General features: G+C 61.1%; 53 protein-coding genes, 1 tRNA gene and 2 rRNA genes (2 of these 56 only partly in view). 46 read left to right on the forward strand and 10 right to left on the reverse strand.

Annotated features, from left to right (window positions below; genetic code table 11):
- The 14 genes from D5400_RS03910 to D5400_RS03975 all read left to right on the forward strand — a co-directional run.
- Positions 1–2,002, forward strand: a 23S ribosomal RNA gene (locus D5400_RS03910) (it extends 799 nt beyond the left edge of the window).
- Between the two features lie 243 nt (positions 2,003–2,245).
- A 5S ribosomal RNA gene (rrf, locus tag D5400_RS03915) occupies positions 2,246–2,360 on the forward strand.
- A gap of 216 nt (positions 2,361–2,576) precedes the next feature.
- A tRNA-Met gene (locus D5400_RS03920) sits at positions 2,577–2,653 on the forward strand.
- A 406-nt stretch (positions 2,654–3,059) separates the two neighbouring features.
- Complete coding sequence (locus tag D5400_RS03925) at positions 3,060–3,272, forward strand: hypothetical protein (protein WP_126007845.1); 213 nt, start codon at positions 3,060–3,062, stop codon at positions 3,270–3,272.
- Positions 3,273–3,656: 384 nt separating this feature from the next.
- Entirely contained in the window at positions 3,657–4,895 is a 1,239-nt protein-coding gene (locus D5400_RS03930; protein ID WP_126007848.1) for a transporter substrate-binding domain-containing protein, read from the forward strand.
- Between the two features lie 118 nt (positions 4,896–5,013).
- Positions 5,014–5,883 carry an urea ABC transporter permease subunit UrtB gene (urtB, locus tag D5400_RS03935; RefSeq protein WP_126007849.1) on the forward strand — a complete coding sequence of 290 codons (870 nt, stop codon included), beginning with the start codon at positions 5,014–5,016 and terminating at the stop codon, positions 5,881–5,883.
- Positions 5,884–5,895: 12 nt separating this feature from the next.
- Positions 5,896–7,014: an urea ABC transporter permease subunit UrtC gene (gene urtC / locus D5400_RS03940; RefSeq protein ID WP_126007851.1), complete on the forward strand. Its 1,119-nt coding sequence runs from the start codon at positions 5,896–5,898 to the stop codon at positions 7,012–7,014.
- A gap of 1 nt (position 7,015) precedes the next feature.
- Complete coding sequence (gene urtD, locus D5400_RS03945) at positions 7,016–7,747, forward strand: urea ABC transporter ATP-binding protein UrtD (RefSeq protein WP_126007853.1); 732 nt, start codon at positions 7,016–7,018, stop codon at positions 7,745–7,747.
- Positions 7,748–7,758: 11 nt separating this feature from the next.
- A complete protein-coding gene (urtE, locus tag D5400_RS03950; protein ID WP_126007855.1) occupies positions 7,759–8,454 on the forward strand; it encodes an urea ABC transporter ATP-binding subunit UrtE in 696 nt (231 codons plus the stop codon).
- Positions 8,455–8,534: 80 nt separating this feature from the next.
- Positions 8,535–9,581, forward strand: coding sequence for an aliphatic amidase (locus D5400_RS03955; protein WP_126007857.1), 1,047 nt, complete (start codon positions 8,535–8,537; stop codon positions 9,579–9,581).
- Between the two features lie 64 nt (positions 9,582–9,645).
- A complete protein-coding gene (locus D5400_RS03960; protein WP_126007859.1) occupies positions 9,646–10,779 on the forward strand; it encodes an AAA family ATPase in 1,134 nt (377 codons plus the stop codon).
- Between the two features lie 6 nt (positions 10,780–10,785).
- Positions 10,786–11,958, forward strand: coding sequence for a transporter substrate-binding domain-containing protein (locus tag D5400_RS03965; RefSeq protein WP_126007861.1), 1,173 nt, complete (start codon positions 10,786–10,788; stop codon positions 11,956–11,958).
- Positions 11,959–11,986: 28 nt separating this feature from the next.
- Positions 11,987–12,592, forward strand: a complete 606-nt coding sequence (locus D5400_RS03970) for an ANTAR domain-containing response regulator (protein WP_126007863.1) — start codon at positions 11,987–11,989, stop codon at positions 12,590–12,592.
- Between the two features lie 324 nt (positions 12,593–12,916).
- On the forward strand, positions 12,917–13,696 hold the full coding sequence (locus D5400_RS03975) for a DUF5818 domain-containing protein (protein WP_164527780.1): 780 nt from the start codon (positions 12,917–12,919) through the stop codon (positions 13,694–13,696).
- Positions 13,697–13,762: 66 nt separating this feature from the next.
- Here D5400_RS03975 and pqqE read toward each other — a convergent pair whose 3' ends face one another.
- Genes pqqE through pqqB form a run of 4 tightly spaced genes read right to left on the reverse strand, consistent with a single transcriptional unit; the run spans position 13,763 to position 16,876 of the window.
- Positions 13,763–14,902: a pyrroloquinoline quinone biosynthesis protein PqqE gene (gene pqqE / locus D5400_RS03980; RefSeq protein WP_126007867.1), complete on the reverse strand. Its 1,140-nt coding sequence runs from the start codon at positions 14,900–14,902 to the stop codon at positions 13,763–13,765.
- Positions 14,899–15,201 (reverse strand): pyrroloquinoline quinone biosynthesis peptide chaperone PqqD, encoded by a 303-nt coding sequence (pqqD, locus tag D5400_RS03985; RefSeq protein WP_126007869.1) that lies wholly within the window; start codon positions 15,199–15,201, stop codon positions 14,899–14,901. Before pqqD ends, pqqE begins: the two co-directional genes overlap by 4 nt.
- Positions 15,198–15,965: a pyrroloquinoline-quinone synthase PqqC gene (pqqC, locus tag D5400_RS03990; protein ID WP_126007872.1), complete on the reverse strand. Its 768-nt coding sequence runs from the start codon at positions 15,963–15,965 to the stop codon at positions 15,198–15,200. Before pqqC ends, pqqD begins: the two co-directional genes overlap by 4 nt.
- Complete coding sequence (pqqB, locus tag D5400_RS03995) at positions 15,962–16,876, reverse strand: pyrroloquinoline quinone biosynthesis protein PqqB (RefSeq protein ID WP_126007874.1); 915 nt, start codon at positions 16,874–16,876, stop codon at positions 15,962–15,964. The genes pqqC and pqqB overlap by 4 nt, the downstream gene beginning before the upstream one ends.
- A 257-nt stretch (positions 16,877–17,133) precedes the next feature.
- Here pqqB and pqqA point away from each other — a divergent pair, with 257 nt between their 5' ends.
- Positions 17,134–17,229, forward strand: coding sequence for a pyrroloquinoline quinone precursor peptide PqqA (pqqA, locus tag D5400_RS04000; protein WP_126007877.1), 96 nt, complete (start codon positions 17,134–17,136; stop codon positions 17,227–17,229).
- 297 nt (positions 17,230–17,526) lie between these two features.
- Here pqqA and D5400_RS04005 read toward each other — a convergent pair whose 3' ends face one another.
- Positions 17,527–17,973 carry a GFA family protein gene (locus D5400_RS04005; RefSeq protein ID WP_126007879.1) on the reverse strand — a complete coding sequence of 149 codons (447 nt, stop codon included), beginning with the start codon at positions 17,971–17,973 and terminating at the stop codon, positions 17,527–17,529.
- A gap of 499 nt (positions 17,974–18,472) precedes the next feature.
- On the opposite strand from D5400_RS04005, the gene D5400_RS04010 reads away from it, so the two are divergent.
- The 8 genes from D5400_RS04010 (at position 18,473) to D5400_RS04045 (ending at position 26,373) form a co-directional block, all read left to right on the forward strand.
- Positions 18,473–20,269: a methanol/ethanol family PQQ-dependent dehydrogenase gene (locus D5400_RS04010; protein ID WP_205665560.1), complete on the forward strand. Its 1,797-nt coding sequence runs from the start codon at positions 18,473–18,475 to the stop codon at positions 20,267–20,269.
- A 139-nt stretch (positions 20,270–20,408) separates the two neighbouring features.
- On the forward strand, positions 20,409–20,894 hold the full coding sequence (locus tag D5400_RS04015) for a c-type cytochrome, methanol metabolism-related (protein ID WP_164527782.1): 486 nt from the start codon (positions 20,409–20,411) through the stop codon (positions 20,892–20,894).
- A complete protein-coding gene (locus D5400_RS04020; protein WP_164527783.1) occupies positions 20,891–22,432 on the forward strand; it encodes a quinoprotein dehydrogenase-associated putative ABC transporter substrate-binding protein in 1,542 nt (513 codons plus the stop codon). The genes D5400_RS04015 and D5400_RS04020 overlap by 4 nt, the downstream gene beginning before the upstream one ends.
- Positions 22,432–23,448 carry a quinoprotein relay system zinc metallohydrolase 2 gene (locus D5400_RS04025; RefSeq protein ID WP_164527784.1) on the forward strand — a complete coding sequence of 339 codons (1,017 nt, stop codon included), beginning with the start codon at positions 22,432–22,434 and terminating at the stop codon, positions 23,446–23,448. Before D5400_RS04020 ends, D5400_RS04025 begins: the two co-directional genes overlap by 1 nt.
- Positions 23,445–24,281 carry a quinoprotein dehydrogenase-associated SoxYZ-like carrier gene (locus D5400_RS04030; RefSeq protein WP_205665512.1) on the forward strand — a complete coding sequence of 279 codons (837 nt, stop codon included), beginning with the start codon at positions 23,445–23,447 and terminating at the stop codon, positions 24,279–24,281. The genes D5400_RS04025 and D5400_RS04030 overlap by 4 nt, the downstream gene beginning before the upstream one ends.
- On the forward strand, positions 24,278–24,793 hold the full coding sequence (locus D5400_RS04035; protein ID WP_126007889.1) for a DUF3280 domain-containing protein: 516 nt from the start codon (positions 24,278–24,280) through the stop codon (positions 24,791–24,793). The genes D5400_RS04030 and D5400_RS04035 overlap by 4 nt, the downstream gene beginning before the upstream one ends.
- 18 nt (positions 24,794–24,811) lie before the next feature.
- Entirely contained in the window at positions 24,812–25,573 is a 762-nt protein-coding gene (locus D5400_RS04040) for an ATP-binding cassette domain-containing protein (RefSeq protein ID WP_126007891.1), read from the forward strand.
- Positions 25,570–26,373 (forward strand): ABC transporter permease, encoded by an 804-nt coding sequence (locus tag D5400_RS04045; protein WP_126007893.1) that lies wholly within the window; start codon positions 25,570–25,572, stop codon positions 26,371–26,373. Before D5400_RS04040 ends, D5400_RS04045 begins: the two co-directional genes overlap by 4 nt.
- A gap of 12 nt (positions 26,374–26,385) precedes the next feature.
- On the opposite strand, the gene fghA is transcribed toward D5400_RS04045, so the two are convergent.
- A complete protein-coding gene (gene fghA / locus D5400_RS04050; RefSeq protein WP_126007896.1) occupies positions 26,386–27,294 on the reverse strand; it encodes an S-formylglutathione hydrolase in 909 nt (302 codons plus the stop codon).
- Between the two features lie 37 nt (positions 27,295–27,331).
- Complete coding sequence (locus D5400_RS04055; RefSeq protein ID WP_126007898.1) at positions 27,332–28,444, reverse strand: S-(hydroxymethyl)glutathione dehydrogenase/class III alcohol dehydrogenase; 1,113 nt, start codon at positions 28,442–28,444, stop codon at positions 27,332–27,334.
- Positions 28,445–28,722: 278 nt separating this feature from the next.
- On the opposite strand from D5400_RS04055, the gene D5400_RS04060 reads away from it, so the two are divergent.
- From D5400_RS04060 to D5400_RS04090, 7 genes are all read left to right on the forward strand, one after another.
- Entirely contained in the window at positions 28,723–29,904 is a 1,182-nt protein-coding gene (locus D5400_RS04060; RefSeq protein WP_164527785.1) for an ABC transporter substrate-binding protein, read from the forward strand.
- Between the two features lie 41 nt (positions 29,905–29,945).
- Positions 29,946–30,923, forward strand: coding sequence for a PQQ-dependent catabolism-associated beta-propeller protein (locus D5400_RS04065; RefSeq protein ID WP_126007903.1), 978 nt, complete (start codon positions 29,946–29,948; stop codon positions 30,921–30,923).
- A gap of 40 nt (positions 30,924–30,963) precedes the next feature.
- A complete protein-coding gene (locus tag D5400_RS04070) occupies positions 30,964–31,620 on the forward strand; it encodes a hypothetical protein (RefSeq protein WP_126007905.1) in 657 nt (218 codons plus the stop codon).
- A gap of 80 nt (positions 31,621–31,700) precedes the next feature.
- The gene (locus D5400_RS04075) at positions 31,701–32,360 is read left to right on the forward strand and encodes a hypothetical protein (RefSeq protein WP_164527786.1); all 660 of its coding nucleotides are present in this window, start codon (positions 31,701–31,703) and stop codon (positions 32,358–32,360) included.
- Entirely contained in the window at positions 32,357–32,716 is a 360-nt protein-coding gene (locus D5400_RS04080; RefSeq protein ID WP_126007910.1) for a hypothetical protein, read from the forward strand. The genes D5400_RS04075 and D5400_RS04080 overlap by 4 nt, the downstream gene beginning before the upstream one ends.
- Before the next feature lie 30 nt (positions 32,717–32,746).
- Positions 32,747–33,934 (forward strand): FIST signal transduction protein, encoded by a 1,188-nt coding sequence (locus D5400_RS04085; RefSeq protein ID WP_126007913.1) that lies wholly within the window; start codon positions 32,747–32,749, stop codon positions 33,932–33,934.
- On the forward strand, positions 33,931–36,231 hold the full coding sequence (locus D5400_RS04090; RefSeq protein ID WP_126007915.1) for a PAS-domain containing protein: 2,301 nt from the start codon (positions 33,931–33,933) through the stop codon (positions 36,229–36,231). Before D5400_RS04085 ends, D5400_RS04090 begins: the two co-directional genes overlap by 4 nt.
- Here D5400_RS04090 and D5400_RS04095 read toward each other — a convergent pair.
- Positions 36,213–36,869, reverse strand: coding sequence for a response regulator transcription factor (locus tag D5400_RS04095; RefSeq protein WP_126007917.1), 657 nt, complete (start codon positions 36,867–36,869; stop codon positions 36,213–36,215). The two genes, D5400_RS04090 and D5400_RS04095, sit on opposite strands and share 19 nt — an antisense overlap.
- A 304-nt stretch (positions 36,870–37,173) precedes the next feature.
- On the opposite strand from D5400_RS04095, the gene D5400_RS04100 reads away from it, so the two are divergent.
- Positions 37,174–38,817 (forward strand): BCCT family transporter, encoded by a 1,644-nt coding sequence (locus tag D5400_RS04100; protein ID WP_245451423.1) that lies wholly within the window; start codon positions 37,174–37,176, stop codon positions 38,815–38,817.
- Positions 38,818–38,824: 7 nt separating this feature from the next.
- Here D5400_RS04100 and D5400_RS04105 read toward each other — a convergent pair whose 3' ends face one another.
- Entirely contained in the window at positions 38,825–39,781 is a 957-nt protein-coding gene (locus tag D5400_RS04105) for a LysR substrate-binding domain-containing protein (RefSeq protein ID WP_126007920.1), read from the reverse strand.
- Positions 39,782–39,881: 100 nt separating this feature from the next.
- On the opposite strand from D5400_RS04105, the gene D5400_RS04110 reads away from it, so the two are divergent.
- The 7 genes from D5400_RS04110 to map all read left to right on the forward strand — a co-directional run bounded on the left by D5400_RS04110 (position 39,882) and on the right by map (position 45,621).
- Positions 39,882–40,100 carry a DUF465 domain-containing protein gene (locus tag D5400_RS04110; RefSeq protein WP_164527787.1) on the forward strand — a complete coding sequence of 73 codons (219 nt, stop codon included), beginning with the start codon at positions 39,882–39,884 and terminating at the stop codon, positions 40,098–40,100.
- A 105-nt stretch (positions 40,101–40,205) separates the two neighbouring features.
- Positions 40,206–41,165 (forward strand): sodium-dependent bicarbonate transport family permease, encoded by a 960-nt coding sequence (locus tag D5400_RS04115; RefSeq protein WP_126007923.1) that lies wholly within the window; start codon positions 40,206–40,208, stop codon positions 41,163–41,165.
- Positions 41,166–41,275: 110 nt separating this feature from the next.
- On the forward strand, positions 41,276–41,623 hold the full coding sequence (locus D5400_RS04120; RefSeq protein ID WP_126007925.1) for a hypothetical protein: 348 nt from the start codon (positions 41,276–41,278) through the stop codon (positions 41,621–41,623).
- Positions 41,620–43,518 carry a pyrroloquinoline quinone-dependent dehydrogenase gene (locus D5400_RS04125; RefSeq protein ID WP_126007928.1) on the forward strand — a complete coding sequence of 633 codons (1,899 nt, stop codon included), beginning with the start codon at positions 41,620–41,622 and terminating at the stop codon, positions 43,516–43,518. Before D5400_RS04120 ends, D5400_RS04125 begins: the two co-directional genes overlap by 4 nt.
- 137 nt (positions 43,519–43,655) lie before the next feature.
- Positions 43,656–44,504, forward strand: a complete 849-nt coding sequence (locus tag D5400_RS04130) for a fumarylacetoacetate hydrolase family protein (RefSeq protein ID WP_126007931.1) — start codon at positions 43,656–43,658, stop codon at positions 44,502–44,504.
- Between the two features lie 133 nt (positions 44,505–44,637).
- Positions 44,638–44,841 (forward strand): ParD-like family protein, encoded by a 204-nt coding sequence (locus D5400_RS04135; RefSeq protein WP_126007933.1) that lies wholly within the window; start codon positions 44,638–44,640, stop codon positions 44,839–44,841.
- A 3-nt stretch (positions 44,842–44,844) separates the two neighbouring features.
- A complete protein-coding gene (gene map / locus D5400_RS04140) occupies positions 44,845–45,621 on the forward strand; it encodes a type I methionyl aminopeptidase (RefSeq protein WP_126007936.1) in 777 nt (258 codons plus the stop codon).
- 64 nt (positions 45,622–45,685) lie between these two features.
- On the opposite strand, the gene D5400_RS04145 is transcribed toward map, so the two are convergent.
- Complete coding sequence (locus D5400_RS04145; RefSeq protein WP_126007939.1) at positions 45,686–46,597, reverse strand: LysR family transcriptional regulator; 912 nt, start codon at positions 46,595–46,597, stop codon at positions 45,686–45,688.
- A gap of 279 nt (positions 46,598–46,876) precedes the next feature.
- Here D5400_RS04145 and D5400_RS04150 point away from each other — a divergent pair, with 279 nt between their 5' ends.
- The 8 genes from D5400_RS04150 to D5400_RS04185 form a co-directional block, all read left to right on the forward strand.
- A complete protein-coding gene (locus D5400_RS04150; protein ID WP_126007941.1) occupies positions 46,877–47,977 on the forward strand; it encodes a Bug family tripartite tricarboxylate transporter substrate binding protein in 1,101 nt (366 codons plus the stop codon).
- 167 nt (positions 47,978–48,144) lie between these two features.
- On the forward strand, positions 48,145–50,163 hold the full coding sequence (locus D5400_RS04155) for a tripartite tricarboxylate transporter permease (RefSeq protein ID WP_126007944.1): 2,019 nt from the start codon (positions 48,145–48,147) through the stop codon (positions 50,161–50,163).
- Between the two features lie 108 nt (positions 50,164–50,271).
- A complete protein-coding gene (locus D5400_RS04160; protein ID WP_126007946.1) occupies positions 50,272–51,399 on the forward strand; it encodes a 4-oxalomesaconate tautomerase in 1,128 nt (375 codons plus the stop codon).
- Positions 51,400–51,516: 117 nt separating this feature from the next.
- Complete coding sequence (locus D5400_RS04165; RefSeq protein WP_126007949.1) at positions 51,517–52,572, forward strand: isocitrate/isopropylmalate dehydrogenase family protein; 1,056 nt, start codon at positions 51,517–51,519, stop codon at positions 52,570–52,572.
- A gap of 116 nt (positions 52,573–52,688) precedes the next feature.
- Positions 52,689–54,206, forward strand: a complete 1,518-nt coding sequence (gene tcuA / locus D5400_RS04170) for an FAD-dependent tricarballylate dehydrogenase TcuA (protein WP_126007951.1) — start codon at positions 52,689–52,691, stop codon at positions 54,204–54,206.
- A gap of 15 nt (positions 54,207–54,221) precedes the next feature.
- Complete coding sequence (locus D5400_RS04175) at positions 54,222–54,962, forward strand: TSUP family transporter (protein WP_126007953.1); 741 nt, start codon at positions 54,222–54,224, stop codon at positions 54,960–54,962.
- 24 nt (positions 54,963–54,986) lie between these two features.
- Positions 54,987–56,132, forward strand: coding sequence for a 2-methylaconitate cis-trans isomerase PrpF family protein (locus D5400_RS04180; RefSeq protein WP_126007955.1), 1,146 nt, complete (start codon positions 54,987–54,989; stop codon positions 56,130–56,132).
- A protein-coding gene (locus D5400_RS04185) for a CoA transferase (protein WP_126007958.1) crosses the window boundary here: on the forward strand, positions 56,129–57,355 show its 5' portion. 186 nt of this gene lie beyond the right edge of the window; only the first 1,227 of its 1,413 coding nucleotides appear in the window; it begins with the start codon at positions 56,129–56,131; the stop codon falls past the right edge of the window. Before D5400_RS04180 ends, D5400_RS04185 begins: the two co-directional genes overlap by 4 nt.

The raw sequence follows: 57,355 nt of genomic DNA on the forward strand, positions 1-57,355 counted from the left end.
ATGACTTGTGGATAGGGGTGAAAGGCCAATCAAACTCGGAGATAGCTGGTTCTCCGCGAAATCTATTTAGGTAGAGCGTCGATTGAATACCCTCGGGGGTAGAGCACTGGATGGGCTATGGGGACTCACCGTCTTACTGATCCTAACCAAACTCCGAATACCGAGGCGTACTGGTCGGCAGACACACGGCGGGTGCTAACGTCCGTCGTGAAGAGGGCAACAACCCTGACCTCCAGCTAAGGTCCCCAAGTTACGGCTAAGTGGGAAAGGATGTGAGACTCCCAAAACAACCAGGATGTTGGCTTAGAAGCAGCCATCATTTAAAGAAAGCGTAACAGCTCACTGGTCTAAATAAGGGGTCTTGCGCCGAAAATGTACCGGGGCTCAAGCCGTACACCGAAGCTGAGGATGTGTGCTTGCACACGTGGTAGCGGAGCGTTCCGTAAGCTGATGAAGGAAGACCCGTGAGGGCTTCTGGAGGTATCGGAAGTGAGAATGCTGACATGAGTAACGATAAAGAGGGTGAGAGACCCTCTCGCCGAAAGACCAAGGGTTCCTGCTTAAAGTTAATCTGAGCAGGGTTAGCCGGCCCCTAAGGCGAGGCAGAAATGCGTAGTCGATGGGAACCACGTTAATATTCGTGGGCCTGATGGTAGTGACGGATTGCGACTGTTGTTCATCCTTATTGGATTGGATGGGCTGCTTAGCGGTTCCAGGAAATAGCTCCATCATTATAGACCGTACCCGAAACCGACACAGGTGGTCAGGTAGAGTATACCAAGGCGCTTGAGAGAACTGCGTTGAAGGAACTCGGCAAATTGCACGCGTAACTTCGGAAGAAGCGTGACCCTTTTGTACGCAAGTATGATGGGGTGGCACAGACCAGGGGGTAGCGACTGTTTATCAAAAACACAGGGCTCTGCGAAGTCGCAAGACGACGTATAGGGTCTGACGCCTGCCCGGTGCTGGAAGGTTAAGAGGAGGGGTGCAAGCTCTGAATCGAAGCCCCAGTAAACGGCGGCCGTAACTATAACGGTCCTAAGGTAGCGAAATTCCTTGTCGGGTAAGTTCCGACCTGCACGAATGGCGTAACGACTTCCCCGCTGTCTCCAACGCAGACTCAGTGAAATTGAATTCCCCGTGAAGATGCGGGGTTCCTGCGGTCAGACGGAAAGACCCCGTGCACCTTTACTATAGCTTTACACTGGCATTCGTGTCGGCATGTGTAGGATAGGTGGTAGGCTTTGAAGCGTGGGCGCCAGCTCGCGTGGAGCCATCCTTGAAATACCACCCTTATCGTCATGGATGTCTAACCGCGGCCCGTCATCCGGGTCCGGGACAGTGTATGGTGGGTAGTTTGACTGGGGCGGTCGCCTCCTAAAGAGTAACGGAGGCGCGCGATGGTGGGCTCAGAACGGTCGGAAATCGTTCGTCGAGTGCAATGGCATAAGCCCGCCTGACTGCGAGACTGACAAGTCGAGCAGAGACGAAAGTCGGTCATAGTGATCCGGTGGTCCCGCGTGGAAGGGCCATCGCTCAACGGATAAAAGGTACGCCGGGGATAACAGGCTGATGACCCCCAAGAGTCCATATCGACGGGGTTGTTTGGCACCTCGATGTCGGCTCATCGCATCCTGGGGCTGGAGCAGGTCCCAAGGGTTTGGCTGTTCGCCAATTAAAGCGGTACGTGAGCTGGGTTCAGAACGTCGTGAGACAGTTCGGTCCCTATCTGCCGTGGGTGTAGGAATATTGAGAGGATCTGTCCCTAGTACGAGAGGACCGGGATGGACGTATCTCTGGTGGACCTGTTGTCGCGCCAGCGGCATAGCAGGGTAGCTATATACGGAAGGGATAACCGCTGAAGGCATCTAAGCGGGAAACCCACCTCGAAACGAGTGTTCCCTATCAGAGCCGTGGAAGACGACCACGTTGATAGGAGGCGTGTGGACGCGCAGCAATGCGTGAAGCTTAGCCTTACTAATAGCTCGATTGGCTTGATCGTTCTCATTGATCAATGATCATCATGTGCAGCAACGCTGCACATGAAATTGTCTGTCCTCACGCTGTCGCGTTCTTCGAACGCTACGCTCCGGACAGGGCGCGCCACAAGGCGCGACGGCCGCTTGGCCTTGCGGAAGCTTGACGCTTCCGTCTGGTGCCATACGGTTGCTCAAAGACGTGTTTGAAATTTAAGAAGAGCCTTGGCTCACCAGCTTCTCTGAACAACGCTTTTGCGCTTTGCCGACCTGGTGGTTCTGGCGGGGTGGCTGCACCCGGTCCCATTCCGAACCCGGCCGTGAAACGCCCCAGCGCCGATGGTACTTCGTCTTAAGACGCGGGAGAGTAGGTCGCCGCCAGGTCTGCAAATCGCAAAAGCTGCTTCTCATCACCAATATCGGCAAAAGCCGAGAACAAAGGCCGCAACACGCGGCCTTTTTTGCTTCCTAAACCCGGGAAACACCCCGGTAAACGCAAAAATAACCCGGGGTGGAGCAGCCCCCGCCGACCCGAACAAGGCATCCGCCTTCGAGGTACGGCAAAAAAAAACCGGCCATGACCGGAAAGCTCAAAAATAACGCGGGGTGGAGCAGCCCGGTAGCTCGTCAGGCTCATAACCTGAAGGTCGTAGGTTCAAATCCTACCCCCGCAACCAGCGTTATCGACAAGGCCTCAGTCGCAAGACTGGGGCCTTTTTGCATTCCAGCCTCCCCCAGCGCCAGGATCGCTGCCAGCTCGCCAACCAGCTCAATCTGCAGTTGGCCGTTCTCAGGGATCATGCGGATTGCAGACAGTAGAGAGCGAAGACGCTCCGCCGCTTCCACCTTCAGGGCGTCTTCATTCAGTGCAGCCCGCAAATCCGCGACCTTGCGTCGGTAGAGTTCTGCCAAGCCGGGATGAAGGCGCGGCGGCTCAGGAACTTGCGGCTGTGCCTGCTTCAGCCGGCGCTTGCGGTCTTCCAGTGACCGCAGCTCTTCTCCCATAGCTTCTGAGAACAGGCCGTTCTTCACGGCCGTGACGATGTTGGCAATCTGGCGGTCGACCTTCTGAAGCTCGGCGTCGTGGCGTTGACGGATGGCATTCTCTTCGCCCCGGAGCCGGTTCCACTCGCGCTGATACTCACCGACGAATTCTGCGACGAGGTCGGGATGAAGAAGACTGTCGCGCAGGCCATCGAGCACTGCGTCTTCGAGGTTGTCGCGACGCATGGTCAGGCGGTTGTCACAGGTGGCCGCGGTTGCGCACATTGGCGCAGCCATACTGGTGTTTGTTGACGAGGATAAAACTGCCACCACCGGCAACACACTCGAGGATTACTGAAGAAGGGCGGCCCCGTGCCCATGAATGGGCACTTTGCTCCCTATCCCCCGCTTGCGCCCGCCACAGCCAGAACGATCTTCAGTTCGGATGAGGCGCGAGAACGACGTCGCTGGGATGCAGTTCTCGAAGAAAGTTCTTGTCATCCGTCGAACGGTATGGTTCGATGATGTAAGTGCTTGACACTCAAAAATGAGCGTTCGGGCAATAACGGGCAACAAAGCCCCTCAGAGCGACGTCAACAGAGACGTCTTCTGAGGGGCTTTTTTTGTTCTGAATTGACCCGACGCCGGAACAGCAAGATCGCGAAATGACAACTGTAAACCGCGGAGGGTTACGGAATGAAACGGCGTGCGTTTGTTAAGAACCTTACTATTACCGGTGGGCTGGGACTAGTTGCTCTATCAGCACCCTCCATCCTCAAAGGCCCGCGAAAGGCATATGCGGCCGAAGATATACCGGTTGGTCTTCTCTTTTCACTGACCGGCGCGGTCGCTGTAGTCGAAAAAACGCTGCACGATGCTGCACTTCTTGCGATTGAAGAAATCAACGCTGCCGGCGGCGTTCACGGTAAACAGCTTCGCCCGATTATTGAAGACCCAGCTTCAGATCCCGCTACTTATGCGGATCGCGCACGTCGCCTTGTCATCCGCGACGAATGCGTCAGCGTCTTCGGCTCCTACACATCGGCCAGTCGCCAGGCGGTTCTTCCGGTCGTCGAGCAGCGCAACAATCTCTATTGGTACCCGACGCTCTACGAAGGCCGCGAGTGCTCGCGCAACGTCATGTATGGCGGCGCAGTCCCGAATCAGCAGCAGCAGAATTTCGTGCCCTGGCTGGCTGAAAAGTTTGGTGGCCGCTTCTATCTGATCGGCAACAACTACGTCTATCCGCGCGAAGAGAACAACGTCTGCAAGATCATCCTGCAGGAAATCGGTGGCGAGGCGGTGCACGAAGAGTATGTGCCGATGGGCCACTCGGACTTCTCGTCCGTCATCAACCGCATTCGTTCCGAACAACCGGACGTCATCTTCTGCACGCTTGTCGGCGACTCCGACGTCGCGTTCCAGCGGCAATTTCATGCGGCCGGCTTCGATCCTGCAGAGCTGCCGGTTGCAAGCCTGACGCGCTCTGAAGTCGAGGTGAAGGCCATGGGCGGGGAGGCCGCCGCCGGCCACTTCTCGTCAGCGCCTTATTTCATGGGCCACTCGTCGCCTGAAAATGAAAAGTTCGTGGAAGCCTATCTGTCGAAATACGGCGCCGACCAGGTCACCCATTTCGTCAGCGAAGCCGCTTACTTCCAAGTTTACCAGTTCAAGGCGGCGGTCGAAAAACTCGATCCCGAAAACATCACTCCAGCTGCCATCCGTGATGCGGCCGTCGGACTGACGACCATGGCGCCGCAAGGCGAAGTGGTGATCGATGCAAACCTCCATACGCACCTGTGGCCCAAGATCGCTCAATGGAAGTCGGACGGACAGGCAGAGGTGCTTGTCCAGTCGGAAGAGCGGATCGCTCCAGAACCATACTGGGCCTATGACGGCGAAACCTGCACCGGCGAAGGCCTGGTGAGGAGCTAACGCGCGCCTGTTCCGGCGGGGCGAACCTTCAGCATTCGTCCCTCCGGAGCATGTCGACCACGTGGCGTACTGATCGACCCTCGTCGCCGATCATGCGTGCAACGCTAAGGCAGCCAACATGGACGTATTCTTCAATCAGGCTTTCGCCGGCCTGAGCATGGCTTCTATTCTTCTGATGGTGGCTGTTGGTCTCGCCATCATCTACGGATCGATGGGCGTGATCAACCTGGCGCATGGCGAGTTCGTCATGCTGGGGGCCTATGCGGCATGGGCAATGCAGGTCTTCTTCGGCCTCAATATCCTGGTGTCGATCCCCTTCGTGTTCCTAGGCGTCGGCCTGGTTGGCTGGCTGATCGAGAGGGGCATCGTTAAACGGCTCTACCGCCGACCACTCGATACGATCCTCGCGACATGGGGTGTCGGGATCGTCCTGCAGCAGCTCATCAGGCTGGGTGTCGGCCCGGACTCGCTGTTCGTGCAACGGCCAGCCCTGCTGGATGGCAACCTCGTCATCGGCAATGTGGTGATGTCGAATTATCGCATCTTCGTCATCGTCTTTGCGACAGCGATCCTCATTGCAACATGGCTTCTGCTGACGCGCACCGAGTTTGGGATGAAGCTGCGTGCCGTCATCCAAAACCGCGAAATCTCGGAGTGCTATGGCATCAGAGCCGAGCGGGTCTATTCGCTGACCTTTGCCTATGGTGCCGGGCTTGCCGGCATTGCAGGGGCGCTCATTACGCCGCTCGTCAGCGTCACCCCAACGATGGGCACGTATCTGGTGGTGGATGCGTTTCTTGTCGTGATCATCGGCGGCGTCGGTAGCCTCATCGGCACGGCCGTAGCGTCGGGAATCGTCGGTGAATCGACCGCGCTCTTTTCGATGCTGATGAACGACACAATGGGCCGCATAGCGGTGCTGGTCGGCATCATCCTCCTGATCCGCTTCCGGCCGCAGGGCCTTTTCCCCGAAACAATCAGGCGTTGAGGCGAAGACGACATGATCCCGAGTTTTCGATACGACATCCTCGCTTACGCGGCATTCGGTGCGGTCATTCTGATCGGCATCCCGGCGATGCTGAATTTCGATGGATACGAGCTGAACACGTTCGCCCGCTACCTAACGTTGGGCATGGTGGCCATGGCTCTCGCTCTTTCCTGGGGCACGGCCGGCATCCTCAATCTCGGCCAGGCAGCGACGTTCGGGCTTGGGGCGTACATCATGGCGATGCACCTCAAGCTGAAGGCCAGCGAAAGCCTTCCGGGTGGCATGCCGGACTTCATGAGCTGGACGAATGTCGAGAGCCTGCCGTGGTTCTGGGTTCCGTTCCATTCGCTGCCATTTACCTTGGTCGCCGGCCTGCTGATCCCGGCGGCACTCGCCGGGCTGATGGCGGCCTTCATGTTCCGAGGTCGCATCACCGGCGTGTTCGTCGCGATCATCACGCTTGCATTTCTGGTTGCCATCCAACTCGTGTTCATCGAGGAGCAGGGCTACACGGGCGGGCAGAATGGGCTCACCGGACTTGCCCAGCTTGAAGTGCTGGGATGGGTCGCCGACCCCTATAGTCTCTCCTTCTATTATATGATCGCCGGCTGCCTCATCACCGCAATGCTGCTGGGGTTGATGCTGGTCAAGAGCAAGGCCGGTTTGATCCTGCGCGCCATTCGCGAAGATGCGCAGCGCGTTCGCTTCTTTGGCTACGACGTCGCCCGTTACGAGACCCTTGTGTTCTGCCTCTCCGCCGCGATCGCGGGCTGGGCGGGCATGCTCTATGTGCTCGTCCTGGAGTTTGCCTCGCCCACCTATATGAGCGTGTCGTTCAGTCTCGCCATCGTCATCTGGTGTGCGGTGGGCGGTCGGGAATCCGTGCTCGCCGCGGCGATAGGCGGCATCCTCGTGAACATGCTCGAAGGTCGTCTGTCCGACGTCTTCGTCGAGGGATGGTTCCTGCTGCTCGGCCTCCTCTTCATCGTCGTTGTTCTGGTGATGCCGCGTGGGCTGCACGGGCTTGTGAAAAGCGGCGCTAAGCTGCTGAAGCGACGTTCCGGTCAGCCAGTGTCCGGGGCCAACAAGTCCATCGTCACCAATCCCGTGTCTCAGAGCGGGGGGCACTGACATGGCGAGTCAGCTGGAAATCACGGGACTGCAAGTCGATTTCGGTGGGTTCAAAGCCGTCAACAATTTGAGCTTTTCAGTCGCACGCGGCGAGCTCCTTTGCCTGCTCGGACCAAACGGCGCTGGCAAATCCACGACGCTCGATCTGATCTGCGGCAAGACTATGCCGACCGGTGGTCGTATCGCCTTCGAAGGCGAAGACATAACATTCCTGCCGGAATACAAGCGCGCCCGCTGCGGCGTCGGGCGGAAGTTCCAGGTGCCGTCCGTCTTCAAGGAGTTGACGGTCGGCGAGAACATGGAGGTTGCCCGTTCGCAGCGCTCCGGCCTGATGGCGACGCTCCGCATTTTCGCCTCTGACATGAACGGCCCCATCAAGGGCATTCTTCAGCGTGTCGGCCTGTTCGAATTGCGCAAGGAGAAGGCGGCCAACCTTTCGCACGGCCAGACCCAGTGGCTCGAAATCGCGATGCTGCTCGCTCAAAACAGCAAGCTGTTGCTGATGGACGAGCCGACGGCCGGCATGACGATCCAAGAGACGCAGAAGACTGCCGAGATATTCAACGCGCTCAAGGGTGAGCACACCATCATCGTCGTCGAGCATGACATGCAGTTCGTCCGCAAGGTGGCCGAGCGCGTGACGGTGTTGAACCAGGGCAGTGTGCTCGCCGAAGGATCTATCGCCGAGATTGAAACCAACGCCGCGGTCAAGATCGCATATCTCGGACATTGAGGAAAGCCGCCATGCTCGCAGCGCAGAACCTGTTTTCCTACTATGGAAAAAGCCCGATCCTTCAGGACCTGAATTTCGAACTCGCCTCCGGCAAACTGTTCACGATCCTTGGACGCAATGGCGTCGGAAAGACCACGCTTCTTCGAACGCTGATGGGACTGACCGATCGCACCGAAGGCCGTCTGACCTTCAACGGCGCCGACATCGGCAGCACGCGAACGAGTGACCGTGCTCTTCTCGGTATTGGTTACATTCCGCAGGGGCGTGAAGTCATCCCGCGCTTCACCGTGCGCGAAAACATCGTCATGGGCACGTTCGCCCGGCGAGACGGCAAGCGCACAATCCCGGACTACATCTTCGAGCTTTTCCCGATACTGCGGGAATTCATCGACCGGCGCGGCGGCGATCTTTCGGGAGGCCAGCAGCAGCAACTGGCCATCGCACGAGCGCTCGCCATGGAACCCAAGATGCTGATCCTGGATGAGCCGACGGAAGGCATTCAGCCCAACATCGTCCAGCAGATCGAGGATGTGATCCTCCGGCTGAACCGGGAGATGGGCCTGACGATCGTGATCGTGGAGCAGAACATCCCGTTCGCGAGACGCGCATCCGACCAGTTCATCCTCATGGACAAGGGGCGCATCGCGCTTGCCGGGCAAGCGAGTGACCTCACCGACGAGGTGGCCGACCAATACCTGACGTTCTGATTGAACGGATCAGGCGGATTTCAACTGCCCGGCTCATGCGACGAAACGGGCCAAACTGAGAGAAAGCGAGAGGAGCAGACATGCGACACGGAGATATTTCGAGCAGCAAGGACACCGTCGGCGTTGCCGTGGTGAACTACAAGATGCCGCGCCTTCACAGCAAGGCCGAGGTCCTGGAGAATGCTCAGAAGATTGCCGACATGATCGTCGGTATGAAGCAGGGGCTGCCGGGCATGGATCTCGTGATCTTCCCGGAATATTCCACCATGGGCATCATGTACGATGGCGACGAGATGTTCGAAACCGCCGCCCAGATACCGGGCGACGAGACCGAGATTTTCGCGCGCGCCTGCCGCAAGGCCAACACCTGGGGCGTCTTCTCGATCACGGGTGAGCGTCACGAGCAACACCCCAAGAAGAACCCCTACAACACGCTGATCCTGATGAACAACAAGGGTGAGATCGTCCAGAAGTATCGGAAGATCATCCCCTGGTGCCCGATTGAAGGATGGTGCCCTGGCGGCGAGACCTACGTCAGCGAAGGTCCGAAGGGCATGAAAATCAGCCTGATCATCTGCGATGACGGCAACTATCCGGAAATCTGGCGTGACTGTGCCATGAAGGGCGCCGAACTCATCGTGCGTTGCCAGGGCTATATGTATCCGGCGAAGGACCAGCAGGTCCTCATGGCCAAGGCGATGGCCTGGGCCAACAACTCTTACGTAGCCGTAGCGAACGCGACGGGCTTCGACGGCGTCTACAGCTATTTTGGCCACTCTGCGATCATCGGCTTCGATGGCCGCTCGCTCGGCGAATGCGGGGAGGAGGAAATGGGCATTCAGTATGCGCAGCTCTCTATCCCGGAAATCCGCGATGCGCGCGCCAACGACCAGTCGCAGAACCATCTCTTCAAGCTCCTGCATCGCGGCTATACGGGCGTCCATGCATCCGGCGATGGAGACCTGGGTGTGGCCGACTGCCCCTTCGAGTTCTATCGCAACTGGGTGAACGACGCGGAGAAGACCCGGGAACAGGTGCAGAAGCTGACTCGCTCGACGGTGGGCGTTGCTCAATGTCCAGTCGGCAATCTGCCGACGGGTGCATCCGAGAAAGAAGCTGCGGAATAGTCCCTGGCGAGGGAAGGGCGGTGCATTGCGCGCCGGCCTTCCCTGCTCTTGAGCGGAGGAGCGATTGCCCTTTCTGAATGATATGCTGGATGACACCGACCGGCGCCGCAAGAATGACGAGGCGCTGGCTGCGGAGAATGCATTGGCTGAAGGTACGCGGCCAGCCAAACGAGCCCATAAGGGATTGATGACACGGTTCCAGTTTGATCTGGAATTGGTGGAGCGTCACCTGCGGGAAACGATCGTCGGCCAGGACGAGGCAATCGCACACGTTCTCGACAGCCTGAGGATCGTATGTGCCGATATCGGTGACCCGCGCCGCCCACTCACGACAACATTGTTTCTGGGACCGACCGGCGTCGGCAAGACGGAGCTAGTCCGCTCTGTCGCGCGCGCAATTCACGGCGATGCCGACGCCGTTTGTCGGATCGACATGAACACGCTTTCACAGGAACATTATGCGGCCGCGCTGACGGGTGCACCCCCGGGATATGTGGGGTCGAAGGAAGGCACGACGATCCTTGATCAGGAGAAGATCGAAGGCAGTCATGGTCGACCTGGGATCGTGCTCTTCGACGAGTTGGAAAAGGCATCGGACGAGGTCGTTCTTGCTTTGCTCAATGTGTTCGACAACGGCATGCTCACGGTGGCTTCCGGTGAACGCACCTACTCCTTCCGAAACGCTCTCGTCTTCATGACGAGCAACCTCGCTACGCGAGAAATTCAAGCGCTCGATGGCAACTCGCTGGCCAAATTACGCGCTCGGCTGTCGGCGGCTTCAGGCGCGCGCAGTGAGCCCAGGTTGAAGCTTGCTCACAAGGCCCTGTTGAAGCGGTTTCCTCCCGAATTCGTCAATCGTATCGACCACATCGAGGTGTTCAACCCGATCACACCGCAGCACATGGATCAACTGGTCGAGGTCGAACTGTCCAAGCTCAATCGACGCATTGCCAAACATCGATGTCGCGTCGTGCTGGATGACGACGTGAGCACATTTCTTGCCAAAGCCGGATACGATCAGCGTTTCGGGGCTCGTGGGCTGCGCCGAGCACTTCGAAAGCACGTTGAGGTTGCGTTGGCAAAATATCTGCTCGATCGTTATGTGTCTTCAGAGCTAGATCAGTTCTTGACCCAGTTACGCGCAAGACTGATCGAAGACCAGCGTATCGATTTCGAGATCGACAATCAGGCAGGATGATAGCAGATGGCCGAAGCCGGCACGGGGAAGCCTTGGAAAGTTGGAGTTCTCTTTTCCTACACGGGCGTAACGTCGGTCATCGAACAGTCGCAGAGAAATGGTGCTTTGCTGGCGATCAGTGAGATCAACGCAGCCGGAGGCGTCGATGGCCGGATGATCGAGCCCGTCGTCTACGATCCCAAATCGGTCGTGTCGGAATATGGCCGGCTTGCCGAGCGCCTGATCGTCGAAGACAAGGCCAACGTGATTTTTGGCTGCTACATGTCGTCTGCTCGCAAGGAAGTTCTCCCAGTTATCGAGCGGCGCAATGCCCTCTTCTTTTATCCGACGCTGTACGAGGGGTTCGAGTACTCACCGAACGTGATTTATGGCGGAGCAACGCCTAATCAGAACAGTGTGCCTCTCGCGAGATACCTGATGGAAAATTACGGAGATCGGTTCTTCTTCGTCGGGTCGGACTACATCTATCCGCGCGAGTCCAATCGCGTCATGCGCAACGTCGTTCGCCAGGGCGGTGGAGATGTCATCGGCGAACGGTACGTATCGCTCGATGCTTCAGAGGACGACTTTGCCGAGATCATTGCCGAGATCAAAGCTGCCGAACCTGACGTAATCTTCTCGACCGTCGTCGGGCAGGGGACGGTGAACTTCTATCGCGCCTTCCACCAGGCGGGCTGCGATTCCAGCCGGATCCCGATCGGAAGCCTTACGACGAACGAAGCGGAGATTGCGGAAATGGGTGTCGACGCGGCCGTCGGGCACATCACGGCTGCTCCCTATTTTCGCAATATCGAAAGCGAGGCCAACACGGCCTTTTTGACGCGATACAAAGAGATGTTCGGATCGATCACGCATGTGACCAGCTGCTGCGAGGCGACCTATTTCCAAGTTCACCTTTTTGCACGCGCGCTCGCCAAGACCCGATCGGTCGACACCGATGCGCTTCGCGAAGCGCTCTTGGGTTCCGTGTTCGACGCGCCTCAAGGGCAGGTGAAGATCGATCCCGACAATTCGCACACATATCTTCAGTCGCGGATCGGAAAAGTCGACGAACGCGGCGAATATGTCGTCGAACAGGAGGTGAAGCGCTCGATCAAGCCGGATCCTTACCTGGTTAACCCCGGATTGGACGACTGGAGCTTGCGTTTGCATCGCCCAAAGCGCTCTTTACAGCGTTAGGTTTGTCTGAGGTGGGGGCGATTGGGCAATGACTGACCTCATCAACGAAGTGCGTGGCTTGAATGTCCTGGTCATTCATCCGCGAGACGGGGAGATAGAGGAGCTTCTCAAGCAAATCAGCCGCATCGGATGCAATGTCGCCAACCTCTGGCCGATGCCGAACGAGGTGCCCGAGGGCACTGACGTCATCTTTCTGGAGATAACTGAGGCCGTTGCCGAGAAAACCGTCGCGCTTCTCGGCCGCGAAACGATCAATCGCCCCACGCTGATCGGTATCATCGGCTATGAAAACCCATCTGTGCTGCAAGGTCTTATTGATCTCAGCGTGCATACGGTGATTGCAAAGCCGCTGCGGCCCTTCGGTGTTATGAGCAACATCCTGATGGCGCGCCGTGTCTGGCATGTGAACAAGAGCTATGACGGCGAGATCCTCAAGCTCAAGGCGAAGATCGAGAACGTCCAGAAGATCGCGGACGCCAAGTTCATCCTGATGCGGCACCACGGCGTCAACGAGAAGGAAGCCTACAAGATCATTCGAAACCAAGCGATGTCAAAGCGAACCTCGACCATCGAGATCGCTCAGTCGATCATCAATGCCGATGGCATCCTGAACAGCTTGGTTGGTGAACGGTAGAAGCAGTCCATCAACCCATTGAGGTCATCCAGCTTCAATTTCTAATATACTCACATTTGTTCGAGAAAGGCGGCTGCGAGCCCCCGCCACCAAATCACAAACACCAAATACTAATAGCATCACCGCTGCCGGGAATCGTCGCCCCCGCTGCAGCGGCGCTCGGCGTGCACCTGGGCCCTGACCGCGATGAAGGCAGGTCAGTGACTCTCGGATCATGGCCGAAGCTGACGCCGCAGGGTCATGAAGCGCCGCTTTCCAAAAAGTTCACGCCGCGTTCAGGCTGACCTGTGTACGCGTTGTGACGGTCAATTCATGGGTGTCACGATGCGTCGTCTTTCAATTCTGATCGCAGCTTCTCTCTTCTGCTTTTCTCCCGTCAGCCAAGCGGTTTTGGCTCCTCCGGCTCTTGCACAGGGGCGCTTCATCGAGCGGGAGGTCGTGCGTTACAGCGTGCGGCCGGGAGACACGATGTCCTCGATCGCTCGCAGCGCCGGCATTCCGCTATCCGAGCTCCAGTTCCTGAACCGGGGCGTTGATCCTCGTTTCCTTCGGGTCGGGCAGACGATCTATTTGCCGGCGGATGCGCCTGTGGCGCAGCTTTCGCTGACGTTGGATCAGTCCAGAGGCCGGATCGATGACGATGTCGCGTTGCGTGGGTCGGGCTTCGAGCCCGGGAGCCGGGTCCAGATCATGGCCGGCGATAGCCCCTATCGCCTTCAGGTGATCGGAAATGCTCGTGCCGATCGACGCGGCGGCGTCAACATTGCCGTCGGCTTGCCGAATTGGGCCCGCCCCGGACAACAGATTTTTTTCGGTCTCCAGAGCCGAAACAGCCGGGCGCGCGCAGTGGCTGACGCCTATCAGGTGATCGGCCGCCCGAGCCGACCCGAGCGGCCGCTCTTTTCCGTTTCCGGCACGCTCACGCGACAGGGTGTGGAATGCCCCACGATGCGCGGGGACGATGGTCGAACCTATTCGCTTGCCGGTGACATTCGCGGCTTCTACCCGGGCGATCGCGTCACGGTCGATGGTGTCATCGCGGAGATGTCGATCTGCCAGCAGGGCACCACGATCGACGTTCGGCGTGTGACGCCGTCACAGTGATCTGAGGCTGAGACCATCGATGAACGAGGTGGTGTTTCGGGCGACTGTCGCAGACGTCGTTCCCGATCACTGCGGTTTCATCGTGCGGTAGACGAATGCACCGGGCGTAGCAGCGCCGTCGCTGGCGGCGGCTGCTTCCAGCATCGGGCGCAGGGGCGAGCGGATGCAGACCGGGTCGGTTGCCGCCGGATCGCCGGCGAGCGCCATCGCCTGGCAGCGGCAGCCGCCGAAATCGATGTGTTTTCGTTCGCAGGACCGGCAAGGCTCCTGCATCCAAGCGTCGCCGCGAAATGCGTTGAAGGCGTCTCCGCGATACCAGATATCGGCCAAGGGTCGCTCGCGGACGTTATCGAAGCGCAGCGACGGGATCGTCGAGGCGGCATGGCAGGGGAGCACCTTGCCGGAGGGTTCGACATTGAGGCCGATGCGGCCCCAGCCACCCATACAGGCCTTCGGGTATGTCGAGTGGTGATCGGCCGGGACGTAGTCGATGACGAGAACGCCCTTCAAACGCTCGCGCGCGGCGGCAACGGTCGCATTGGTGCGCACCACCTGCTCCTGCGTCGGCATCAGAGCTTCCCGGTTGCGTTCGGCCCAGCCGTGAAACTGCACCGTCGCAATTTCGATGCGTCGTGCGCCCAGACGAACGGCGAGATCGAGCATCTCGTCGAGCTGGTCCATGTTCTGCTTGTGGCAGACTGCGTTGACGGTGAGCGGAATACCAGCCTGCCGGACCCACTCGGCGACGGCCATCTTGCGCTCATACCCTCCCCGGTAGCCGCCGACATGATCGGCCATTGCCGCGTTGGCCCCCTGCAGCGAGAGCTGGACATGGTCGAGCCCCGCATCGGACAGTTGCTGCACCCGCCCTTCCGTGAGGCCGACGCCGGAGGTGATGAGATTGGTATAGAGGCCGAGATCGGCCGCCGCTTTGGTCAGGTCCACGAGATCGCGCCGCGAAGCGGGCTCGCCGCCTGAGAGATGCAGGTGCAGGATGCCGAGTGCGGCCGCTTCCGCGAACACCCGAATCCATTCCTCTGTCGTCAGTTCCTCGCGCAGGCCCGTCAATTGGAGCGGGTTGGAACAATAGGGGCAGGCCAGCGGACAGCGATGCGTCAGTTCGGCCAGAAGCGCCATAGGCGGCGGAATGCGGGGCGCTTCCAACGGCGCTGCGGCTGTCCGTTCCAGAGACTGGATGGCTGTCATGAGAGAATCTCCAGCATGCGTCGATCGGAGAGCTCCTGCACGAACGCAATCACGTCTCCAGCAATCTGGTCGCGCGGCGCGCCGAATTCTGCCGCGAATGCATCGGTGATCGCATCGATCGATCGGACACCATCGAGGGCGTGGACAATTCTCACTGCGATATCGTCCAGAGCCATGGCGCGTTCGGGCGCGAGCAGCACCTGCTGGCCGCGCACCGCATCGTCGCGCAGCCGCACGCCGCGCGCAAGCTTTGCGATCGTCGCCCCGTCGATCCGTGCGGCAGATGTCTCGCCGTTCATTGGGCGGCTCCTTGGTACTGAGCGCTTTCCCGTACGCCCGTTTCTCCATCCCATCCACCGGGTGGAATGCGTGCCGGCGTGACATAGGCGGAATGCAATGCGTCAAGCTGCGACCAGAGCACGTCGGTCTTGAAGGTCAGGGCCGCAGCAGCTGCATCCTGTTTTTCCAGCGTATCGGCATGATCGAGAACGTAAGCGAGGCCGAAGGCAACATCCTTGGGTGCTTCGTTCAAACGTGTTCGGAAGTACGAGAGCGCCGCATCGTCGGCGAAGGCATAGTGTTCGAGCAGACCGGCGATCCGCTGGCTGTGGATCTTCGGTGCGAACAGTTCTGTCAGCGATGCGGCGACGGCTTCCAGCATCGGCTTCTCCCGAACGAACGCCACATATGCGTCGACGGCAAAACGCGTGGCGGGCAAAACGCCTTCGGTCGAAGCCACATAGACCGGATCGAGACCGACGGCTTCGGCCAGTTTCAGCCAGCGTCGAATGCCACCGCCTTCGGCAACGCCGCCATCGTGATCTTCGATGCGGGAGCGCCAAGCGCGGCGCAGGTCTGGATCCGTGCAGCGCGAGAGAAAGGCAGCGTCCTTCATGGGGATGCGGCTTTGGTAATAATAGCGGTTGACCACCCAGGCGCGCACCTGGGTCATCGTGCACTGGCCGCCATGCAGCATGCTATGGAAGGGATGCTTGTCGTGGTAACGGGTCTCGCCAATTGCCCGGAGACGCGCTTCGAAAGTTTCTCGCGGCTGCGCCGTCATGTCAGATGAACCTCCATCCCGTCATATCCGATTTCATAGCCCGCCTGTTCGGCTGCGCGTCGCTCGGGTCCCTGCTGCCACACCGGATTGGTATTGTTGATATGCACATAGATGGTGCGCCCGATGGCCAGACCCTTCAAGGCATCGATGCTGCCTCCTTCGCCGGACATCGGCATATGCCCCATACGGCGGCCCGTTTTGAGCCCGGTGCCGGCGCGAGCCATCTCGTCGTCGTGAAAGACCGTGCCGTCGAAGAAGAGGAGATCGGCGCCTCTGATGCGATCGGTCAGCCGGTCGGTCAGGCGGCCGCAGCCGGGAATGTAGTAGATCCGCTTGCCTGAGCCCTTCAGCTCGACCCCGACCGTCTGCTCACCTTCCAGAGCCGTTTCCGGGTTCTCGCCTTCCATGAAAAGCGGCAGCTTGCCCGGCACAGCGAAGAGGGTGGCTTCGATGCCGTTGACCAGCGTGAAAGGCTGATCCAAGGCGACCGTGATACGCTCGACGCAGTTCGAGTCGAGCACCTCGAACACGGGGTTCGCCGCCAGGATGTCTCCGATGGCCGGCGTGGTGAACAAGCGGAAGGGCTGTTTCTCCCGCAGGATCAACAGACCGGCGATATGATCGATATCGCCATTCGTCACGAGCACGCTGGCTATCGGCGTGTCCCTCAAGGCGCGCGGATGCAAGACCGGATTGGCTTCGATCTGCGACCTGATATCCGGAGAGGCGTTGAGAAGCGCCCAGTCATGCCCGTTGGCAGTGACGGCGAGCGAGGACTGCGTCTGCGGGCGGAGCCCGCCATTCGGGTTGCGTGCCAGCCGGCAGTTCGCGCAGCCACAGTTCCACTGCGGCAGGCCGCCGCCAGCTGCCGCTCCCAAAACGAGTGCACGAATGGCGTTGTTGTCTTCCAAATCCTCCTCCGCGATGCAGCACAAGCCAGCATCATGCCTTGCGTAGCAACCAGGAGGGAAAAGGCAAACAGGTCCTTTAGTATCCAGCATCGCAAAGCGAGATTATATTGCATTGCAGCATTAGCGTTGCTGCAATGATCCGATCAAGTACGAAGGTACTATGGCCGGCGAGGCAGGCACCATTGCAATGTACTTGCCGTAATGTTGGAATGGCTTCTGCCAACGTGGCAGTCCACGTTCACTGAATTGGAGGAAACATGACCTGGCGTGCACCGAAATTCATCGAAGTCAGCTGCGGAATGGAAATCAACCGCTATGCACCGGCGGACGGTGACGAACCCGTCCTGTTCTAGGAAACCGACCCGGCCTGAGGCGCTTTCAGAAGCAGGTTCTCCGGCCAAATGATAGAGCGCAGGCTGCATGGCCTGCGCTCTTTTTCGTTGAAGAAGCGTCTACACGCGACAATCCTCTGCAACTGGACGCGGAGGAATCGTGCGGTGGCGTAGACCATGTCGCAAGCTGCCCAGAGAGCGCCGAGCAACAATCTTCCCTTGAGGGGGCTGGGTTATAGTCTCGCTCTTGGGCCAGAAACAGGAGCGGGTCCGAAAACCCAGGATGCACCATTCAGCCGCTTTGATGCGCGTTCTGCCTCATGCCGCTTGAACGGGGTCACCGCTCGCGGCCCAGCCGGGATGGCGCGGAAGGCCGTCGTCGGGAATCGTCACCATGGGATGCTTGGAGTTGACGAAAACCCAGCGATCGGGCTCGCCACCGATGTCCGTGTCCCGATCTATCGTCGGTACATGGATCAACAGATGGTCCGGGAAAGCGTCGACATAGAGAAACATGTGGCAGCCGCAATCGGCACAGTAGCGGCGGTGGCACGTGGGCTTCGTATCGATATTGCGGATTTTTTCCTCGCCGGCTGTGATCGTGAAGGCGCTGCGCTCGACCACGGCGATCAGGGCGAGGGCACCGCCGCACGTATCGGTGCAATCGGTACAGAGGCAGAAATGCACCTCTGCCGGCTCCTTGTTGTATTCGAACCGCACCGGGTTGCTGTCGCAACGGCACCCGCCTCGCGCAAGTATGGCCATCTGTCCGTCTCCTCCAGATTTATGGTGAATCCAGCCGCACGGCCTCAATGAAGCGAGGCCGCAGGCGGTATTTCGATGCCGGCTACTGTCAAAAAAATTCAGCAAATCATTGCTGCGTTCGCGCCATTGCGCGGCAGCAAGAAATGAACCGTGAATGCGATTAGATTGGGCCGAATTTTTCCATTCCGCCTCAGGCGCAACAATAGTACTTACGGCCTGCCAAGCAACGTTCGTTGAACCAGCTCGTCTGCTGCGGCCCGCCTCGTGGTTGCAGTGCAAATCCCTAATAATGCATTGCACAAAAACGTCCGATCTGATGCGTCAGTACTTCGCAGTACTAACGTTCTATCGACACAGCCGGGGGCGCCATCCAAAATTTCCAGACTGCGCCGAGCCTAGCCTGGGCGTCAGTGTCCGTGTCGGCAGCAACAAGGCCGGTCGCGAGGCGTGACGGGAGGACGATCAGATGGGGATGGAGGATATGAAAAAAATCGGATTGATGGCGGCATGTTCGGTGCTGGCTCTGGCCGCTACGACATCGCTTGCCTCTGCGAACGACGAACTTGTCGAGATGCAGCAGAATGCCAAGAACTGGGTGATGCAGCTCGGCAATTACTCCGCCACGCGATACAGCGAATTGGAGGAGATCAACAAGGATAACGTCGGCGATCTTCAAGTCGCGTGGTCTTTCTCCACCGGCGTCCTGCGCGGCCATGAAGGTGGCCCGCTCGTCATCGACGGCGTGATGTATGTCCACACGCCATTCCCCAACAAGGTCTTTGCGCTCGATCTCAACGACAATGGCCGGATCATCTGGCGCTACGAGCCCGAGCAGGACCCGAACGTCATCCCCGTCATGTGCTGCGATACGGTCAACCGTGGCGTGGCCTATGGCGACGGCAAGATCATTCTTCACCAGGCCGACACGAACGTGGTCGCGCTCGATGCCAAGACGGGCGAGGAGCTTTGGAAGACGCAGAATGGCGATCCTTCCAAGGGCGAGACCGGCACGATGTCGCCGCTGATTGCCGGCGACAAAGTGCTTGTCGGCAATTCCGGCGGCGAGTTCGGTGTCCAGGGCCACATGACAGCCTATAATCTGGAGACGGGCGAACAGGAATGGCGTGCCTATTCCGTCGGGCCGGACGACCAGATCCTTCTCGATCCGGAGAACACCACCCATCTCGGCGAACCGGTCGGCGAAAACTCGAGCGTCGACACCTGGGAAGGCGACCAGTGGCAGCTCGGCGGTGGCACCGTCTGGGGCTGGGTGTCCTACGACCCGGAACTGAACCTCGTCTATTATGGTTCGGGCAACCCGGGAACGTGGAACCCGGCGCAGCGTCCCGGCGACAATCGCTGGTCGATGACGATCTTCGCGCGTGACCTCGATACCGGCGTTGCGAAGTGGGTCTACCAGATGACACCCCACGACGAGTGGGACTATGACGGCGTCAACGAAAACATCCTCGTCGATATGGAAATCGACGGTGAGCAACGGAAGGTTCTGTTCCACCCTGACCGCAACGGTTTTGCCTACACGCTCGATCGCGAGACGGGCGAGCTGCTTGTGGCTGCGAAATACGATCCCGCAGTCAACTGGGCGACGGAAGTCGTCATGAATGAGGACGACGAGCAGTACGGTCGGCCGCAGGTCGTTGCCGAATACTCCACTGCCCAGAACGGTGTCGACGTGAACTCGGAAGGCATCTGCCCAGCCGCACTCGGCACAAAGGACCAGCAGCCTTCGGCCTACTCGCCGGAAACCGGTCTCTTCTACATCCCGACGAACCACGTCTGCATGGATTACGAGCCTTTCCAGGTTTCCTACACAGCAGGTCAGCCTTACGTGGGCGCAACCCTGTCGATGTATCCGGCCCCTGACAGCCATGGTGGCATGGGCAACTTCATTGCCTGGGACGCGGCTGCCGGCGAAATCGTCTGGTCGGTGGAAGAACCGTTCTCGGTCTGGTCGGGCGCCTTGGCGACGGCTGGCGACATAGTGTTCTACGGCACGCTCGAAGGGTACCTGAAAGCCGTCGACATGGAGACGGGTGAGGAGCTCTACCGCTTCAAGACGCCATCCGGGATCATCGGCAACGTCAACACCTATGAGCATGACGGCAAGCAGTATGTGGCCGTGCTCTCGGGCATCGGCGGCTGGGCGGGCATTGGTCTTGCCGCAGGTCTGACGGAAGGTACCGACGGTCTGGGTGCTGTGGGCGCGTATCAGTCGCTGTCCGATTATACCCAGCTGGGCGGCCAGCTGACGGTGTTCAGCCTCCCGAGCGAATGATGGCAGCAAGCGTCCTGCATCGTTCCTGAACATCGCGCGGCCCGGTCGTTCAACCGGGCCGCGAATCCAGTTGAAAGACTTCCTCATGATCGCCTGCGCGATCCGAAGGAAGCTCAAAGACCATCCCGAGGAGATCCTGATGAATCATCTGATGTCGGCCGCCACCGGCTTTTGCGGCGCGATGCTGCTCTTTACAGCCGCATCCCTTTCCCCCGCTCAAGCCCAGGATGAGGCGGTCGATTGGGAAGACAAGCCTTACATCGTCGAGGATGGGAAGGTGGATTACGGCACCTATAATGGCTTTCGCCGGTATCACAACACCTGCCACACCTGCCACGGTCCGGACGGCATGGGCAGCACATTCGCCCCGGCATTGGTCAATTCGCTGAAGGACATGTCCTATGCTGACTTTGCCGCGACCGTCGCCAATGGCCGCACTTCGAGTGGCGCCAGCGGCAACTCGGTCATGCCTGCCTTCGGTGACAATGTCGACGTCATGCTCTACATAGACCACATCTACGCCTACCTGAAGGCACGTGCCGACGACGCTATCGGCCGCGGTCGTCCCGATCGCATCGATCCGGAAAACGATCCGGTCTTCCAGGAATGGCAGGCGAACCAATGACCGGCCGGCTCCATCCAACCAGGTTCATTCTTGCGCTTTCTTTCGTGATCGCAGCGATGGGTCTCGGGCAGATTGGAGCCGAGGCTCAAACCCCGGCGGGCACGACGCCGGGCGGGATGGGGTCGATCGGCGCCCAGCAGGGGAGCTTCGGCCGCTCGCCGCTGGGTGAGATCGTCGACCGGACCCGGCTGAGAGTGTGCGCCGACCCAGGCAATCTCCCTTATTCGAACGACAAGGGTGAGGGGTTCGAGAACAAGATCGCCGAGTTGATCGCAGACGAACTCGGCGTGCCGATCGAATACACCTGGTTTCCGCAAACGGTTGGCTTCGTGCGCATGACGCTCGGGGCATCGCGCTGCGATGTCGTCATCGGCGTCGCGACGACCAATGAACTCATGCAGAACACCAATCCTTATTACCGCGCCGCCTACATGATCGTGCACAGGGCGGATCTGGTGCTGCCTTCGGGCGATCTGGATGATCCGGCCTTCGACAATCTCAGGATGGGCATTCAGCCGGGAACTCCGGGCGCGACCACTGTGGCGCGTTACGGCCATCTCGACCAGTCCAAGCACTACCCGCTGATCGTTGATACGCGGATCGACAAGCCGGCCCGAGACATGGTGCAGGATGTGGCGGATGGCGATACCGATGCGGCGCTCGTGTGGGGGCCGCTTGCCGGATACTGGATCCAGCAGATTGATCCGAACCTCGTGATGGAGCCACTTCAGGCAGCACGCGGCACGGAGCGCGTCGACTACCGGATCTCGATGGGAATCCGGCACGGCGAGAACGACTGGAAGGATCAGCTCAACGCTATCCTGATGGAGCACAAGGCCGACATCGACGCGATCCTGCAGTCCTATGGCGTGCCCCTTCTCGACAATGCCGGCAAGCTGATCCTGCCCATGACGCTGCCCGCCGCTGCAGAACCGGCACAAGAGCCCGATGATGCAGGGGGCAGCGAGCCACAGGCTGGCACTCAGCAACGCTCCGAGATCGGAAGCGAGGGCGATCAAGACGCCTATGGCCAGACGGCTGCCGAGGCCGAACCGTACCGTATGGACAATTATCGTGCCCCGGTTCCCGATGGCGTCGCAGGCGCCCGGACCATCTTCGTCGCCGCCATGCATGCGCTGGTTGGGTCGGACGATGTCGTGCTGATCGACGTGATGCCGGCACCACCGCTGCCTGACGATCGGCCGGATGACACCGTGTGGCGCGAGCCCGAGCGGGACACGATTCCGGGTGCCCATTGGCTTGCGAATATGGGCTACGGGAAGCTGCAACCCGGCGAGGACGCGGCGTTTCACGCCAAGCTCGACGAGCTGGCGGGACCGGCCGCTGAGAAGGGCCTCGTGTTCTTTTGCGAGCGCAATTGCTGGATGTCGTGGAATGCCGCCAAGCGCGCGGTGGAATATGGGTTCACCGACGTCGCCTGGTTTCCCGATGGGGTGACGGGTTGGATTGAAGACGACGGTGCGCTGGAGAGCGTGCGTCCATGGCGACCGGACCTCTCAGCTGCAACGATCCACTGATGAAAGCGCATCCCCATCGCCGGACACGGATCAGCAGTTTCGACGGCATGATCGGGCAGGCGGTGCGCGACGGTGGGTCCACGCGCCGGCAGTTCGTTTGCCGATCGGCAATGCTTGCCTTCCTTTCTTCATGCTGTCCGTTGAACGGCGCTGCGCTTGCCCGCCAATCCGATCTTCCGTTTCAGGAAATCGAGGACGGGATCCATGTGCGCTACGGCCTCCAGGAAGTGATAACCGCGGGTAATCATGGGGCGATCGCGAATATCGGCTTCATCATCGGCGATGAGAGCGTTGCGGTCGTCGACACCGGCACGACATACGCGCAAGGCGTGTTACTGATGGCTGCGGTACGCCACGTGACGGATAAGCCCGTGAGCCACGTGATCGCGACGCATGTTCATCTCGATCATTGTTTCGGACACGGCGCCTTCGAAGACGCCGCACCCGTCTTCGTCGGTCATCATCGGCTTCCCGGCGCGCTCTCCGAGCGCGGCGATTTTTATCTGGAGCAGATCAAGACGCTTTCGCTGAATGGGGGCGACACAAAGGTCGTTCAACCGAATTTTCTCGTCGACGACGCTGCGGAAATCGATCTCGGTGGACGCAAGCTCCTGCTCAAGGCGTGGCCGGCCGCGCATACCGACAACGATCTGACCGTCTTCGACACCCGGACCGGACTGTTATGGGCAGGCGACCTGCTTTTCGTGGATCGGATACCGATCGTCGACGGCAGCCTCAATGGCTGGATCGACCATCTGGATGAGTTGATGTCGGGCGATGTGTCCCAAGTGATGCCGGGTCATGGGGCGCTTGGATCCGGCCGCGAGGCGATCGAGCAGCAGAAGGAATATCTCGTTTCGCTGCGCGACGGCGTGCGCGCGGCGATCGCGGACGGACTGGACATGACCGAGGCGGTGGCGCAACTCGCTGATCTCGCTGGGCCGAATTGGCTATTGCGGGACGAGGGCCACGGGCGCAACATCATCGCAGCCTATGCGGAACTGGAGTGGGAATGATGAAACCTTCAACATCCCGTCGCTTCGCGATCTCGGCTTGGTTGCTCCTGCTCGTCATCCTGGTGATGCCGGCCGGGGACCCGGCGCTGGCTCAGGACAGCAAAGCGTGGACCGAGATCCGGTCCGAGCTTTACGGCGACGACCGCACCATTCATGACGGCAGCGGATTGCTCGAGATCGAAGCCCCCGATCGCGCCCAGGACGCGGCGCTCGTGCCGATCAGCATCAAATCGATGATCGGCCCGGATGACGAGCGCTACATCAAGTCGTTGACGATCGTGATCGACGAAAACCCGGCGCCGGTTGCAGGCACATTTCATTTCTCGCGCGCCAACGGCATCGCAGACATCGCCACGCGCGTTCGCGTCAATGCCTATTCCAACATCCGGGCGATCGCCGAGATGGATGACGGACAGCTCTACATGGCGGAGACCTTCGTCAAAGCATCCGGCGGTTGCGCTGCGCCGGCAACGAAGAACAACGCCCAGGCGATGGCGCGGCTGGGCGACATGCGCATGCGGCAGATTGGCGAGTGGGAGGTCGACCAGCCCGCAGAAGTTCAGCTGATGATTAGCCATCCCAATTTCAGCGGTCTCCAGACCGATCAGGTGACGCAGCTCTGGATCCCGTCCCACTATGTCAACGACCTGGCAGTGTCGATCGATGGTCAGGAAATACTGACATTCGAGGGCGACATCTCGATCAGTGAGAACCCGAGCTTCAACTTCTTCGTGATGCCGAAAGGTGAAGGTGAGCTGACGGCTCGTGCCACCGATACCAAAGGAAACGTCTTCGAGCAGCGCTGGCCGTTGCGCATGGGATCCGCCTCGTGACGTCGATCCCCGTGTGCTTCATGCTGGTGTGGCTGCTTCTGCTAGGCTCGATTAATCCGGGTCTGGCCGCAGAGGGCGAGAAGCTCGCGATCTTCACCTTCGAGCTCTACGACACGAGCCTGGAAGGCGAAGTGCGTGGGGCCGACCCGGCCGAAGCGGCACGACTGGAGATGATCACCGACCTGCTGCGCGATGCCTATCGCGACCAGGGTGGATATGAGCTGGTCGACACGGATGCGATGCAGGAGCGGTTGGCCACCATGCCGAAGCTGCGCACCTGCAATGGCTGCGAAAGCCGGCTGGCGCGCGAATTGGGCGCCGACCGGGTGGTGACAGGGTTCGTGCAGAAAATCTCGACGCTCATCCTCAGCCTTAGCATGTCGGTGTATGATGCCGAGACAGGCAACCTCCTGCGCAAGTACAATGCCAGCATCCGCGGCAACACCGATGAAAGCTGGATCCATGGCGTGCGCTACCTCATCCGCAACCAGCTCTTCGAAGAACAGCAATAGGAAGGGCGGTCTGCAGGCATGACTGAAACGGCGCAGCCGCCGACGGCACTTTCGGTTCGCAACATCTCCTACAGCTACGGCAAGAAACCGGCGCTGAATGACATCAGCTTCGATCTCGCGCCTGGCAAGGTGACGGCGCTTCTCGGTCCGAACGGTGCCGGCAAGACGACGCTGTTCTCCCTCATCACCGGGCTCTTCGACTGTCGCGAAGGCGAGGTGGTGATCGCGGGGCATCCGCTGCGGCGTGACCGGTCGGCGGCGCTGTCGTCGCTCGGCATCGTCTTTCAGGCGCAGACGCTGGAGCTCGATCTCACGATCGACCAGAACCTTCGCTACTTCGCGGCGCTGCGCGGCTTGACGCGGCTTGAGGCGAAGGATCGCATCGACATGCTTCTGGCTGCGATCGGACTTGAGGGGCTGAACAAGACTAAGGTGCGCAAGCTGAGCGGCGGGCAAAGGCGACGCGTGGAGGTTGCCCGCGCGCTTCTCGATCATCCCGCCCTGCTGCTGCTCGACGAACCCAGTACGGGGCTCGATATCGCAACGCGGCGTTGGCTCATCGAGCATGTGCATGCGCTCGCGCGCGACAAGGGGATGACGGTGCTGCTGGCGACGCATCTGGTCGACGAGGTGGGAGACGAGGACGACGTCATTGTGCTCGACAAGGGCCGGATCGTCGCTGCCGGACAGGTGGACGCCATCGTCGCATCGGCCGGTGCGGCCAATCTCGATGAGGCCTTCACGCGGATGACGGCACATGATGCGGTCAGCGCCGCATGAAGAGCGGACATGCGACACGTGCCTTTCTCGCCATTCTCTGGCGCGAAATGCTGCGCTTCGTGCAGCAAAAGGGCCGTTTCTTTTCCGCGCTCGTGCGCCCGCTGATCTGGCTCATCGTCTTCGCCGCCGGCTTTCGGGCGGCGCTCGGCCTTTCCATCATCCCGCCCTACAAGACCTACATCACCTATGACGTCTATGTCGTGCCGGGGCTGATCGGCATGATCCAGCTCTTTGCCGGCATGCAGAATTCCCTGTCCATGGTCTACGACCGCGAGATGGGCTCCATGCGGGTGCTCATGTCGACGCCGTTGCCGCGCAGCTATCTGCTTCTGGCGCGCATGCTGTCGGGGACGTTCGTCTCGATCATCCAGGTGTATGCGTTCGTCATCATCGCCATGCTGCTCGGCACGCGGTTGCCGGTGGCCGGGCTGATCATGATGTTTCCCGTGTTGATCCTGACGGGCATGACGCTGAGTGCGCTCGGCATGTTCCTGTCGTCATGGATCAAGCAGCTGGAGAATTTCGCGGGCGTCATGAATTTCCTCATCTTCCCGATGTTCTTCATGTCGTCGGCGCTTTATCCGCTCTGGCGCATGCGCGAAGGCAGCGTCACGATCTACGAGCTCTGTCTGCTCAATCCGTTCACCTATGTGGTGGAACTCATCCGGTTCACGATCTACCGCGAGCCGAACCTGATGGCGCTCGGCATCGTCGTTGCGACATTCCTGGTGTTCGGCATCGCGGCTTTGGTCGGTTACACGCCAGCCCGGGGCGGACCGACGGCGGGCAGGGGAGGTTGAGGTACCGCAAATCTACCCGCCCGAGCCCTGATGCAGGATATGCGCGTGGTGGCGCAGATGATCGTCGATAAACGTTGCGACGAAGAAATAGGAATGGTCGTAGCCCGCCTGCATCCGCACTTTCGCCGATTGTCCCCGGGCCTTCAAAGCGTCGATGAAGCGTTCGGTTTGAAGCTGCGTCTGCAGGAAGGGATCATCAGTGCCCTGATCGATGAGGATCTGCGTGGGAAAACCGCGATCGCGCAGCAGCAACGTGGCGTCGTATTCGCGCCATGCAGCTTCGTCGGGGCCGAGATAGGCGGCGAACGCCTTCCGCCCCCATGGCACCGCGCTCGGCGCGACGATCGGTGAGAAGGCTGAAACCGAGCCGTAGCGCTCGGGATGGCGCATAGCGATCGTCAGGGCGCCGTGGCCGCCCATGGAATGGCCCAGTATCCCGCATTTTCCTCGGATGACCGGAAATGTGCATTCGATCAACCGCGGAAGCTCGTCAGAGACATAGCTGAACATCTGGAAATGATCGGACCAGGGGGCTTCGGTGGAATCGACGTAGAAGCCGGCGCCTTGCCCGAGTGCATCGTCGTCGCTGTTCGGGACGCGATCGCCGCGCGGGCTCGTGTCGGGCGCGACGATCATCAGTCCCAGTTCCGATGCCATGCGCTGTGCGCCTGCCTTCACCGTGAAGTTCTCTTCGGTGCAGGTGAGGCCGGAAAGAAAATAGACGACCGGGACGGCTCCCCGCTCGGCGGCGGGCGGCTGGTACACGCTGACGCGCATGGGGGTGCCCGTGGCAGCGCTGTCGTGGATCAGCGTCAGTTGTTGCCCGCCGAAGGACGACGCACGGGAGATCTCCTGGAAAGGCCTGCGGCGAACGTCGCCAGCGATGGCGACTGGCTGGCTTTGGCGTTGATCGACGTCCATCGCAGACTTCCTCGTCCGGACCCTGTCGGTTCGACCGTCAGAAGACCACAACGCTTCTGATCGACTTGCCCTCGTGCATCAGATCGAATGCCGTGTTGATCTCCTCGAGCGGCATCGTGTGGGTGATCAGATCATCGATGTTGATCTTGCCTTCCATGTACCAATCGACGATCTTCGGTACGTCGGTCCGGCCTCGCGCGCCGCCGAATGCGGTGCCTTTCCAGACCCGCCCGGTGACAAGCTGGAACGGTCGCGTCGCGATCTCCTTGCCTGCTTCCGCCACACCGATGATGATCGATTGTCCCCACCCGCGATGGCAGCATTCCAGCGCCTGGCGCATGACGTTGACGTTGCCTGTGGCGTCGAACGAGAAGTCGGCGCCGCCATCCGTCAGATCGACGATCGCCTGCACGACCTTGTCCTGGCCGACATCATTGGGATTGACGAAGTCTGTCATGCCGAACTTGCGCGCCATCTCGACCTTTGCGGGATTGAGATCGACGCCGATGATCTTGTCGGCGCCCACCATGCGGGCGCCCTGGATGACGTTGAGGCCGATGCCGCCGAGGCCGAAGACGACGACATTGGCGCCCGGCCAGACCTTGGCGGTGTAGATGACTGCGCCGATACCCGTGGTGACCCCGCAGCCGATGTAGCAGATCTTCTCGAAGGGCGCGTCGGCGCGCACTTTTGCCACCGCGATCTCCGGCAGAACGGTGAAGTTGGAGAAGGTCGAGCAGCCCATGTAGTGGAAGACCGGACCGCTCTCGCATGCGAAGCGGCTCGTCCCATCCGGCATCACGCCCTGGCCCTGGGTCGAGCGGATCGCGGTGCAGAGGTTGGATCGTTGCGAGAGGCAGGTTTTGCAGTTGCGGCATTCCGGCGTGTAGAGCGGGATGACGTGGTCGCCCACCTTGACGGATGTCACCCCGGCGCCGACTTCGCGAACGATGCCCGCGCCCTCGTGACCGAGGATTGCCGGAAACTTGCCCTCCGAATCGAGACCCGACAGCGTGTAGGCGTCGGTGTGGCAGATGCCGGTCGCCATGATCTCGACCAGGACCTCACCGGCTGACGGACCAGCCAGGTCCACCGTCTCTATGGATAGAGGCTGGTTCGCTGCCCAAGCGACTGCCGCACGCGTCTTCATGCTAATCCCCTCTTCTCGTCTCGACGCAAGATGGCAGCTTGCGACCAGTGGATTGTAGGCAGGGGCGCCAGGGGGCTAAATAGTCCTTAAGTACTTCGAAGCAGTGGATAAGCCGATCTACTGAGGTCGGTCGTATCAACGCCGATGAGAGACTGGCGTAGTACCTTAGCACTATATCGACCGGTCGACCCCTTTGTCACATTGCCATCGGGAGATCAGGCGTATCAGCGCCGACCATTGGAGCGACAGAAGCCGGCGGGGGCCGGGCGGGAGGACTTTTGATACGACTTTGCACAACCGTTGTGCTGGCTATACTTGCCGCCACGACGGCAGCCAGGGCCGTAGACGTGGAGATCGTGTTCCTTTCGCGGGATCAGGAAGAACGTCTGCCATTGTCCTTCGTCGATCCCATCGTGGAAGATCCAGGCGTGTGGGGCGCGCGGCTCGCGCTCGACGACAACAAGACGACCGGCGGGTTTCTCGGACACACCTATTCGCTGGTCGAGCGGGTTCTGACCGCTGACGAAGACATTGCCGTCGTATTCGAGGAAGAGCGGCAAAGCGGCCAAACGCTCTTCATCTCGGATTTGCCGCGTGACGATCTGCAGGCGATCGCCGAACATCCGGAAGCCAGCGAGGCGCTTATTTTCAACGGCCGCGTCGGTGATGACGATCTGCGCATCAATGTCTGTTTCGACAATGTGTTTCACACGGCGCCGAGCCGCTCCATGCGGACCGACGCCCTGGTCCAGTTTCTCGTCTGGAAGCGATGGCCGCGGCTCTATCTCGTGTCGGGGACGCAGGAGAACGATGTCGCGTTCGCCGAGGCAATTCGCCGTTCGGCCGAAAAATTCGGTGCGCAAGTCGTGGCCGAGAGCGATTATGCCTATTCGGCAATCTCGCGGCGCACCGATAGCGGCCATATCCAAATCCAGGATCAGATGCCTTTGGCGACGCAGGAGGGCGGCGAATACGACGTGTTGATCGTCGCGGACGAGAACGAAGTTTTCGGCGAATACCTGCCCTACAACACCTATGCAGCCCGTCCGGTCGCTGGCACGCATGGCCTGGTCGCCATGTCGTGGCACCGCGTTCTGGAGCAGTGGGGATCGACGCAGATCCAACGCCGCTTCGAACAGGTGGCGGACCGGTGGATGGAAGAGCGCGACTATGGCGCTTGGCTCGGCGTTCGCTCCATCGGGGAAGCGGTGACGCGCCTCAACAGCGCGGATGCGGCGGAGATCCGCGCGTTTCTGCGCAGCCCGGATTTTGAGATCGGCGGCTTCAAAGGCGTCGGGCTCAGCTATCGAAGCTGGGATCAACAGATGCGCCAGCCCGTGCTGATCGCCAACAAGCGCGTGCTTGTGTCTGCGTCACCCCAACCGGGTTTCCTGCATGAACGCACACCGTTGGATAGCCTCGGCTACGACGAACCAGAAAGCGAATGCCGACTGCAATAGAAAAAAAGACGTCGAAGCATTTCAACGGGAGGAATTGGGCAATGAAGAATGGTGGCAAGGTCGCGGTGCTCGCGGCGGGTGTGGGGCTGGTTGCAGGCATCTGGCCGGCCCACGCATTGACGGTGTTCGTGTCGAACGAGCAGGGCAACACGATCTCCGTGATCGATGGTGAAACGCAGGAAGTGATCAACGAAATCGCAGTCGGCAATCGTCCACGCGGGATCGCGCTCGGCCACGACAACCGGTTTCTCTATATCTGCGCCAGCGACGACAACACGATCCAGGTGATGGACACCGAGACGCTGGAACTCGTCGATACCTTGCCTTCCGGCCCCGATCCCGAACTTCTCGTTATCGCACCACAGGGCGATCGGCTCTATGTCGCCAATGAAGACGACAACCTTGTCACCGTGATCGATCTCGAAACGCGCGAGATGATCGCCGAAATTCCGGTCGGCGTGGAGCCGGAAGGCATGGGCGTCAGCCCGGACGGGAAGATCGTGGTCAACACGTCGGAAACGACGAACATGGCCCACTTCATCGATACCGACAGCTACGAAATCGTCGGCAACGTGCTTGTCGGCCAGAGGCCGCGTATTGCCGAATTCACGTCCGACGGTTCGGAGGTCTGGGTCACGGCCGAGATCGGCGGCACGGTCAGCGTCATCGATCCGGTCGGGATGGAAGTGATGCGCGAGATCTCGTTCGAGGTCGCCGGTGTCGAGCCCGAGGCGTTGCAGCCGGTCGGCGTGAAGATTCTCGAGGATCGCAGCAAGGCTTATGTGGCGCTCGGTCCATCCAACCGCGTTGCGGTGATCGATGCGCAGACGCATGAGGTGCTTGACTATATTCTCGTCGGCCAGCGGGTCTGGCAATTGGAACTCACGCCGGACGAGACAACGCTGTATACTTCAAACGGCGTCAGCAATGATGTCACATTGATCGACACGGCGACCGACACTGCGATGGTGTCCATCCCCGTTGGGAGCTTTCCCTGGGGAATCGCCATCAAGCCGTGAGGCCATGTCGATCTTTTGGTCCTGAGCACGGGAGGTGCCCATGACGTCGACCATCAAAATCCCGAGGCGAGGCGGGGGTGCTGGCCGCCGCTCAAGGCTGCTTCTGGCTGCTCTTGGACTGGCAATCGCGGTGGCTGCTCCGAGTGCGGCCCAGGCTGCCGATGGCTCAAATCCGGATTGGCCGTGCATCCAACGTCTCGTGCCGCGCATATCCACGGCTCAGGTATGGGCGGGGCCGGAGCCGGAACCGGCTGCCTGGGCACGCAACGAGGATGTGCGCGCCATGGCTGAACAGCTTTCGGTGCGCCGGCTGCCGATCGAGGAGGCGCGCACGCTGGTTGCCGACTATGCGCAGGCGCTGCCGGAGAGCGAACGCAACGAACAGCTCACGGCCCTTTTCGGGCGGACGCTCGAACTGATCAATCGCGACCGTGCATCGATCATCGCCGGGATCGGCCGTTATGCGCGCAGTCAGCGGGAGCGCGCGGAACATATTCGATCGAGCCGCATCGCCGCTGCCGAAAACGCGCCCGCCACGGCCAGTGCGGACAGTGCGCCGACCGCGCTCGACTGGGAGATCCGGGTCTTCGACGAGCGCCGGCGCGCGCTGATCTATCTTTGCGAGCAACCCGTTTTGCTGGAGCAGCGCGCCTTCGCGCTCGGACAGGCGATCTATTCGCACATGGTGAAAGAATGAGCCTTTTTGCACACTGTGCCTTGATCCTTAGAAGAGCCGTCTCAGGCAGGCTTGCGTTGTTACCGGTCGGCTGTCTCTCGTTGAGCCTTGCCGCGACGGTCTTCGTTGCGCCGTCGCTTGCTCTGGACGGATCGCGAGCGGAACTGGTCGAAGGGTCAGCTGGCGAGCGCGTCTACGGCGCCAACCACCTCGCTGAACTGAAAGGCTCCGGCGAACTCGTCTATGACTACACGCTCGAGGGCGATATTCTCGAAGAACCCTTCAAGGACGAGGTGCGCCTGAAGTTTGAGGAATCGGATGCCGAGGGTGGTTTCGATTTCGACATCGCCGTCTTCCCCAAGACGCGAACGCTTTCGGTTTCGACGACGGCGGAGACCATCAACCCGCTGCTGCTGGTCTTCTTTCAGCGGGACGCCGATTTCATGAGCCGCAACACGGGCGGCTCGCCGCAATTCTTCCGCAGCCGTCTGCGCGACATGCTCGCACAACCGGCGCAAGCGGAGGAGGGAACGGCCGAGGTCGCCGACGAAGAGATCGCCGTCGAGACAGTCAGCCTCATGCCATATGATGATGCGGACGCGGCTGGCCGCATGCCAGACTTTGCCAAGAAGCTCTATCAGATCAGCCTGTCGCCGGATCTGCCCGGCAGCGTCTATGAACTCTCAAGCGAAGTGCCGGCGATGGACGGCAGCGGTGTGCGTCTGCGCGAGACCTATCGATTCAGGGAGCTCGTCCAATGATCCGGCGATGGCACCTCATGCTGGCGCTCTTCGCCATCAGCGCTGCGGGCACAGTTCCCCAGGCTGATGCTGCCAACGGCTATCCTACCGAGGTGGTCGCCGACTACGTGCTCGGTTGCATGGCGGCAAATGGGCAGACGGCCAAGGCGCTCCGGCAATGTTCGTGCAGCATCGATGTGGTTTCGTCGCTGCTCACCTATGAGGACTATAGCGCTGCCGAAACTGTGCTGCGCATGCGGCAGGTGCCGGGCGGTGGCGAGAAGATGATGATTTTCCGTGAGACGCCGGCCAGCCAGTCGAAGGTCGATGCCTTGCGGCAGTCGCAGATAGAAGCCGAGGTCCGCTGCTTCTACTGAAGCAGGCGGGCTCGACCGTCAGGCGCCAGAATGGCTGATTGGGAACAGATTGACCTGGGTATTCGCGACCGGCCCCGCGCCGCCCTGCGCCCAGCCATTCGCCGTGCATGGTCCGGATCACGCATGCCGGAAGGCATCGTGGAGGAGCTCGCCACCGGCATCGTTGGCTGCGAGCCAGCGCTGATTGCGCTCTTCGTTTCGTCCGCCGCGCCTTACGATGCGGTGGTACGTTCATTGTCCGCGAGATTTCCGGGCGTGCCATTGATCGGCTGCACGACGGCCGGGAGCCTGACGGAGCAGCGTTACGAGGCTGACGGCGCGATCGTGCTCGCCTTCGACCGCAGTGCATTTTCCTTCGAGATCTGCCTTCTGGAGAACCTCAAGCAATTCTCCATTCCGCGCGGCGGCGAGCTGATCGAAACGGCTTACTTCCGGCTGTTGCGCGAGCTGGAACAGGATCGCTCGAACCTCTTCGCGATGCTGCTGGTCGACGGGTTGTCGCGACGTGAGGAAGAGATCGCCGCGAGTGCCTATGCGGCACTCGACGAGGTGCCCGTGTTCGGTGCATCGGCCGGCGACAACCTGCATTTCGACACGACTCAGATCTTCTATAACGGGGCAATTCTCGAGGATACGGCGCTCGTCGTCATTGGCGCGTCGAACCGCCAGATCGAGGTCTTCAAGTTTGAGCATTTCCGGCCGATGGAAGAGAAGCTGGTCATCACCAGCGCTGATCCGGAAAGGCGCATCGTCAAGACCATCAATGCCGAGCCCGCTGCCGAAGAATATGCGAGGCTGATCGGCGTGGACGTCTCGGCACTGACGCCTGCGGTCTTTGCCGCAAATCCGCTGCTCGCGCGGATCGGCGGCGACTATCACGTGCGCGCCATCCAAAAATCTGACGACCAGGGTGCGCTGCATTTCTTCTGCGCGGTCGATGAAGGCATCGTGCTCACGCCTGCCTCGCCCGTCGACATGCGCGACAATCTGCTGCTCAATATGGAGCAGATTTCCGATCGGCTAGGCTCGATCGAGCTGGTCTTGTGTTTCGACTGTATCCTGCGGCGGCTGGAAGCGGAGCGGCTGGGGATCAAGCATGAGCTGCTGCCCATCTTCAAACGCTTCAACATGATCGGCTTCAGCACCTATGGCGAACAGTTCAAGTTTCTGCATCTGAGCCAGACACTGACCGGGCTGGCGATCGGGGCCGCCGAATGAAACATGTCGATCCGAACCTATCCTTCGACCAGCAACTCGAGCAGGAAGTGCGCCAGCTGCGGCGCGAAAACGAGAAGCTCCGGATCATCCGTGACGCGCTGATTGGGCAGGTGGACCGCAACAACGATCTGTCGGGCCGCGTCTTTCGCACGATCGAACCGCTGATCGAGGTGGAAGGCAATGTGGAGAAGCGCATCCAGCGTCTCGCCCGCGCGATGAGCGAGGCGAAGATCGCGCGGCGCCAGCTTCGGCAAGCCATCGATTCCATTGGCGAGGGCTTCATTCTCTACGACAGGGACGACCGCATCGTCCTGTGCAACCGCAAGTACCGCGAGATCTTTCCAGAGCTCGAACATCTCCTGAAACCCGGCACCCATTTCCAGGAGATCATCCGGCACGCGGCGCGCATCGGCGTGATCGTCGAGGCGGTGACGGACCCCGATGCCTGGATCGCGAGCCGGTCAAGCAGTCACAGCGAGACGCGTTGCCAGTTCCAGCAATTGCTGAGCGACGGGCGCTGGATCCAGATCAGCGAGCGGGCGACGGAGGACGGCGGCAAGGTCACCATCGTCAGTGACATCACGCCCTTCAAGCGGTTGGAGGAGACGAGCCGGCTGACCCGTATGGCGGAGCAGTCCGAGGTGCTCGCCACCACGCTTGCCAGCATTGCGCAGGGTGTCGTCGTCTTCGACGGTGCGCGTCGTTTCGTTGCCTGGAATTCGCAGGCGGCGATGCTCACCAACCTGCCCTATGTCGAGCTGCACGAGGGGACGACTGTCCGGGAACTCATCGGCCTTCTCTTAGCGCGGGGGGCGCGGATCGCCGAGGAGCGGGAAAGCGAGTTTCTCCGCTGGATCGGCCAGGTGAACAAGCGGCCGCCACTACGGCTGGAGATCTTCTATCCGGGCGGGAGAACCGTTTCCGCCAATTTCCGCGCCATGCCGAACGATGGATTCGTGGTGACGTTGACTGACGTCACGACCCAGTACCAGGCTGCCCGCATGCTCGAGCGCAGCAAGGATGAACTGGAGGAGCGCGTCAGCGAACGCACGCGTGAACTCGTGGCGCTCAACGCGGCGCTGCAGGATGAGGTGCGCCGGCACGAAGCCACCGCCGCCGACCTCGTTCGCACGCGCCGCGCCGCCGAAGCGGCGAGCATGAGCAAGACGCAGTTTCTCGCCGCCGCCAGCCACGATCTTCTGCAGCCGCTCAACGCTGCCCGGCTTTATCTCTTTGCGCTCGAAAGCGCGGCTGGGACGCAGCCGGAGGCGGTGAAGCTGATCGACAACATCGATCATTCGCTGCAATCGACCGAGCGCATTCTCGGAACGCTTCTCGACATGTCGAAGATGGATTCCGGCTGCTACGAGATCAAACTTGCCGACGTGAAGCTCGGTGAACTGTTCGACACGCTGCGCATCGAATTCAGTGCGCTTGCCGGAGCGCGCGGCCTTAATCTCAGGATCGTGCCGACGACGGCGATCATCCGAACGGACCCCAATCTGTTGCGCAGGATCGTTCAGAATTTTCTGAGCAACGCGATCAAGTACACGCCCTCCGGCCGCATCCTTCTTGGCACAAAGCGTGCGGGTACATCGCTGCGCATCGAGATCCACGATACCGGCCCCGGCATCCAGCCGGTCGACCGGCAGCTCATTTTCCAGGAGTTCAAACGTGCGACCGCTGCAAACTCCGATGTGACAGGCCTTGGCCTCGGGCTTGCCATCGCCCAGCGCGCGGCCGATCTTCTCGGACAGCGCATTGAGCTCAAGTCGGAAGTCGGGCGGGGATCGGTGTTTTCTCTCGTCATCAACGCGTGGCGCACCCAGGACAATTCGGGCGGCACGACGTTTGAGGGAAACATGGATGACAAAGCGCAATTGACGGTATCGCCAACCTCCGAGAACACACTGATCGTGCTCGAAAACGACGAGACGGTTGCGCACGCCATGACGACGCTTTTCGATCACTGGCAGTTCGCCAGCGTGACCGGATCATCCTACGCCGAGATCGAAGCGCGGTGTGATGGCGCCCTGACGAGGCCGTCGGCGATCATCGCCGATTATCATCTGAACGGCGACATCGACGGCATCGAAGCCATCGTCAGGCTGCGCAAGCGGATCGGCAGCATGGTGCCGGCGATCCTCGTCACGGCGGAAACATCCTGGGCGGTGCGTCAGCGGGCCCGGCAAAATGGCATCGAGCACTTCGCCAAGCCGGTCAAACCGGCCCAGCTGCGCGCCTATCTTACCCATCTTGCAATCGACATCGAGGTCGATCAGGCACCCAGCGCCTGATCGAACATGGTGCGCTGCGCCAGAAGCACCGCCTGCATGCGCGATGGAACCTCGAACTTGCGCAGTATCGCCGACACGTGACCTTTGACAGTCGACTCGCTGATCGACAGCTCATAGGCGATCTGCTTGTTCAGCAAGCCTTCGCCCAGCATGCGCAGGACCACGCGCTGTTGCGGCGTAAGGCTGTGCATGGCGGCGGCGAGGTGAATCTCCTCCGCGCGCCTCGCCTCCGGACAGCTCATGTCCATGCCATTCGTGTTCTGCTGGAAAACTGCGCCACCGTCGAGCACGACGTGGATCGCTTCGAAAATGTCGCGGGGTTTGGCGGTCTTGCTGATGAAGCCGCTCGCACCCATGCTTCGAACCATCGGCATCAGCCTTGTATCATCCAGGGCGGAAATGACGATGATCGGCAGGCGAGGGGCCGCCTTGCGCAGGCGCTCTAACCCGTCGAGGCCGGATGCATCCGGCAGCTTGAGGTCGAGCAAGGCCAGGTCGAGATCATGTGTTTCGATAACGGACAGAGCTTCTGCGACGGACTGAGCAGACTTCACCGCGCAATCCGACAGACCATTGACGAGCGTCATCTCCAACGCTGCGCACACCAATGGATGATCGTCCACAACCAAGATCAGCATCCGCGCCCTCCTCCAGCGTGGTTCTGACGGTTAATGTCACAAATCGATACGGATTCTAGGCTATTCCGGATAAGACGTGCGGGCAACATCCATCTTTCGTCTCACTCCCATAATCGGTCGATGCAGTGAGGGGGGGCGATTGAAGAATGATCCTCGCTGCTAGTATTCCGCCCGGCACGTCGAGCCAGACCTCGGCCGGCAGCAGATGACGGAACATCAGTTCTGCGGGGTGGCCGTATCGGATCAACTTGGCTACTGAACGATATTGACAATGGATTTCGATATTCAGTGAAGCTTCGATTGCTTGAGGCAATCGACAGATACCGACGGGAGAATATTAGTGGAAGCTCTTATGCAGCGCTTCGGGTTGCGTACGGATCCCGTGATCTTTCTCGTGTCCGCGGCACTCACCCTCATTTTCGTCATCCTGCTCGTCGTCGCGCCGGGGCCGATCGGAACCGCGTTCGAAAGTGGCCGTGCGTGGATCGTCACGAATCTGGGATGGTTCTTCATCCTTGGCGTGAACGTTTGGCTGGGCTTCCTCATTTGGGCGGCGGCGAGCCGTCATGGGCACATCCGCCTGGGCAAGCGCGACAGTCGGCCCGAATATTCCAACCTGTCCTGGTTCACGATGCTGTTTGCGGGCGGGATAGGGACGGTTCTCATGTTCTGGGGTGTGGCCGAGCCGATCAGCCATTTTTCTGAGCCGCCGCTACCGGGTGTCGAGCCCTACACCCAGCAGGCGGCGCGCGACGCGATCGCGATCTCGATCTATCATCTGGGTCTGCACACCTGGACGATCTTCACGCTGCCGGGCCTGGCGTTTGCCTATTTCATTCACCGCTACGATCTGCCGGTGCGCGTGAGTTCGGTGTTCTATCCGCTGCTGCGCGAGCGCATCCATGGTCCGATCGGCAAGACGATCGACATAGCAGCGGTGCTTGGCACGCTGTTCGGTGTCGCTGTGTCGCTCGGTCTCGGCTCCTCGCAGATCGCGGCGGGCCTGTCGGCACTGTTCGGCGTGAATGACGGCGTGCCGCTGACGATTGCAATCCTTGCGGTGCTGACGGCAGTGGCCGTCGCCTCGATCGTCGCCGGGCTCGACAAGGGCGTAAAGCTTCTGTCCAACCTGAACATCGGCATGGCCGTGATCTTGATGTTCTTCGTGCTGTTTGCGGGCTCCACCCTGTTTCTCCTGCGCGGGATCGTCGAGACGTTCGGGATCTACTTCTCGAACCTGCCGCGCCTGGCGTTCTGGAACGACATGCTGGCCAACAACGATCCGAACGGTGAGGGCTGGGGCTGGCAAGGCGGTTGGACGGTCTTCTACTGGGCGTGGACCGTCACGTGGTCGCCTTTCATCGGTATCTTCGTGGCGCGCATCTCGAAGGGCCGTACCATCCGCGAATTCGTTTTCGGCGTGCTCCTGGCGCCGTCGCTCTTCACGCTGATCTGGTTTGCGATCTTCGGCTGGCAGGCCATGCAGTTCGACGGCATCGGCGTGGTGCGCGAGCAGATGGGCGAAAGCGCCGGGGCGCTCAGCCGCGCGGTCGCGGAGTCCGTGCCGCTCGCCATGTTCGCATTCTTCGAAAACCTGCCTCTGGTGCAGTTGGTCCAGGGCTTCGCCATCGTGATCGTGGCGATCTTCTTCGCGACCTCATCGGATTCAGCGTCGCTTGTCATCGACATGCTGTGCACCGGCACGGAAGAGCCCGGTCCGGTTCGCCAGCGCGTTTTCTGGGGTGTGTCCGAAGGCCTGGTCGCAGCGATGCTGATCGTTCTTGCCGGCGAGGTGGGTCTGGAGGCACTTCAGCAGGTCATCACGGTGGTGGGTCTTCCGATCTTCTGCCTCGTCTTCATGATGATCCCGTCGCTCATCAAAGGGTTTTATCTCGAAGACATCGACCATGTGACGATCGGCCGGCGACCGAAGCTGACGGAGTTCTAGCCGCCGTTTAGGAGCGGTTCTTACTTGGCGTGCCGGAGTTGCCCCGGCGGTCGCCCGCAATGCCAAGCTTGATGGCGATGACATCGGCGGCGTCGGCGAGTGCTTGGTAATGGCGTTCCCTGCCGCTTCCTTCGCGCCAGTAGACGCTGACCTCGCGGCGTTCGTCCCAGTCCTCGAATCCCAGCAGCTTCACGTCGGCTTCGCCGCGGAACTCCGATCTGGCGTAGAGCTCCGGAAAGAGTGACAGCCCCATTCCGATCGACACCATCTGTCGGATCGCATCGAGGCTGGAGCCTTCGAAATCCTCGTTGATGTGTGCGCCCGAGGCAGCAGCGAGGTGGCGCACATTTTCCAGCAGGCGGTGGCCGCGGCCGAGGGCGAGAAGCGTTTCTCCTGCGATCTCCTTAAGTTCCACTGTCCCCCGCGCAGAGAGGCCGTGCTCGGCCGGCACGCCGAGAAAGATGGTCTCGCGGCCGATCGGGCGGAACGACAGCCCCGCGCGTTCCGGAGAAGGGCCGATGCCGCAATCGAGCGTGCCGTCGGCAACCGCCGCTTCCAACGCGGCCGGGCTGTCCTCGCGGATGTAGACCTGGAGATCGGGATATTGCTCGTGCAGGCCAGGCAGGAGCCAACGCAGGAAATAAGGGCCGAAACTTGCCGGCGTGCCGATGCGCATCATGCCGCCGAGCGACGCCGCCTGTGCCGAAAGATCCTGCAGCAGATCGTCGAAGGAGGAGAGCAGCAGACGCGCACCCTTGGCCAGGCGCTCGCCGGCCGGTGTCGGCACGACCTGCGACGAGGTGCGCTCGAACAGGGTGACGCCCAGCCCCTCCTCGACAAGGGACACCTGAACCGACAGCGTCGGCTGCGAGACATGACAGCGTTTGGCGGCACGGCCGAAGTGGCGAAGATCGTCCACGGCGACGACGTATTCGAGCTGACGGAAAGAGGGGCGAAAGGGCATCAAGACTTAGTTAAAAGCTATCGTGCCGATTTCAACAATGAATTGGAACTATCGATCAGGCTGCGGCACCTATCGGCGGCAACAACGATCAGGTGAGATCATGGACCAGTTCCTAAAAGCGCTGCAGACCCGCCGCGCAACAATCCAGCGCAGTATCGAGCAGGAACTCGCAAGCCCGAACCCCGACCGGTTGCGGCTCAGCGCCCTGAAGCGTCTCAGGGTCCGCTTCCGCGACCAGATCGAATTTATCGAGCGGCTGAACCGGAACGGTGATTTGGCGCGCGTTCAGGTCGTCCGCCGCCGCTCGCTTCAGCCTTAAGCCTCCACCGGTCGCTTGTAGCGGTCACAACTCGCCGGTTCATCGCCTGAAATTGCGATCGGTCATCAGTGCGTTTGCCACACGCATCCCTCCAGGATTTTACACATGATCGCGACATTGTTCTCGCCGATGGTGCTCTTCTTCGGCCTTGGCGCCCTTGCCGCGATCGCGCGTTCGGACCTGACGGTGCCGGAGGCGGCCGGCAAGCTGATGGCGATTTACCTGATGGTCGCGATCGGCCTTAAAGGCGGTGTCGCCGTCGCCGCCGAAGGCGTGACGGGTGATCTTATCGTGGCGGCGCTCATCGGCCTTGCGCTTTCGCTGGTGCTGCCGCTGACGGCGTTCTGGCTCGCGCGCACATTCGCGCGACAGTCGAGAGTGGATGCCGCTTCGATTGCCGCGCATTATGGCTCGGTCAGCGTCGTGACCTATGTCGCGGGCATCGAGGCGCTGAAACTGGCTGGATTGCCGGCAAGCGGCTTCATGGTCGCGGTGCTGGCATTGATGGAAATGCCGGCGATTGTCGTCGCCCTGGTTCTTGCAAGACGGACGACGACGGGCGAGAGCGCGCTTCCAGCAAGCCGGCTCATGCACGAAGCTCTTTTCAATGGCTCGATCGTGCTCTTGGTCGGCAGTTTCGTCATCGGCCTCGTCATCGGCGGCGAGGGCTATGTGCAGATTGCGCCTGTCTTCGAGGCTGGGTTTCGCGGCGTGCTGTGCCTGTTTCTTCTCGACATGGGGCTCATCGCTGCGCGCCGGTTGATCGAGACACGCTCTCTCACGCTGAAGCTCGGCCTGCTTGCGGTCGCCATGCCGCTGCTGCACGGCTTCGTCGGCACTGCGCTCGGTGTGATGGCCGGACTTGGAACCGCAAATGCTGCCGCGATGGGGATCCTGGCAGCCAGCGCATCCTATATCGCCGTGCCGGCCGCATTGCGCATGACCTTGCCGGAAGCCAATGCGGGCACATCGCTCGCCATGTCGCTGGGCGTAACCTTTCCCTTCAACGTGACGCTCGGCATCCCGCTCTATATCTGGATGGCCCAGAGCTTGGCGTATTCGTGATGAGCAGGATCAACGCCGTCGGCTGAGTGCTCCGCCGACGCTTTAATCCCAGATGCCGAGTTTATTCACCAGCGGTTGGAACTTCTTCGGCGCTGCTGGATTGGCGGGTCATGCACAGCCGATATTTTGCCACAATCTTTCTCGCCCTCGTGGGCATCGTTCTTGCGGGCATTGCCTGCTTCGCGCCTCTCGGCAACACGGGCGTCGATGGGTCGCTCGGCGCGCTTCTGGCGCTGATCGGAACCGTAGCGACCGCTTTGGGTGCAGGCCTGCTTGCCTTCGCCAGCCTTTCCCCGCATTGGCGAACGCTTCTACTGGTCTTGTCGGTCACTGCGGCGGTGCTGAGTGCCATTGCAGGATACTTCTTGCTGAAGTTCGCGCTGGCAGGTGTCATGGCGGCGGCAGCCCTTGCACTCGTTCTGGGTGTCTTTTTCAACCCACGCCGGAGCATGGCATGATCCTACCGAACCGTATCACAGCGCTCATCGTCTCCTCATTGATCGGTGCGAGCGTAACGGCTCATGCGCAGCAATCGGAGTGGACGTCGTTTCACGGTGACATCGGCTCCACCAAGTTTTCCAATGTGCAGAGCCTGACGCCTGAGACGGTCGAGAATCTCGAGCGCGCCTGGGAGTTTCATACCGGCGACGTGGCCGACGGGTCGGGCGAATTGCCCGAGACGGTGTGGTCGGCGACGCCGGTCTACGCCAACGAAACGCTTTATCTCGGCACACCCTTCTATCGAATTGTGGCGCTGGACCCGGCGACGGGCGAAGAGCGCTGGGCCTATGACAGCGAGTCCACGTTGGAGGCGTTGACGCAGCCGGCACTCAAGAACCGCGGCGTCGCCTATTGGGAGAGCGGCCAGGCCGGCACCTGCGAAAAGCGGGTCTATCTCGGAACAATGGATGCCGAACTGCATGCGGTCGATGCCGATACCGGTGCGCGGTGCGAGGCGTTCGCCGAGGGCGGCGTGCTCAATGTGAACCAGTGGAACACGGTCAACGATGTCTTTCCGTTCTCGCTTCTCCAGCCGCCGCTGGTGGTGGGCGACACGCTTCTGCTGGGCTGGGCCGGAAAGGACTGGGAATACAGCGTCGCGCCTCCCGGCAATCTTCTCGCGATCGATGCCCGAAGCGGCGACTTGTTGTGGGAAGCAAGCTTCATCCCGGAAGAGATGATCCCGCGAACGGGCACTGCGAATATCTGGACGGCGATGACCGCCGACCCGGAGCTCGGCCTCGTCTATGCGCCGGTCTCCTCACCAAGCCCCAACTATTGGGGTGGCGATCGCACCGATCCCATCCCTCTGGCCACGTCGGTTACTGCCGTCGACATCGAGACGGGCGAGATCGCCTGGAGCTTCCAGCACGTCCGCCACGACATCTGGGACTATGATACGCCGTCTGCGCCGAGCCTCGTCGACATCGAACGAGACGGGCAGACCATACCCGCTCTGGTGCAGGCAACGAAGCAGGGCTTCCTGTTCGTGCTCGACCGCCGCACGGGTGAGCCGCTGTTCGACATCGAGGACCGTCCCACCCCGCAAAGCACTGCCGAAGGCGAGGTGACTGTCCCGACACAACCCTTCGCGATGACCCCGAGGCCCGTCGGCAATCCGATGGAGCTTCCCGATGTGTGGTGGCTCGCCGATCTCGTCAGCTTCGGCCAATGCTCGCGCGACCGCGAAAATTACCTCTATGAGGGCATGTTCACGCCGCCTTCCGAACAGGGAACGCTGTTCTTTCCCGGCACTGCGGGAGCGACGAACTGGGGTGGCGTGGCGATCGATCCACGCAATGCCACCCTTTACGTCAACGCATCACGGATCGTGCAGCTGATCCGGCTCATTCCCCGCGCCGAATACGAACAGCTCGACAATGCGGAGGGCGGCAATGAGGAAGGTTATTCGCCCCAGGAAGGTTCGCCTTACGGCATCTACCTTACCGACTGGAGCAATTGGGCCGGCATGCCGTGCTGGGCGCCTCCGTTCGGCACGTTTTCCGCCTACGATCTAAACACGGGCGATCTGCTTTATGAAACGCCGTTCGGGCGTGCGCAGCTCGAGGGTTTCTATGGCCTGGAGTCCTGGGGGTCGCCGACGCTCGGTGGACCGGTGATCACGGCCGGCGGTGTGGTCTTCATCGGGGCATCAGTGGACTCGCATGTGCGCGCGCTCGATGCGCGGACCGGTCGCGAACTCTGGTCCGATCTCGTCGAGGCTCCGGCGGTGTCCATACCTGCTGTCTTCACCCATCAAGGCGTCGACTACGTCGTGTTCGCCGTGGGCGGCAATTCCATCCTGAAGCCGGAAGTGTCGGATCAGGTCGTTGCCTATCGGCTGTCGGAGTAGGGTTTTGTCGCGTGTCGGCTGGCCTCCCGAGTGACGAGATCGTCGATCTTGGCGTCATGACCTTTACGCGTGGCATCTTCCCCATCATAGACGGCGGCTGAACAGTCCGATGACCTTTCATGAGAGGATGAGACAGCATGAAACTTCTGCGTGTCGGCGAGAAGGGCCGCGAACGGCCGGCTCTTCTGGACGCCAACGGCAAGCTCCGTGATCTCACTGGTATCGTCGACGACGTCGCCGGCGCGACGCTCCTGCCGGGCGAATTGCAGCGTCTGCGAGAGATCGACCCGCAGTCACTGCCGGAGCTGCCTTCGGACCTCAGGATCGGGCCATGCGTCGGCAATGTCGGCAAGTTCATCTGCGTCGGCCTGAACTATGCCGACCATGCGGCCGAAAGCGGTCTCGACGTGCCCAAGGAGCCGGTCATCTTCATGAAGGCCACCAGCGCAATCTGCGGGCCGAACGACGACATCATCATTCCGCGCAATTCCCGCAAGACCGACTGGGAAGTCGAGCTCGGCGTCGTCATCGGCCGCGAAGCGCGCTACATCGACGAGGCCGACGCGCTCGATCACGTGGCCGGTTACTGCGTCATCAACGATTTGTCCGAGCGGGAATTCCAAATCGAGCGTTCCGGGCAGTGGACGAAGGGCAAATCGGCCGACACGTTTGGTCCGATCGGCCCATGGCTCGTGACCGCAGATGAGATCGAAGATCCGCAGAACCTCTCCATGTGGCTCGACGTGGATGGTCGCCGGTTCCAGGATGGCTCGACGCGCACGATGGTCTACGGCGTGGCGCATGTCGTCAGCTACATTTCCCAGTTCATGAGCCTGCAGCCCGGTGACATCATCTCCACCGGCACGCCGCCCGGCGTGGGAATGGGCGTCAAGCCGGAGCCGATCTACCTCCGACCCGGCCAGGACATGCGCCTCGGGATCGAGAAATTGGGCGAGCAGCGCCAGCGCACCGTCGCCTGGAGGTGATTGCTGTCTCGGCAGACGGCTGAAGCGTGACGCGCCTCGCAAGAGACCACGCAACTGTGTCGGCTTTTCCAGTTGATTGCACAGCATACGTTCCATATATGGTTCGTATGCTGTGCAAACTTGGAGACGACGCATGGGTATCGTGAAGATCGATGATGAGTTGCACGAGGATGTTCGCCGGGCGAGCACGGTGCAATGCCGCTCCATCAATGCCCAGGCCGAATTCTGGATGAAGATCGGCATGCTTGCCGAAGCGCATCCGGGGCTTTCCTTCAACGATATCGTCAAGCAGCAATATGAGACGGCGGGCGTGCGCATGCCTGCGCAGGCTGCCTGAGGGATGGTCAAGACCCCCGATGAGCTGGCACTGATGCGCGTGTCCGGCAGATTGCTCGCGTCCGTCTTCGAGATGCTGGACGAGCAGGAGCTCGTCGGCCAATCGACGTTGCAGATCAACGATCTCGTCGACCGCTTCATCAGTGTCGATCTCGCGGCACGACCGGCCAGCAAAGGGCAGTATGGTTTCGAATATGCCTTGAACTGCTCGATTAACGACGTGGTCTGTCACGGCATACCGGATGCCGGCGAGATCATCCGGGACGGCGATATCATCAATTTCGACATCACACTGGAAAAGAACGGCTACATCGCCGATTCCAGCAAGACCTACCTAGTCGGAAACGCGCCGCCGGCTGCGCGCAAGCTCGTGCGCGTTGCGCAGGAGGCGATGTGGCAAGGGATCCGGCAGGTGCGGCCCGGTGCGCATATCGGCGACATCGGCCACGCGATCGAACGCCATGCCAAGAAGAACGGCTACGTCATCGTGCGTGAATATTGCGGGCACGGGATCGGCCGCGACATGCACGAGGAGCCACAAGTGTTGAATTTCGGGCGGCCGGGATCGGGCGAGAAACTGCGTGAAGGCATGGTCTTCACCGTCGAACCGATGGTCAATCAGGGCACTCGCAAGGTCGCCACCGCCGATGACGGGTGGACGGTGGTGACGACGGACGGCAAGCTTTCCGCCCAGTTCGAGCATACGGTTGCTGTGACGAAGACCGGGGTCGATGTGCTTACGCTACGCCGCGGCGAGCAGGCGATGCTTAGGGCTTCTTGATCTTCGGGCGGTGACATCCCCCTGCCTGGCGCGACTGCCGTCGATCGTGCCGTGCCTCGATCGATCAGCTCTTGGTCAAGCCCTGCTTCCAGTGGAGCATCAGCATGTCCAGAAAATGCTGGGCTGCGGGTGCCAGAGAGGCGCCGCGCCGACGCACGATCCCGATCGTTCGCGACACTTCGGGCTCGTGCAGTGGCCGGACGGTGATGATGGGATGATCGCCCTGCGGCGTGGCCATGCTCGGCAGCACGGAAACCCCCAGACCCGCCTCGACGAGGCCGAGCGACGTCGACAGATGCGTCGTTTCGTAGGTGAAGGACAACTGCACATCGGCTTTGGCCAGGGCTGCATCGAGCAGCGTGCGATTTCCACTCGATCGACTGACCGTGATCAAGCGGTGCGGTGGCAGGTCCGACCAGCGCACGACCGACTGTGCGGCCAACGGGTGGTCGCGTCGCGCGGCGAGGACGAACGGATCTTCGACCAGTGGCGTGAACTCGAGATCGGCGCTCGATGCGCCCATGAGGTTGATCCCGAATTCGACTTCTCCGCGTGACACGGCCGTCAGCCCGTCATTGGCGCTCAGGTCCATGATCCGAAAGCGTATCTGTGGGAATTCCGCTGCAAAGCGGCGAATGACGGCAGGCAGGAAATAGAACGCTGCCGTCGGCAGGCAGGCGATCGTCACCAGTCCGCCGCGCCGCAGGCCGACATCGCGAAACGAGAACAGCGACTGGTCGAACTCGTCCAGAAGCCGTCGCACCAACGGCAACATCTCGCGCCCGACGGCCGTCGGCGCGACGCTGCGGGTCGTTCGTTCGAACAACTGCGCGCCGATCGTCTCTTCCAGTTTTTGGATGCGGCGGGAGAGTGCCGGTTGCGAGACGTTGAGCGCCTCAGCCGCTCTGTGAAAATTGCCGAGCTCCATCACGGCGATGAAGGAGCGTAAGTCGAGCGTGTCGCAATTGATGTGCATTTCAGATCAACGCTCCAAATCTTTGCATATGACATATCAATGTGAACGATCCAAAACATGCAGGCAAAGGCTCGTTTGATGCAAATGATGCATTATTCATTGAGAAAACGGCATTAAACGCCGGATTTTGAGGCCTTCTGCCGAAATCACGGGCACCTGATGAGGATGAGGCGCCTTTAATGACTTTACAGGCGCGGCGTGACGTGGTCACCCTACGCCTAATTCATGTGTACCTTTGTATACGATGAAGACTTTGATCATGGGATTGGGAGGAAAAGCATGACCCGTATCGATCGTCGTAAGTTCCTGGCTGCCAGCGCAGCCGCCGTTGCAGCCGCAAGTTTCGGTCTGCCCAAGGCCTTCGCGCAGGATTCCGTGGACTTCGCTGGTGAAACCATCGAGTGGTGGATTCCTTTCTCTGAGGGCGGCGGCTCCGATGTCTGGGCGCGGTTCATGGCGCCTTACCTTGCCAAGCATCTGCCGGGTCAGCCGAACGTCATCGTACGCAACGTCCCGGGCGGTGGTTCGATCACCGGCACCAACGAATTCGTGGCGCGCGCCCGTCCCGACGGCCTGTCACTTCTCGGCACGTCCGGTTCGACGCAGTTCCCGTTCCTGCTCGGCGACACGCGCGTGCGCTACGACTATGCCAAGCTGATCCCCGTCCTCGTCTCACCGACGGGCGGCGTCGCCTATCTGCCGGCAAGCCTCGGCGTTGCCGATGCATCCGAACTGTCGAAAATCGGTGACCAGGAACTGGTCTATGCCAGCCAGGGTGCAACCTCGCTCGATCTCGTTCCGTTGCTTGCGTTCCGCCTGCTCGGTCTCAATGTCCGCCACGTCTTCGGCATGACCGGCCGCGGCGATGGCCGTCTTGCCTTCGAGCGCGGCGAAGCCACGATCGACTATCAGACGTCGTCTGCTTACCTCACCAATGTCGAGCCGCTGGTGGAAGCCGGCACCGCCGTGCCGATCTTCTCGTGGGGCGTTCTGGATACCGAAGGCAACGTCCAGCGCGATCCGACTTTCCCGGACCTGCCGCACTTCGTCGAAGCGCTCGAGATGGCGACCGGCGCAATCCCGGACAGCGTCGAGTTCGATGCCTACATGGCGTTTTTCGGCTCGGGCTTTGCAGCACAGAAGCCTGCCATGCTGCCGGAAGGCACCCCGGAGAACATCGTGGCCGCCTATCGCCAGGCGTTCGCCGATGCGGCTGCCGATCCCGATCTGCAGGCTGCCAAGGGCGAGATCCTGGGCGAGTACGAACAGGCTGTCGGCGATGGTGTCCAGACGCTCTACGAAGTCGCGACCACCATCGATCCGGAAGCACGCGAATGGGTTCGCGAGTTCCTGATGTCGGAATATCAGGTCCAGCTTTAACGGCAATTGACGCGGAGCGCGCGAGGCTCGTCGCCGCGCGCTCCGCTCACACTCGATCCCGATCGTTCGGGACGACTTGATCCTGGCTTCTGCGGACTTCGTCGCTTCGTGTTGCCGTGCAACGCGTCGATCCGCAGCATCTCCCCCAGCAGCGGGACGCTCCTATCATGCTTGAGACATTTCTCAGTTCCTTCGCCACCTTGCTGACTGTCCAGCACCTCATGTTCATGACGATCGGGGTCGTGCTCGGGCTCGTGGTCGGTATTCTGCCTGCGCTCGGCGGCATCGCCGGCATGTCGCTGCTGCTTCCTTTCATCTACGGCATGGACCCGACTTCGGCCGTGGCGATGATGATCGGCCTGTTGGCGATCTTGCCGACATCGGACACGTTCTCGTCTATCCTGATGGGTATTCCGGGCTCGTCCGCATCTCAGGCCACCGTGCTCGACGGTTTCCCGCTCGCCAAGAAGGGCGAGGCGGCGCGCGCGCTGTCTGCAGCCTTCTCGGCATCGATGGTGGGCGGCATGTTCGGCGCGATCGCGCTGACCGGCGTCGTCCTGATTGCGCGACCGCTGATCCTGTCGTTCAGTTCGGCTGAGCTTTTCATGCTCGCGATCTTCGGCCTGTCGATGGTCGGGGTCCTGTCGGGATCGAATCTTGGCAAGGGCCTGGCTGCCTGTGCGCTCGGCCTCATTCTCGGCACGATCGGAACGGCGCCTGCCGCTGGCGGCGAGCGCATGTCCTTCGATTCGCTCTATCTGATCAGCGGCCTCGAACTGGTCATCGTTGGCCTGGGCATCTTTGCCCTTCCCGAGATCGTCGACCTTCTGCGGTCCAACCAGAGTATTTCGTCGACCGGAAAGCTCGGCTCGGGCTGGTTCCAGGGTGTTCGCGATACGTGGAACAGCCGCTGGCTTGCGTTGCGCTGTTCCGGCCTCGGTGCGCTGATCGGGATGATCCCGGGTCTCGGCGGCAGCGTCGTCGACTGGCTGGCCTATGGTCATGCCGTGCAGACGACCAAGGGCAAGACGGAATTCGGGCAGGGCGACATTCGCGGCGTGATCGCACCGGAATCGGCCAACAATGCCTGTGCCGGTGGTGCCCTGATCCCGACACTGCTCTTCGGCATTCCGGGCTCCGGCTCGATGGCGATCTTCCTCGCCGCCATGATCCTGATCGGTCTGCAGCCGGGACCGGCCATGGCCGACCCAGCGCGCGATCTGGATCTGACCTACACGATCATCTGGACGCTCGCGATCGCGAACGTTGTGGGCACGGCGCTTTGCATCATCCTGTCACCGTGGGTCGCTAAGCTGACGACGATCAAATACACGATTTTCGCGCCCTTCATGATCGTCGTCATTTCCTTCGGTGCATTCCAGGCCACGCGGTCCTTCAATGACATGCTGGCGCTTTTGGCGATCGGCCTCATCGGGATTTTCCTGAAGCGCTTCGGCTGGCCGCGCCCGGCCTTCCTCATCGGCTTCGTGCTCGCCACCCAGGTGGAAACCTATTTCTACCAGGCGGTGCAGTTCTACGGCTACGGTTTCCCGCTGCGGCCGCTGGCGCTGGCCATCGGCGTGCTGACCGTGCTTTCCGTCTGGTTCGGCACGCGCAAGCGTCCCGGCGATGTTGCCGCCGCGAGTGTAAGCTCCGAAGGCGATGCCGAGCAGGCCCAGGCCAAGAACCTCATGCCGCAGATCGTCTTCACGGTGATCGTCGGCGGGCTCTTCGTCTATGCCTTCTTCGACTCCTGGGAACTGGCCTCGTTCCTCGACAAGGTGTTCCCGATGTCGGTCGCAGTCGTCGGCCTGATCGCCTGCCTTGTGGTCGGCCTGCCGCAGCTGCGTGCGCAAAAAAAGATCAGCGGCGGTGGCGCCATCGCTGGCGGTTCGGCGAACTTCGACATGGACGCCAACATGACCGACGGCGGACCGTGGCGGTTCGTATTCTGGCTGGTCGGCTTCGTCGGCCTGATCGGTCTGCTTGGCTACTTCCTGGCGCTGATCGTATTCTTCATGACCTTCACCCGGGCCGTGGCGAAAACGAGCTGGCTGACATCCGCCGTGCTGACGGCCGGAGCCGCTGCAATGATCATGGTCCTGACCTGGGCGCTGAACATGCAAATGCCTTACGGCCTGCTGCAGGAGTATTTCTACGACAGCCTGGTCTGGCCGTTCCGCTAGGCACACGAACAGCCGCTCCGGAAACGTTTCCGGGGCGGTTTTCCATATCCCAAATTTCAGTATACAATCGCATGCGAAGCATCCGCATCCTCCAAAAGGTCCAGCTCAATGACGAAGCAAGTCGCAATTCCCTGCATCCTGATGCGCGGTGGCACATCGAAAGGCCCGTATTTCAAGGCGTCCGATCTGCCTGCGGACATCGCCACGCGTGATCGCGTTCTTCTGGCGGCGATGGGGTCTCCCGATGCTCGTCAGATCGACGGCATCGGCGGTGCCGACACGTTGACCAGCAAGGTCGCGATCGTCGGCCCGTCCAAGCGGGAAGGGGTCGATGTGGACTATCTGTTCGCCCAGGTTTCCGTCGACAAGGCGATCGTCGACACCAGCCCGTCCTGTGGCAACATGCTGTCGGGCGTCGGGCCCTTCGCCATCGAGAGCGGCATGGTACCCGTGGCCGGCGAAACGACCAGCGTCGTGATCTTCGACGAGAATACGCAAAGCCGCATCGAGTCGATCGTGCAGACCGGCGATGGCGCAGTGGTCTATGATGGCAGCGCGGCGATCAGCGGAGCGCCCGGCACATCCGCGCCCGTCCGCCTCAATTTCATGGACATCGTGGGCTCCAAGACCGGCGCGCTGCTGCCGACCGGCAAGCTGACGGAAGAGATCGACGGCGTCACCGTCACGCTCATCGACGTTGCCGTGCCGATGATGCTGTTCCGCGCTGCCGATCTCGGCAAGACGGGCTACGAGACGAAAAAGGAACTCGATGCGGATAAGGAGTTCTTTGCCCGCATGGAGGCCATGCGCCGCGAAGCCGGCCGCCGCATGGGGCTCGGCGATGTCGCCGACAAGGTGGTCCCGAAAGCGGCCATGCTGGCCAAGCCGAAGGATGGCGGCACGATCGCAGCTCGCTATTTCGTTCCGCACAACACCCACGCCGCCTTCGCCGTGACCGGCGGCCTCTGCGTGTCGTCCTGTGCGGTTCTCGAAGGTTCCGTGTCCGACGGTCTTGCCGTGCGTCCGGAAGGCCATGACCGCCTCATCGTCATCGAGCATCCCTCAGGCGTTCTCGATGTGACGCTGGAAACCCGCGACACGGACAACGGCATCGACATCGTCAAGGGTGGCCTCTTGCGCACCGCGCGCAAGCTGATGGCAGGAGAGGTCTACGTCCAGGCGGCGGTGCTGCAGGCCGAGGCCGGCAGCGACGCAGAGCTCAAAGGCGCTGCCTGACACTCAACGGCTGGCTGCTCGCTTCGGGCGAGCGGACAGCCTTTTCCCATTCGACGATCAGTGCCGTGCCAGGTCGCGGAAAGCCTCCGTTCGGCCGGCACGTCCCCAGGAGATAGCATGAAGATTCTCGTTCTGCCGGGCGATGGCATCGGCCCGGAAATCGTGCGCGCGAGCACGGATGTTCTCGATGCAGCCGACCGCAAATTCGGTCTCGACCTCGACTATACCCATCGCGAAATGGGCTTCGCGACGTACGAGACGCAGGGCACGACATTGCCCGACGACATTCTGCCGCTGGCGCAGACGATGGACGGCGTGCTGCTCGGCCCGATTTCGCACCTGGATTACCCGCCACGCGACAAGGGTGGCGTCAACGTCTCGGCAGCGTTTCGAGTCAAGCTCGATCTCTTTGCCAACATTCGTCCGGCACGCACACGCCACGGTGTGAAGCACCGCGGCACCGACATGGATCTCGTGATCATGCGGGAATCGACCGAGGGGATGTATCCGGACCGAAACATGGTAGCCGGCACCGGCGAGTTCATGCCGACAGAAGACGTGGCCATTTCCATGCGCAAGGTCACGTCGAAGGCGATCGAGCGCATCGCGCGCGCATCCTTCGAACTCGCCATGAAGCGGCGCAAGAAGGTGACGGCCGTTCACAAGGCAAATGCCTTCGTCTTGACCGACGGGCTCTTCCTCAAGGAAGTTCGCAAGGTTGCCGAGGAGTTTCCGGAAGTCGAACTGGAAGAAGTGCTGATCGACGCCATGGCGGCGCTGCTCGTGCGCGACGCGTCGGTCTATGACGTCATCTGCTCGACCAATTTCTATAGCGACATCCTGTCGGATCTCGCATCCGAGCTTTCCGGCAGCCTCGGCCTCGCCGGCTCGGTCAACTCCAATGACGATCTGTGCGCGGCGCAGGCGCAGCACGGTTCCGCCCCCAGCATCGCCGGGCAGGACAAGGCCAACCCCACATCCATGATCCTCTCGGCCGCGATGCTGCTGCGCTGGTACGGCGAGCGGAAGGGCGGCGAGCGTTTTGTCGCAGCTGCTGATCGCATCGAAGCCGTGATCGACGACGTGCTGTCCGATCCTTCGCGCTGCACCGGCGATCTTGGTGGCCCATTGGGAACGCGGGCTTTCACGCAGCTGGTGGTCGACGCGATCTGATCACCCGGCGCAAACTGTGCACCGGACGGCGGAACTCGTCCGGTTGCAAAGTCAGAATACAAATGTATACAAAGGCTGAAAGCGACCATCGGGTCCAATGAAGCCAGGAGAACATCATGTCCGAAGTCTGGGATGTCGTCGTCATCGGTTCAGGCAGCGCCGCGCTCTGCGCTGCCATTGCAGCCAAGGAAAAGGGCTCTCGCGTCCTGATCATCGAAAAGGCGACCGAGGATCTGGCCGGTGGCAATTCCAAATACACCGCGGGCGCGATGCGTTTCGTCTACAACGGCAATGACGATCTGATCCCTCTTCTGCAGAACCCGGACGATCCGCGCATCCCGAACACCGAATTCGGCCAGTACACGGCGGAGAAATTCGGAGCGGATCTTCTCGGCTTCAATGGCGGCCGCCCGCTCTCGGTCGAGCAGCGCGACCTGATCGGCAAAAGCTATGAGACGATGCGCTGGCTTGCCGACAACAACGTCAAGTTCGAGCCGATCTATTCGCGCCAGACTTTCGAGAAAGACGGCAAGTACATCTTCTGGGGCGGGCTGACGCTTGCCGCCGAGCATGAAGGCGTCGGTCTCGTCGAGGCTGAAATGCGCGCCTTCAAGGCGATGGGCGGCGAAATCCGCTATGATTGCGCAGCGGTCGATCTGATTGTGAAGGACGGTCGCGTTTGCGGCGTGAACACCCGCAGCGCTTCCGGCGAGACCGCCGATATCGAGGCGCGCGCCGTGGTGCTCGGCTGCGGCGGTTTTGAATCCAACGCCAAGCTGCGTGAGAAATACATCGGCGCGGATTGGGCCAAGGCCAAGGTTCGCGGCACGCCGCACAATGAAGGCATCGGCCTGGAAATGGCGTTCAAGCTCGGCGCACAGGCCTATGGTCTCTATGACGGTTGCCACGCGACGCCGATGGATTTGCACATGCCGGAATACGGCAACCTCAATATCCCGCACGAGCAGCGCAAGAACTATCGCAAGATCTGCTACTTCCTCGGCGTGATGGTGAACGCGAAGGGTGACCGCTTCGTCGACGAGGGCAAGGATTTCCGCAACTACACCTACGCCCAGTTCGGCCGCGCCGTACTGGAGCAGCCTGGCCATTTCGCCTGGCAAATCTTCGACAGCAAGGTCGATCACCTGCTCTATGAGGAGTACCGGTTCTCCGACGCCCATTATGTCGAGGCAGACACGCTGGATGCGCTGATCGAGAAGCTCGACGGCATCGACGACAAGGATGCCGTGCGCAAGACGCTCGCCGACTACAACGCTGCCGTCAACGCAGACGTTGCCTTCGATCCGACCATCAAGGACGGCAAGAACACCAAGGGTCTGTCGCTGCCGAAATCCAACTGGGCGCAGACGATCGACACGGGCCCGTTCAAGGCCTATCCGGTCACCGGCGGTATCACCTTCACCTATGGCGGCTTGAAGGTGAGCGACCAAGGGGGCGTCGTCCATGAAAACGGCAGGGATATCCCGGGGCTCTATGCCTGCGGTGAGATGGTCGGCGGCGTCTTCTACGAAGGCTATCCGGGCGGCTCGGGCCTCACGTCCGGCGCCGTTTTCGGGCGGCGTGCAGGCTATGGGGCCGCGCAGTTCGCGACGCAGACAGTCGCGGCGGCCTAATACGGTCGCGCCGGCGTGAGCGCGTTCGTCGCTGTCGGAATGGTGGTCGCGGTGTTTCTCACTGCGCTGCTTTCCGGCATCTTCGGCATGGCAGGGGGCCTGATCCTTCTCTGGATCCTGTTCTTTCTTCTGCCTGTCGGCACGGCGATCGCGGTTCACGGCGTCATCCAGCTCGTGGCGAACGGGTCGCGCGCCTGGTTTTCGCGCAGCTGGATCGACTGGAGGATCGTCGGCACCGTCTCCATCGGGCTTCTGACTGCGGCGACGCTGTTCCTGCTTGTCAGCTACACGCCGGAACTGGCGATCGTCTCGATCGTCATCGGGTTGCTGCCGATCCTCGTCTGGGTGCCGAACTCCTGGTTCGCGCTGGACGCTTCCAAGCGGCATCATGCACTTGCCTGCGGGCTGATTGCAGGCGGGCTTTCGATCGGCGTCGGCGTTTCCGGGCCGACGATCGACATCTTCTTCATTCGCACGATGATGGACCGGCGCGTGATCATCGCGACCAAATCGGCGATCCAGGTGATCTCGCATGGCCTGAAGGTGGCATTCTATGCCAGCACCACATTCGTGCTTTCGGGGTCGGAGTGGCTCGCAATCGCCATCGCCGCGCCCATCGCCATTCTCGGCACGAAAGCCGGCAACGGCATTTTGCAGCGATTGACCGACGCCAATTTCCGGGCCTGGACGCGCTGGATCGTAACCGCGATCGGCTTCTTTTACTTCGTTCGCGGAGTGCATCTGCTGGCCTCGTAACGGCCATGACTAGGGAGGGGATCCATGTCTCAAACATTCATTCGCGCCGCATTCTACCGGGGAGGCAGCAGCAAGGGCGTGTTCTTCCACCGAGCCGACGTTCCGCAGGATCGTACGGCGCTCGAGGAGATGCTGCTCGCCGTGCTCGGCAGCCCCGATCCCTACAAGCGCCAGCTCAACGGCATGGGCGGCGGCGTGTCCTCACTCTCCAAGGCCGCGATCATCGGGCCACCGACCCATCCCGACGCCGATGTCGACTATCTCTTCGCGCAGATCGCAGTCGATCGTCCCGTCGTCGACTGGGGCGCCAATTGCGGAAATCTCTCCTCCGTGATCGGCCCTTTCGCAGTCGATGAAGGGCTGGTCTCGACCGCCGACGGCGAGGCGCTGGTGCGCATCCACCAGGTCAACACCAAGAAGATCATCCACGCCCGCTTTCCGGTGCGGGACGGCCGCGCCGTCGTCGAGGGTGATTTCGCCATTGCAGGCGTTGCCGGGACGGGGGCGCGCATCGCTCTCGATTTCCTCGACCCGGGCGGCACGGTCACTTCGGGCCTGTTGCCGAGCGGCAATGTGGTCGATCATGTCGTGGTGGACGGTCGCTCCTATGCGGTGTCGCTGGTGGATGCGAGCAATCCGGTCGTCTTCGTTCGTGCTGCCGATTGCGGAATGACCGGCAGCGAACTGCCCGATGCCATCGAAGCCAATCGACCTCTCATGGCGCTGCTCGACGCGATCCGGCGCGAGGGCGGGGTGCTGATGGGGCTTGGCGTGGATGCTGCATCGATCGGCCTTGCCAATCCGAAGATCGCGATGGTCGGAACGCCATCTCCGTTTCGGACGCTCGATGGCAAGACGCTTGACGAGACCACGCACGACATTGCCGTGCGCATGATCTCGATGGAGCAGGCGCACCGCGCGGTCACGTTGACCGGCGCGATGTGCGTTGGCGTCGCCGCCCGCATCGAAGGCACGCTCGCTGAGCAGGCGCTGCGTCCCGACCATCAGGGCGACGAGATCCGCGTCGGAAATCCGTCCGGGCTGGTCAGCGTCGGAGCGCGCGTCTTGAAACGCGACGATGGTTGGCATGCCGAGAATGCCACGGTGTTTCGCACGGCGCGGCGCCTGATGCAGGGCGAGGTTGCGGTGCCGCAAGGAGCGGTGCGATGAGCGGCGTGATCGATGGCGCCCATGCAATCCTCACAGACCTGCTCGCCCTGGCTGGACTTGAGGGTCTACCGCTCGATCGCCTGACGATCACGGAGCACGACAAGGTGCTCGCGACCGCATGGCCCATCGCGCCGATTGCGACGGCGACGCTCGCGGCCGTCGGTCTTGCGGCGTCACACATCCAGGAAATGCGTACCGGCGAGAAGCTGTCGGTAGAGATCGACACGCGCTCCGCTGAAATTGCCATGGCGAGTTCCAGCTATCTGGAGGTTGGCGGAAAGAATGCCAAGTTCCGCGATCCGTTCACCGGGCTCTACGAGGCGGCGAATGGGGAGTGGGTGTTCCTGCACGGCAATTTCCCGCATCTGCGCCAAGGACTGCTCGACCTGCTCGGTGCCGAAAACGATTCGGACGCCATAGGCTCAGCGGTGCGGCAATGGGATGCCGCCGAACTCGAGGCCGAAGCGATCAGCCGCAATCTCTGCGCGGCGAAGGTTCGTGAGCGCAGCGCGTGGGAAGCGACGGAGCAGGCAACGGCCATTCGGGCGCTGCCGGTGTTGCAAGTCACACGCCAGGCGCCGGCAGGTCCGGCGGCATGGCCGGCCGGTCGCATAGATGCAGCACAGAAGCCGCTTTCGGGCCTGCGCATGATCGATCTGTCGCGCGTCATTGCCGGACCGATGGCGGGGCGGACCTTCGCAGAGCACGGGGGCACAGTGCTTCTCGTGTCTGGTCCGGGTCTGCCGTCGATCGAATCCCTCGTGATCGACACCGGCTTCGGGAAGCATGCATGCGAGATCGATCTGGCTCGCGAGGCTGGTCGCGCCGATCTGGCGCATCTTGCTGGTAGCGCGGACGTGGTGCTCGATGCCTATCGCCCGGGCGCGATTGGTGGCCGCGGGTTGGATCGGGCAACGCTGCATCAGAGCAATCCTCAGCTCGTGCATGTGTCACTTTCGGCGTTCTCGCATGCCGGTCCTTGGAGCTTCCGGCGCGGCTATGACAGTCTTGTCCAGGCCACCATGGGCATGACGTTTGAGGCCGGGGCCGATCGACCGACCCTTCTGCCCTGCCAGCCGCTCGATTATCTGACGGGCTATCTCGCTGCCTTCGGCGCAATGGCGGCGCTCATCCGTCGCGCAGAGGAAGGGGGCAGTTTTGCGGTCGACCTTTCGCTGGCGACGACGGCGCAGTGGATGTGGGATTGGCGCGACCGGCTCGGT

The sequence above is a fragment of the Georhizobium profundi genome (genome assembly GCF_003952725.1).
In the GTDB taxonomy this organism is placed as follows: domain Bacteria; phylum Pseudomonadota; class Alphaproteobacteria; order Rhizobiales; family Rhizobiaceae; genus Georhizobium; species Georhizobium profundi.

Excerpts from the sequence above, each read along its gene's own strand:
- D5400_RS04005 (WP_126007879.1), bottom strand. The coding sequence starts at position 17,973 with ATGGCCATACTTGCGCGAGGCGGGTGCCGTTGCGACAGCAACCCGGTG.
- D5400_RS04135 (WP_126007933.1), top strand. The coding sequence starts at position 44,638 with ATGGGTATCGTGAAGATCGATGATGAGTTGCACGAGGATGTTCGCCGG.
- urtE (WP_126007855.1), top strand. The coding sequence starts at position 7,759 with ATGCTCGCAGCGCAGAACCTGTTTTCCTACTATGGAAAAAGCCCGATC.
- D5400_RS03975 (WP_164527780.1), top strand. The coding sequence starts at position 12,917 with ATGCGTCGTCTTTCAATTCTGATCGCAGCTTCTCTCTTCTGCTTTTCT.
- D5400_RS04015 (WP_164527782.1), top strand. The coding sequence starts at position 20,409 with ATGAATCATCTGATGTCGGCCGCCACCGGCTTTTGCGGCGCGATGCTG.
- D5400_RS04045 (WP_126007893.1), top strand. The coding sequence starts at position 25,570 with ATGAAGAGCGGACATGCGACACGTGCCTTTCTCGCCATTCTCTGGCGC.
- D5400_RS04055 (WP_126007898.1), bottom strand. The coding sequence starts at position 28,444 with ATGAAGACGCGTGCGGCAGTCGCTTGGGCAGCGAACCAGCCTCTATCC.
- fghA (WP_126007896.1), bottom strand. The coding sequence starts at position 27,294 with ATGGACGTCGATCAACGCCAAAGCCAGCCAGTCGCCATCGCTGGCGAC.
- D5400_RS04010 (WP_205665560.1), top strand. The coding sequence starts at position 18,473 with ATGGCGGCATGTTCGGTGCTGGCTCTGGCCGCTACGACATCGCTTGCC.
- pqqC (WP_126007872.1), bottom strand. The coding sequence starts at position 15,965 with ATGACGGCGCAGCCGCGAGAAACTTTCGAAGCGCGTCTCCGGGCAATT.
- D5400_RS04165 (WP_126007949.1), top strand. The coding sequence starts at position 51,517 with ATGAAGATTCTCGTTCTGCCGGGCGATGGCATCGGCCCGGAAATCGTG.
- D5400_RS04030 (WP_205665512.1), top strand. The coding sequence starts at position 23,445 with ATGATGAAACCTTCAACATCCCGTCGCTTCGCGATCTCGGCTTGGTTG.
- D5400_RS04130 (WP_126007931.1), top strand. The coding sequence starts at position 43,656 with ATGAAACTTCTGCGTGTCGGCGAGAAGGGCCGCGAACGGCCGGCTCTT.
- urtC (WP_126007851.1), top strand. The coding sequence starts at position 5,896 with ATGATCCCGAGTTTTCGATACGACATCCTCGCTTACGCGGCATTCGGT.
- D5400_RS04065 (WP_126007903.1), top strand. The coding sequence starts at position 29,946 with ATGAAGAATGGTGGCAAGGTCGCGGTGCTCGCGGCGGGTGTGGGGCTG.
- D5400_RS04155 (WP_126007944.1), top strand. The coding sequence starts at position 48,145 with ATGCTTGAGACATTTCTCAGTTCCTTCGCCACCTTGCTGACTGTCCAG.
- D5400_RS04020 (WP_164527783.1), top strand. The coding sequence starts at position 20,891 with ATGACCGGCCGGCTCCATCCAACCAGGTTCATTCTTGCGCTTTCTTTC.
- D5400_RS04090 (WP_126007915.1), top strand. The coding sequence starts at position 33,931 with ATGAAACATGTCGATCCGAACCTATCCTTCGACCAGCAACTCGAGCAG.
- D5400_RS04115 (WP_126007923.1), top strand. The coding sequence starts at position 40,206 with ATGATCGCGACATTGTTCTCGCCGATGGTGCTCTTCTTCGGCCTTGGC.
- tcuA (WP_126007951.1), top strand. The coding sequence starts at position 52,689 with ATGTCCGAAGTCTGGGATGTCGTCGTCATCGGTTCAGGCAGCGCCGCG.
- D5400_RS04070 (WP_126007905.1), top strand. The coding sequence starts at position 30,964 with ATGACGTCGACCATCAAAATCCCGAGGCGAGGCGGGGGTGCTGGCCGC.
- pqqE (WP_126007867.1), bottom strand. The coding sequence starts at position 14,902 with ATGACAGCCATCCAGTCTCTGGAACGGACAGCCGCAGCGCCGTTGGAA.
- D5400_RS04085 (WP_126007913.1), top strand. The coding sequence starts at position 32,747 with ATGGCTGATTGGGAACAGATTGACCTGGGTATTCGCGACCGGCCCCGC.
- urtB (WP_126007849.1), top strand. The coding sequence starts at position 5,014 with ATGGACGTATTCTTCAATCAGGCTTTCGCCGGCCTGAGCATGGCTTCT.
- pqqD (WP_126007869.1), bottom strand. The coding sequence starts at position 15,201 with ATGAACGGCGAGACATCTGCCGCACGGATCGACGGGGCGACGATCGCA.
- D5400_RS04160 (WP_126007946.1), top strand. The coding sequence starts at position 50,272 with ATGACGAAGCAAGTCGCAATTCCCTGCATCCTGATGCGCGGTGGCACA.
- D5400_RS03955 (WP_126007857.1), top strand. The coding sequence starts at position 8,535 with ATGCGACACGGAGATATTTCGAGCAGCAAGGACACCGTCGGCGTTGCC.
- D5400_RS03930 (WP_126007848.1), top strand. The coding sequence starts at position 3,657 with ATGAAACGGCGTGCGTTTGTTAAGAACCTTACTATTACCGGTGGGCTG.
- D5400_RS04040 (WP_126007891.1), top strand. The coding sequence starts at position 24,812 with ATGACTGAAACGGCGCAGCCGCCGACGGCACTTTCGGTTCGCAACATC.
- D5400_RS04105 (WP_126007920.1), bottom strand. The coding sequence starts at position 39,781 with ATGCCCTTTCGCCCCTCTTTCCGTCAGCTCGAATACGTCGTCGCCGTG.
- urtD (WP_126007853.1), top strand. The coding sequence starts at position 7,016 with ATGGCGAGTCAGCTGGAAATCACGGGACTGCAAGTCGATTTCGGTGGG.
- D5400_RS03965 (WP_126007861.1), top strand. The coding sequence starts at position 10,786 with ATGGCCGAAGCCGGCACGGGGAAGCCTTGGAAAGTTGGAGTTCTCTTT.
- D5400_RS04180 (WP_126007955.1), top strand. The coding sequence starts at position 54,987 with ATGTCTCAAACATTCATTCGCGCCGCATTCTACCGGGGAGGCAGCAGC.
- D5400_RS03970 (WP_126007863.1), top strand. The coding sequence starts at position 11,987 with ATGACTGACCTCATCAACGAAGTGCGTGGCTTGAATGTCCTGGTCATT.
- D5400_RS04095 (WP_126007917.1), bottom strand. The coding sequence starts at position 36,869 with ATGCTGATCTTGGTTGTGGACGATCATCCATTGGTGTGCGCAGCGTTG.
- D5400_RS04150 (WP_126007941.1), top strand. The coding sequence starts at position 46,877 with ATGACCCGTATCGATCGTCGTAAGTTCCTGGCTGCCAGCGCAGCCGCC.
- D5400_RS04080 (WP_126007910.1), top strand. The coding sequence starts at position 32,357 with ATGATCCGGCGATGGCACCTCATGCTGGCGCTCTTCGCCATCAGCGCT.
- map (WP_126007936.1), top strand. The coding sequence starts at position 44,845 with ATGGTCAAGACCCCCGATGAGCTGGCACTGATGCGCGTGTCCGGCAGA.
- D5400_RS04110 (WP_164527787.1), top strand. The coding sequence starts at position 39,882 with ATGGACCAGTTCCTAAAAGCGCTGCAGACCCGCCGCGCAACAATCCAG.
- D5400_RS04145 (WP_126007939.1), bottom strand. The coding sequence starts at position 46,597 with ATGCACATCAATTGCGACACGCTCGACTTACGCTCCTTCATCGCCGTG.
- D5400_RS04125 (WP_126007928.1), top strand. The coding sequence starts at position 41,620 with ATGATCCTACCGAACCGTATCACAGCGCTCATCGTCTCCTCATTGATC.
- pqqA (WP_126007877.1), top strand. The coding sequence starts at position 17,134 with ATGACCTGGCGTGCACCGAAATTCATCGAAGTCAGCTGCGGAATGGAA.
- D5400_RS04025 (WP_164527784.1), top strand. The coding sequence starts at position 22,432 with ATGAAAGCGCATCCCCATCGCCGGACACGGATCAGCAGTTTCGACGGC.
- D5400_RS04120 (WP_126007925.1), top strand. The coding sequence starts at position 41,276 with ATGCACAGCCGATATTTTGCCACAATCTTTCTCGCCCTCGTGGGCATC.